Source organism: Nocardia aobensis NBRC 100429, assembly GCF_000308375.1.
In the GTDB taxonomy this organism is placed as follows: Bacteria; Actinomycetota; Actinomycetes; order Mycobacteriales; family Mycobacteriaceae; genus Nocardia; species Nocardia aobensis.
Genome location: NZ_BAFQ01000094.1, coordinates 112,096 through 164,867, shown reverse-complemented (window position 1 = coordinate 164,867; position 52,772 = coordinate 112,096). Strand labels below are relative to the sequence as shown.

At 68.3% G+C, this 52,772-nt stretch carries 52 protein-coding genes, 1 tRNA gene, 1 pseudogene and 1 riboswitch (1 of these 55 running past the window's edge); of the genes and pseudogenes, 30 read left to right on the top strand and 24 right to left on the bottom strand.

What is annotated here, in order from left to right; translation table 11 throughout:
* Both RJ03_RS12560 and RJ03_RS12555 read right to left on the bottom strand, forming a co-directional pair.
* Nucleotides 1-201: YbhB/YbcL family Raf kinase inhibitor-like protein (locus tag RJ03_RS12560; RefSeq protein WP_036501389.1), on the bottom strand; the 201-nt coding region annotated here is incomplete at its 3' end.
* 33 nt (nucleotides 202-234) lie between these two features.
* Nucleotides 235-1,584 (bottom strand): M20/M25/M40 family metallo-hydrolase, encoded by a 1,350-nt coding sequence (locus RJ03_RS12555; RefSeq protein ID WP_051024608.1) that lies wholly within the window; start codon nucleotides 1,582-1,584, stop codon nucleotides 235-237.
* A gap of 257 nt (nucleotides 1,585-1,841) precedes the next feature.
* Here RJ03_RS12555 and RJ03_RS12550 point away from each other — a divergent pair, with 257 nt between their 5' ends.
* On the top strand, nucleotides 1,842-2,495 hold the full coding sequence (locus tag RJ03_RS12550; RefSeq protein ID WP_157163402.1) for a hypothetical protein: 654 nt from the start codon (nucleotides 1,842-1,844) through the stop codon (nucleotides 2,493-2,495).
* 3 nt (nucleotides 2,496-2,498) lie between these two features.
* On the top strand, nucleotides 2,499-2,864 hold the full coding sequence (locus RJ03_RS12545; RefSeq protein WP_051024607.1) for a hypothetical protein: 366 nt from the start codon (nucleotides 2,499-2,501) through the stop codon (nucleotides 2,862-2,864).
* Nucleotides 2,865-2,889: 25 nt separating this feature from the next.
* Here the strand turns inward: RJ03_RS12545 and RJ03_RS12540 are convergent, their stop codons facing one another.
* Nucleotides 2,890-3,792: a sterol desaturase family protein gene (locus RJ03_RS12540; protein WP_036501384.1), complete on the bottom strand. Its 903-nt coding sequence runs from the start codon at nucleotides 3,790-3,792 to the stop codon at nucleotides 2,890-2,892.
* A gap of 171 nt (nucleotides 3,793-3,963) precedes the next feature.
* Between RJ03_RS12540 and RJ03_RS12535 the strand changes: the two genes are divergently transcribed.
* From RJ03_RS12535 to RJ03_RS12515, 5 genes are all read left to right on the top strand, one after another.
* Nucleotides 3,964-5,433 (top strand): sensor histidine kinase, encoded by a 1,470-nt coding sequence (locus RJ03_RS12535; RefSeq protein ID WP_245552262.1) that lies wholly within the window; start codon nucleotides 3,964-3,966, stop codon nucleotides 5,431-5,433.
* Nucleotides 5,430-6,086, top strand: coding sequence for a response regulator (locus RJ03_RS12530; RefSeq protein ID WP_086007235.1), 657 nt, complete (start codon nucleotides 5,430-5,432; stop codon nucleotides 6,084-6,086). Before RJ03_RS12535 ends, RJ03_RS12530 begins: the two co-directional genes overlap by 4 nt.
* A 186-nt stretch (nucleotides 6,087-6,272) precedes the next feature.
* Complete coding sequence (mihF, locus tag RJ03_RS12525) at nucleotides 6,273-6,587, top strand: integration host factor, actinobacterial type (RefSeq protein ID WP_030516894.1); 315 nt, start codon at nucleotides 6,273-6,275, stop codon at nucleotides 6,585-6,587.
* Nucleotides 6,588-6,694: 107 nt separating this feature from the next.
* Nucleotides 6,695-6,780 (top strand) — tRNA-Leu (locus RJ03_RS12520).
* Between the two features lie 208 nt (nucleotides 6,781-6,988).
* Nucleotides 6,989-7,600: a Uma2 family endonuclease gene (locus RJ03_RS12515; RefSeq protein WP_036501382.1), complete on the top strand. Its 612-nt coding sequence runs from the start codon at nucleotides 6,989-6,991 to the stop codon at nucleotides 7,598-7,600.
* A gap of 70 nt (nucleotides 7,601-7,670) precedes the next feature.
* On the opposite strand, the gene RJ03_RS12510 is transcribed toward RJ03_RS12515, so the two are convergent.
* The 6 genes from RJ03_RS12510 to RJ03_RS12485 form a co-directional block, all read right to left on the bottom strand.
* A complete protein-coding gene (locus RJ03_RS12510) occupies nucleotides 7,671-9,386 on the bottom strand; it encodes a SulP family inorganic anion transporter (protein ID WP_245552261.1) in 1,716 nt (571 codons plus the stop codon).
* 125 nt (nucleotides 9,387-9,511) lie between these two features.
* On the bottom strand, nucleotides 9,512-10,324 hold the full coding sequence (locus tag RJ03_RS12505) for an SAM-dependent methyltransferase (RefSeq protein WP_245552260.1): 813 nt from the start codon (nucleotides 10,322-10,324) through the stop codon (nucleotides 9,512-9,514).
* Nucleotides 10,325-10,413: 89 nt separating this feature from the next.
* Nucleotides 10,414-10,698 (bottom strand): hypothetical protein, encoded by a 285-nt coding sequence (locus RJ03_RS12500; protein ID WP_063820370.1) that lies wholly within the window; start codon nucleotides 10,696-10,698, stop codon nucleotides 10,414-10,416.
* A 9-nt stretch (nucleotides 10,699-10,707) separates the two neighbouring features.
* Nucleotides 10,708-12,012, bottom strand: a complete 1,305-nt coding sequence (locus tag RJ03_RS12495) for a S8 family serine peptidase (RefSeq protein ID WP_036501380.1) — start codon at nucleotides 12,010-12,012, stop codon at nucleotides 10,708-10,710.
* 66 nt (nucleotides 12,013-12,078) lie between these two features.
* The gene (locus RJ03_RS12490) at nucleotides 12,079-12,990 is read right to left on the bottom strand and encodes an NAD-dependent epimerase/dehydratase family protein (RefSeq protein ID WP_036501378.1); all 912 of its coding nucleotides are present in this window, start codon (nucleotides 12,988-12,990) and stop codon (nucleotides 12,079-12,081) included.
* Between the two features lie 50 nt (nucleotides 12,991-13,040).
* Entirely contained in the window at nucleotides 13,041-13,706 is a 666-nt protein-coding gene (locus RJ03_RS12485) for a PaaI family thioesterase (protein ID WP_036501456.1), read from the bottom strand.
* Nucleotides 13,707-13,854: 148 nt separating this feature from the next.
* On the opposite strand from RJ03_RS12485, the gene RJ03_RS12480 reads away from it, so the two are divergent.
* On the top strand, nucleotides 13,855-14,334 hold the full coding sequence (locus RJ03_RS12480; protein ID WP_036501454.1) for a nuclear transport factor 2 family protein: 480 nt from the start codon (nucleotides 13,855-13,857) through the stop codon (nucleotides 14,332-14,334).
* On the opposite strand, the gene hrpB is transcribed toward RJ03_RS12480, so the two are convergent.
* The 4 genes from hrpB to RJ03_RS12460 form a co-directional block, all read right to left on the bottom strand.
* Nucleotides 14,331-16,772, bottom strand: coding sequence for an ATP-dependent helicase HrpB (hrpB, locus tag RJ03_RS12475; RefSeq protein ID WP_036501376.1), 2,442 nt, complete (start codon nucleotides 16,770-16,772; stop codon nucleotides 14,331-14,333). The genes RJ03_RS12480 and hrpB overlap by 4 nt on opposite strands.
* Nucleotides 16,769-18,409 carry a class I adenylate-forming enzyme family protein gene (locus RJ03_RS12470; protein ID WP_245552259.1) on the bottom strand — a complete coding sequence of 547 codons (1,641 nt, stop codon included), beginning with the start codon at nucleotides 18,407-18,409 and terminating at the stop codon, nucleotides 16,769-16,771. The genes hrpB and RJ03_RS12470 overlap by 4 nt, the downstream gene beginning before the upstream one ends.
* 62 nt (nucleotides 18,410-18,471) lie before the next feature.
* Nucleotides 18,472-19,398: a cyclase family protein gene (locus RJ03_RS12465; RefSeq protein ID WP_036501372.1), complete on the bottom strand. Its 927-nt coding sequence runs from the start codon at nucleotides 19,396-19,398 to the stop codon at nucleotides 18,472-18,474.
* An 81-nt stretch (nucleotides 19,399-19,479) separates the two neighbouring features.
* On the bottom strand, nucleotides 19,480-20,904 hold the full coding sequence (locus RJ03_RS12460) for an amidase (RefSeq protein WP_036501371.1): 1,425 nt from the start codon (nucleotides 20,902-20,904) through the stop codon (nucleotides 19,480-19,482).
* Nucleotides 20,905-21,238: 334 nt separating this feature from the next.
* Here RJ03_RS12460 and RJ03_RS12455 point away from each other — a divergent pair, with 334 nt between their 5' ends.
* Nucleotides 21,239-22,000: a dienelactone hydrolase family protein gene (locus RJ03_RS12455; RefSeq protein ID WP_036501370.1), complete on the top strand. Its 762-nt coding sequence runs from the start codon at nucleotides 21,239-21,241 to the stop codon at nucleotides 21,998-22,000.
* A 134-nt stretch (nucleotides 22,001-22,134) separates the two neighbouring features.
* Here the strand turns inward: RJ03_RS12455 and RJ03_RS12450 are convergent, their stop codons facing one another.
* Entirely contained in the window at nucleotides 22,135-22,548 is a 414-nt protein-coding gene (locus tag RJ03_RS12450) for a VOC family protein (RefSeq protein WP_036501369.1), read from the bottom strand.
* A 113-nt stretch (nucleotides 22,549-22,661) separates the two neighbouring features.
* Complete coding sequence (locus tag RJ03_RS12445) at nucleotides 22,662-22,982, bottom strand: hypothetical protein (protein WP_157163401.1); 321 nt, start codon at nucleotides 22,980-22,982, stop codon at nucleotides 22,662-22,664.
* A 331-nt stretch (nucleotides 22,983-23,313) separates the two neighbouring features.
* Here RJ03_RS12445 and RJ03_RS12440 point away from each other — a divergent pair, with 331 nt between their 5' ends.
* From RJ03_RS12440 to RJ03_RS12430, 3 genes are read left to right on the top strand one after another with little or no spacing between them, the layout of a single operon-like run.
* A complete protein-coding gene (locus tag RJ03_RS12440) occupies nucleotides 23,314-23,679 on the top strand; it encodes a hypothetical protein (protein WP_245552258.1) in 366 nt (121 codons plus the stop codon).
* The gene (locus tag RJ03_RS12435) at nucleotides 23,576-24,181 is read left to right on the top strand and encodes a DUF6879 family protein (RefSeq protein ID WP_245552257.1); all 606 of its coding nucleotides are present in this window, start codon (nucleotides 23,576-23,578) and stop codon (nucleotides 24,179-24,181) included. Before RJ03_RS12440 ends, RJ03_RS12435 begins: the two co-directional genes overlap by 104 nt.
* Complete coding sequence (locus RJ03_RS12430) at nucleotides 24,070-25,014, top strand: helix-turn-helix domain-containing protein (protein ID WP_245552256.1); 945 nt, start codon at nucleotides 24,070-24,072, stop codon at nucleotides 25,012-25,014. Before RJ03_RS12435 ends, RJ03_RS12430 begins: the two co-directional genes overlap by 112 nt.
* 13 nt (nucleotides 25,015-25,027) lie before the next feature.
* Here RJ03_RS12430 and RJ03_RS12425 read toward each other — a convergent pair whose 3' ends face one another.
* Nucleotides 25,028-25,924, bottom strand: a complete 897-nt coding sequence (locus tag RJ03_RS12425; protein ID WP_036501359.1) for a helix-turn-helix transcriptional regulator — start codon at nucleotides 25,922-25,924, stop codon at nucleotides 25,028-25,030.
* A 354-nt stretch (nucleotides 25,925-26,278) separates the two neighbouring features.
* On the opposite strand from RJ03_RS12425, the gene RJ03_RS12420 reads away from it, so the two are divergent.
* Nucleotides 26,279-27,265, top strand: coding sequence for an aldo/keto reductase (locus RJ03_RS12420; RefSeq protein ID WP_036501357.1), 987 nt, complete (start codon nucleotides 26,279-26,281; stop codon nucleotides 27,263-27,265).
* Nucleotides 27,266-27,313: 48 nt separating this feature from the next.
* On the opposite strand, the gene RJ03_RS12415 is transcribed toward RJ03_RS12420, so the two are convergent.
* A complete protein-coding gene (locus RJ03_RS12415; RefSeq protein WP_036501355.1) occupies nucleotides 27,314-27,919 on the bottom strand; it encodes a TetR/AcrR family transcriptional regulator in 606 nt (201 codons plus the stop codon).
* An 82-nt stretch (nucleotides 27,920-28,001) separates the two neighbouring features.
* On the opposite strand from RJ03_RS12415, the gene RJ03_RS12410 reads away from it, so the two are divergent.
* A complete protein-coding gene (locus tag RJ03_RS12410) occupies nucleotides 28,002-28,310 on the top strand; it encodes a hypothetical protein (RefSeq protein ID WP_036501353.1) in 309 nt (102 codons plus the stop codon).
* A 55-nt stretch (nucleotides 28,311-28,365) separates the two neighbouring features.
* Here RJ03_RS12410 and RJ03_RS38820 read toward each other — a convergent pair whose 3' ends face one another.
* The 4 genes from RJ03_RS38820 to RJ03_RS12395 all read right to left on the bottom strand — a co-directional run bounded on the left by RJ03_RS38820 (nucleotide 28,366) and on the right by RJ03_RS12395 (nucleotide 31,028).
* Nucleotides 28,366-28,494, bottom strand: coding sequence for a hypothetical protein (locus RJ03_RS38820; protein WP_281032277.1), 129 nt, complete (start codon nucleotides 28,492-28,494; stop codon nucleotides 28,366-28,368).
* A 293-nt stretch (nucleotides 28,495-28,787) separates the two neighbouring features.
* On the bottom strand, nucleotides 28,788-29,294 hold the full coding sequence (locus RJ03_RS12405) for a hypothetical protein (protein ID WP_036501351.1): 507 nt from the start codon (nucleotides 29,292-29,294) through the stop codon (nucleotides 28,788-28,790).
* Nucleotides 29,295-29,357: 63 nt separating this feature from the next.
* Entirely contained in the window at nucleotides 29,358-29,795 is a 438-nt protein-coding gene (locus tag RJ03_RS12400; protein WP_083870774.1) for an META domain-containing protein, read from the bottom strand.
* Between the two features lie 30 nt (nucleotides 29,796-29,825).
* Complete coding sequence (locus RJ03_RS12395; protein ID WP_036501349.1) at nucleotides 29,826-31,028, bottom strand: L,D-transpeptidase; 1,203 nt, start codon at nucleotides 31,026-31,028, stop codon at nucleotides 29,826-29,828.
* A gap of 274 nt (nucleotides 31,029-31,302) precedes the next feature.
* Between RJ03_RS12395 and RJ03_RS12390 the strand changes: the two genes are divergently transcribed.
* The 7 genes and pseudogenes from RJ03_RS12390 to RJ03_RS12360 all read left to right on the top strand — a co-directional run bounded on the left by RJ03_RS12390 (nucleotide 31,303) and on the right by RJ03_RS12360 (nucleotide 38,986).
* Nucleotides 31,303-31,989: a rhomboid-like protein gene (locus RJ03_RS12390; RefSeq protein WP_036501347.1), complete on the top strand. Its 687-nt coding sequence runs from the start codon at nucleotides 31,303-31,305 to the stop codon at nucleotides 31,987-31,989.
* 91 nt (nucleotides 31,990-32,080) lie between these two features.
* A riboswitch (SAM riboswitch) is annotated at nucleotides 32,081-32,171 on the top strand.
* Nucleotides 32,165-32,641, top strand: a pseudogene (locus tag RJ03_RS12385) (GNAT family N-acetyltransferase); the annotation flags it as partial. It overlaps the preceding riboswitch by 7 nt.
* A gap of 128 nt (nucleotides 32,642-32,769) precedes the next feature.
* The gene (locus RJ03_RS12380) at nucleotides 32,770-33,849 is read left to right on the top strand and encodes an LLM class flavin-dependent oxidoreductase (RefSeq protein WP_036501345.1); all 1,080 of its coding nucleotides are present in this window, start codon (nucleotides 32,770-32,772) and stop codon (nucleotides 33,847-33,849) included.
* On the top strand, nucleotides 33,846-35,453 hold the full coding sequence (locus RJ03_RS12375) for an ABC transporter substrate-binding protein (protein WP_036501343.1): 1,608 nt from the start codon (nucleotides 33,846-33,848) through the stop codon (nucleotides 35,451-35,453). The genes RJ03_RS12380 and RJ03_RS12375 overlap by 4 nt, the downstream gene beginning before the upstream one ends.
* Before the next feature lie 5 nt (nucleotides 35,454-35,458).
* Entirely contained in the window at nucleotides 35,459-36,415 is a 957-nt protein-coding gene (locus RJ03_RS12370; RefSeq protein WP_036501451.1) for an ABC transporter permease, read from the top strand.
* On the top strand, nucleotides 36,408-37,283 hold the full coding sequence (locus tag RJ03_RS12365; RefSeq protein ID WP_036501341.1) for an ABC transporter permease: 876 nt from the start codon (nucleotides 36,408-36,410) through the stop codon (nucleotides 37,281-37,283). Before RJ03_RS12370 ends, RJ03_RS12365 begins: the two co-directional genes overlap by 8 nt.
* A gap of 65 nt (nucleotides 37,284-37,348) precedes the next feature.
* Entirely contained in the window at nucleotides 37,349-38,986 is a 1,638-nt protein-coding gene (locus RJ03_RS12360) for a dipeptide ABC transporter ATP-binding protein (protein WP_051024603.1), read from the top strand.
* 9 nt (nucleotides 38,987-38,995) lie between these two features.
* Here the strand turns inward: RJ03_RS12360 and RJ03_RS12355 are convergent, their stop codons facing one another.
* Nucleotides 38,996-40,072 (bottom strand): ABC-2 transporter permease, encoded by a 1,077-nt coding sequence (locus RJ03_RS12355; RefSeq protein ID WP_036501338.1) that lies wholly within the window; start codon nucleotides 40,070-40,072, stop codon nucleotides 38,996-38,998.
* A gap of 267 nt (nucleotides 40,073-40,339) precedes the next feature.
* On the opposite strand from RJ03_RS12355, the gene RJ03_RS12350 reads away from it, so the two are divergent.
* From RJ03_RS12350 to RJ03_RS12340, 3 genes are read left to right on the top strand one after another with little or no spacing between them, the layout of a single operon-like run.
* Nucleotides 40,340-41,422: an LLM class flavin-dependent oxidoreductase gene (locus RJ03_RS12350; RefSeq protein WP_036501336.1), complete on the top strand. Its 1,083-nt coding sequence runs from the start codon at nucleotides 40,340-40,342 to the stop codon at nucleotides 41,420-41,422.
* A 2-nt stretch (nucleotides 41,423-41,424) separates the two neighbouring features.
* Complete coding sequence (locus tag RJ03_RS12345) at nucleotides 41,425-42,789, top strand: NtaA/DmoA family FMN-dependent monooxygenase (protein ID WP_036501335.1); 1,365 nt, start codon at nucleotides 41,425-41,427, stop codon at nucleotides 42,787-42,789.
* Nucleotides 42,786-43,919, top strand: coding sequence for an LLM class flavin-dependent oxidoreductase (locus RJ03_RS12340; protein WP_036501333.1), 1,134 nt, complete (start codon nucleotides 42,786-42,788; stop codon nucleotides 43,917-43,919). Before RJ03_RS12345 ends, RJ03_RS12340 begins: the two co-directional genes overlap by 4 nt.
* A gap of 3 nt (nucleotides 43,920-43,922) precedes the next feature.
* Here RJ03_RS12340 and RJ03_RS38815 read toward each other — a convergent pair whose 3' ends face one another.
* Nucleotides 43,923-44,051: a hypothetical protein gene (locus RJ03_RS38815; RefSeq protein WP_281032276.1), complete on the bottom strand. Its 129-nt coding sequence runs from the start codon at nucleotides 44,049-44,051 to the stop codon at nucleotides 43,923-43,925.
* 161 nt (nucleotides 44,052-44,212) lie between these two features.
* Here RJ03_RS38815 and RJ03_RS12335 point away from each other — a divergent pair, with 161 nt between their 5' ends.
* The 3 genes from RJ03_RS12335 (at nucleotide 44,213) to RJ03_RS12325 (ending at nucleotide 47,793) form a co-directional block, all read left to right on the top strand.
* Entirely contained in the window at nucleotides 44,213-45,076 is an 864-nt protein-coding gene (locus tag RJ03_RS12335; RefSeq protein WP_036501332.1) for an alpha/beta fold hydrolase, read from the top strand.
* A 459-nt stretch (nucleotides 45,077-45,535) separates the two neighbouring features.
* On the top strand, nucleotides 45,536-46,516 hold the full coding sequence (locus RJ03_RS12330; protein ID WP_063820368.1) for a terpene synthase family protein: 981 nt from the start codon (nucleotides 45,536-45,538) through the stop codon (nucleotides 46,514-46,516).
* Nucleotides 46,517-46,659: 143 nt separating this feature from the next.
* Nucleotides 46,660-47,793, top strand: a complete 1,134-nt coding sequence (locus tag RJ03_RS12325; RefSeq protein ID WP_083870771.1) for a polyprenyl synthetase family protein — start codon at nucleotides 46,660-46,662, stop codon at nucleotides 47,791-47,793.
* Nucleotides 47,794-47,865: 72 nt separating this feature from the next.
* Here the strand turns inward: RJ03_RS12325 and RJ03_RS12320 are convergent, their stop codons facing one another.
* Nucleotides 47,866-49,779, bottom strand: a complete 1,914-nt coding sequence (locus RJ03_RS12320; RefSeq protein ID WP_036501448.1) for a vWA domain-containing protein — start codon at nucleotides 49,777-49,779, stop codon at nucleotides 47,866-47,868.
* A 143-nt stretch (nucleotides 49,780-49,922) separates the two neighbouring features.
* Here RJ03_RS12320 and RJ03_RS12315 point away from each other — a divergent pair, with 143 nt between their 5' ends.
* The 3 genes from RJ03_RS12315 to RJ03_RS12305 form a co-directional block, all read left to right on the top strand.
* On the top strand, nucleotides 49,923-50,561 hold the full coding sequence (locus RJ03_RS12315; RefSeq protein WP_036501446.1) for a TetR/AcrR family transcriptional regulator: 639 nt from the start codon (nucleotides 49,923-49,925) through the stop codon (nucleotides 50,559-50,561).
* 137 nt (nucleotides 50,562-50,698) lie between these two features.
* Nucleotides 50,699-51,517, top strand: a complete 819-nt coding sequence (locus RJ03_RS12310) for an SDR family oxidoreductase (RefSeq protein ID WP_036501329.1) — start codon at nucleotides 50,699-50,701, stop codon at nucleotides 51,515-51,517.
* A gap of 37 nt (nucleotides 51,518-51,554) precedes the next feature.
* Nucleotides 51,555-52,772, top strand: partial view of an acyl-CoA dehydrogenase family protein gene (locus tag RJ03_RS12305; protein WP_036501327.1) — the 5' portion only. Its footprint extends 6 nt past the window's final position; 1,218 of the gene's 1,224 nt are visible here — the first part of the coding sequence; the start codon lies at nucleotides 51,555-51,557; its stop codon lies beyond the right edge, outside the window.

Genomic DNA, 52,772 nt, shown 5'->3' with positions numbered 1-52,772 from the left:
GACGGTGACCGCGAAACTCCTGGTCTCCGCCGGGAATCCGCTCCACGACAACTGCGGGGAGATATCTCGGCCGCCCGCCCCGAACACCCCGCTGACCTGCTCGTTACCCAGCGGCTGTCCGTCGGTGACATCGGTGGAGGTGAGGGTGAACTCGGGCAGCTGCGGCAATGCCGCATAGGGATTGTAGGAATAGTCGGGCACGAGGACCGTCCTTTCTGCTAGTCGAGCGGATCGTCAGCTGTGCAACAGGAAATGCTCCATGACGCGGGCGCCGAATTCCAGCGCCGACACCGGAACCCGTTCGTCCACGCCGTGGAACAGCGCGGAGAAATCCAGGTCCGGCGGCAACTGCAGCGGTGCGAAGCCGAAACACCGAATTCCCAAGCGCGCGAACGCTTTCGCGTCCGTGCCTCCGGACAGCATGTAGGGCACGGTGCGGCCGTCGGGGTCGTGGGCCAGGATCGCCTCGTTCATCGCGTCGACCAGATGCCCGTCGAAGGTGGTCTCGTAGGAGTCGAGTTTGGTGATCCACTCCCGCTCCACATCCGGGCCGATCAGCTCGTCGACCTCGCGTTCGAAGGCCGCCTGCCGGCCCGGCACCACCCGGCAATCCACGGTGGCCTCAGCGGTCTGCGGAATCACGTTCGCCTTGTAACCGGCGCGCAGCATGGTCGGATTGGCGGTATCACGCAGGGTCGCACCGATGATGCGCGAGATGGTGCCCAGTTTCGCGAGCTGCCCCTCGATATCCGGACTGTCCGGATCGAACTCGATGCCGGTCTCCTCGCTGACCGCGGCCAAAAACTCGGCCACCGAATCCGACAGCACCAGCGGGAAGGTGTGCTTACCCAGCCGCGCCACCGCCTCGGCCAGAATCGTCACCGCGTTGTCGTCGTGCAGGAACGAACCGTGGCCCGCGCGGGCCTTGGCGCGCAACCGCATCCAGCCCAGGCCCTTCTCCGCGGTCTCCACCAGATACAGCCGCCGCTCGGTGCCGTCGCGGCGCGGCACGGTCAGCGAGAAGCCGCCGACCTCACCGACCGCCTCGGTGACACCCTCGAACAGATCCGGCCGGTTGTCGGCCAGCCACTGCGAGCCCCACTTGCCGCCGTTCTCCTCGTCGGCGAGGAAGGCGAACACCAGATCGCGCGGCGGCACCGTGCCCTCGATCTTGAACTGGCGGGCGACCGCCAGCATCATGCCGACCATATCCTTCATGTCGATCGCGCCGCGGCCCCACACATAGCCGTCGCGGATCGCACCCGAGAACGGATGCACACTCCAGTCCGCGGCTTCGGCCGGCACCACGTCCAGATGCCCGTGGATCATCAGCGCACCGCGGCTGGGGTCGGCTCCGGGCAAGCGCGCGAAGACATTTCCGCGCCCCGGCGCACCCGACTCCACGTACTCGGTGGTGTACCCGGCCTGCTGCAACTGATCGGCCACCCATTGCGCACACTCGCGCTCGCCCTTGGTGGTTTCGAGCACCCCGGTGTTGGAGGTGTCGAAACGGATCAGCGTGCTGACCAACTCGACCACTTCGGCTTCCGCCCGGGAGCGGGACTCGCGCTGTACACCTGTCACGCCCCTTTCCTACCACGCGCCACGCAGGGGCGAATGCCGCCCGACCCGGCCGTGCCCGCGAATCGGCGCACCGACCTGCGCCGGGGCACGCTCACGTCGCAGCGGCGCTCGCGATGCCCGCTCCGCGGACACCGATCGCCTTGCGATCTCGCTGATCGAATTATCCGGGTGGGCGTCGCCGGAATCGCGGCGGTGACCGTGCGGCGCCTGCGCGAATCGGGCGCGCGGATTCCGGCAGCGACGCTTACCATTCCGGCATGCGCCGTCGTAGGTGGCTTCGGGCCGCGGTGTGCTCGATCGTGTTGATCGCCTGTGGCTGCGTCGGCGCGGTGGAACGCGACGCCTTCGAGCAGGAGATCCGGGCTCGCGGCGGCGGCTTCGTGGACGGGCTGCCCGCCGCGGCGTTCGAGGCGTTGCGAAACCGGCTGGGCACCGGCGACATTCAGGCCGGTGTGGTGATGTTCGTCGCTCCCGAGTCGACGCAGTTCCGGCTCGTCCTGGCCGATCAGCCCGAACAGGTGACCCGATTCCTGGCCGACCACGACGATCTGAGCACCCGCGAACCGGCCGTCCACCTGCGCGTCCGAACCGCGCGGCGCCCACGTGAACTCGACGACTACTCCTATCGCCTCGGCGCCGTGAGCGCACCGCGGCCGGTGCGCGTCTCGGCCTTCGACGACCTGGACGGCGAATGCTTCACCCTCGGCGAAGTACCCGGCCTCACCCGGCTCGAGTCGATCGTCGATACCGCCCTCGCCCGCAGCGCCCTCGCCGACGGTGTCGTTCCGGTGATCGTCGTGAGCCGATTCGGACGCGACATCCGCATCGTCGCCGACGTGACGTCCGCGCGGACGGACATGATCGCCGAATTCGATTCCGCCGGTACGTTTCTCCGCATCCGGCAGGTGTGAACAGTGCCCAGACCGCTCATTTCCGCACTCGGCACCGGCGTCGCCGCCGGAAGTATCGTCAGCTTCGTCCTGCCGCTGGCGATCTGGCCCGGGGAAGCCCGGCTCACCGCGCCGCTGTTCTGCCGGGCCCCCTACCTGGATCCGATCGTGGTGTCGGACACCTTCCACGATTCGGAGGGCACGTCGGTGAACTACACCCTCTACTGCGTGAGCGAGCGCGGCGCCCTGACCGACGAAGGGTTCGTGTTGCCGTTCCTGACGCTGTTCGCGGCGCATATCGTCCTGGTCACCGCCGTGGTCCTCGTGGCGACGCTGTGGGCGCGCAAGCCGTCGGTCGCCGCGGCGGAGACCGGCGCCGTGGAACTGTGACGTCCGAGTAGCGCACGCGGGAGCGCTAGCCGCTCGTGGCGACGGCGTTCAGTTCGGGCGGCTGTGCGGCCGGCGTCACCGTCGCGTTCTCCTGCCAGCCGGGCGGGCCGAAGACGTAACCCAGTCGCCCGCGCCAGGTGTGGGCGCCGCGCACGTCGCGCAGCAGAGCCGCGAATTCGTGATAGTTGACCTTCAACGGATTTCCGGTGCCGATGTCGTGGGTGAGCCCGTAGCGGATGGGTTCGGATTCGGCGGCGAAACTACCGAACATGCGATCCCAGACGATGAACACGCCGCCGTAGTTGGTGTCGAGGTAGGGCTGGTTGGAGCCGTGGTGCACGCGATGATGGGCCGGGGTGTTGAACACGAATTCGACCGGGCGCCACAGGGTTCGGACGCGCTGGGTGTGAATCGGGAACTGATACAGCAGGCCGAGGGTGTTCAGCAGGAAGATCATCCACGCGGGGAAGCCCAGCAGCGCGGCCGGCACCCACGCCAGGCTGCGCGTCATCGACGCGATCGGGTTGAGCCACGGCAACCGGATCGCGGTCGTCAGATTGAAGTGAGTGCTCGAGTGGTGCACCGAATGCGCCGTCCACAGCAACCGGATGCGGTGGTCGGCCCGGTGGGCCCAGTAATAGCAGAAATCGGTGACCATCAGTCCCAGCAGCCAGACCCACCAGTCGCGCGGCGACAGGTGCAGCGGTGTCCACGAGGCGGCCAGCACGATGGTGGAGAACGGCAGCACGTACTGGAGCAGGGGCTTGGTGAGCTGCCCGATCGCATAGGTGGCCCAGTTGGTGGCCGCCTCGCGCCCGTACCGGCCGCTGGGTGCGCGGTCGGGATCGCGGCGCGCGTCCCACCACTCCACGCCCATCATCGCGATGAAGGCCGGCACCGCGTACAGCGCCAGGTCCGCATTGTTCATCCGAACTCCTGTCCCGATCCGATCCGCCCGCGGGCACCGAGGCGTCCTCGCGAGCGGCGTGCCACAGCGACGGTAATGCCGCCGACCAGCCCGAACATCGGGCCCGAGAGGGACCTCCAATCCCCCGCCCGAGGGACTCGCCGTCACCGTCCGCGCCGGTATCGTCGCGGTGTGTTGTGGGAGCGAGCGGTGTCGCCGAGCCCGTGGGCGCTGCTGCGGCGTACTCCACGGCAGCCGGGGGCCGAGAGCGCGGCGGGGCCGCCGGGCGGTGAACTGCGGGCGGTTCGCCGGTCGCTGACCAGGCAATCGGTGGCGGTCGCGGTGGTCGCGGCGCTGGTGGATGCGGTCGTGTTCGCGCTCTCCGGCATCTTCTCGGTGGCGCCCGGCCCGGCGAGCGCGGTCCTGGCGGCGATCGTGGCGGCCGATCTGGCTTTCGCCGCGCCACCGGCAACGGCCGCGGTCGTCGCCGTGGTCCAGGTCGCGATCAGGCTGGCGGTCACGGTGCTGCTGCATCGGCACGGGCTGCCCGTCCGGGTGGCAGACGTCGGTTTCCTCGTCGCCGGCTATCGGGCGGGTGCTTGGTTGTCGGGCCGGGCGTCGCTGGTCACGGTGCCCGTGCTGGTGCTGGGTGCGTGCGGTGCGCCGCTGATCGCGGGCGGCGCGCCGGCGGCGGGCTGGCGCCTGCTGCTCACCTCGGCGATCTCCGGCGGCGTGGTGCCATGGCTGGTCGGCCGTTACACCGCGGGTCGCGGCGCCTACATCGCAGAACTGGAGCAGCGCGAACGGCTCGCCCGCCAGCAGCAACGGACCGCGCTGGAACGGGCACTGACCGACGAACGTGAGGCGATCGCCCGCGACCTGCACGACGTCATCTCCCATCACGTCAGCGCGATCGGTATCCATGCGGGCGCCGCGCGTTTGGCCCTGCACGGAAGTGGCGCCGCCACCGTCGCGGCGACACGCTCCCTGTCGGCCGTGGAATCGGAGAGCCGCGCGGCGATGGTGGATCTGCGCCGTCAGCTCGATCTGCTGCACGGCCGCGAGGACGCCGCTCGCCAGCCCGGTATGGCCGATATCGACGATCTGGTCGACCGCGTGCGCGGCGCCGGCCTCGATCTGACCGTCACCACCAGCGGCGCCGAACTACCCCGCTCGCTCGACATCACCGTCTACCGGATCGTGCAGGAACTGCTCACCAATGCCCTGCGCCACGGCGCCGGCAGTGCGCGGCTGACGGTCCGCAACGACGGCACCGGGGTCGAGATCGAACAGTCCAATCCACTTGCCGGCGAAGAGGATTCGAACGTCCCCGCACCTTGCGTACCGCCGATCCGGGCCACGGGTCCGCTCGATTCGGCGGCGACTCCGCACGGACCCGATGCGGTCCCCGCCGGCGAGCGCGTGTCCGTCCGCGCCACCACGCCGGCCACGGTCAGGTTCCGGTCCGGCCGGCGAGCTTCGTTGCGAGAACGCGGCCCCGCCGCCCGCCCGGGCGGTGCCGCGCCGGAGGCGGCCACGGGCGTGCATCGGGGACTCGACGGCATCCGCCGGCGCGCGGAACTCTTCGACGGCAGCGTGGACCACGGCGTCGCCGACGGCCGCTGGCGCGTCCTCGTCCGGCTCCCGGGTGGGCGGTCGTGATCGGCCCGGTCCGGGTCCTGATCGCCGACGACCACGCGATGTTCCGATCCGGACTGCGAGCCGTCCTCGATGCGGTACCGGACCTCGAATGCGTCGGCGAGGCGGGCGACGGCCGCACCGCCGTCGCCGAGACCGCGCGGCTACGGCCCGACGTGGCGATCCTCGACATCCGGATGCCGAAACTCGACGGTCTGGCGGCCACCGAGGCCATCGTGGCCGCCGGCGGCACCCGCGTGCTGGTGCTGACCACCTACGACAGCGAGGCGAGCCTGGCGCGCGCCCTGCAGGCCGGTGCCAGCGGATTCCTGCTCAAGACGCTGCCGCCGGAGGAGTTGATCGCGGCGATCCGGGTGGCGGTGCGCGGTGACGCGATCATCGACCCATCGATGACGCGCCGCCTGGCCGCCCGGCTCGCCGACACCTTGGCCCCGGCGCCGCCGCCCGATCATGCCCTGACCGCCCGGGAACAGCAGGTTCTCCTCCTGCTCGCCGATGCCCGCAGCAACAGCGAAATCGCCGCCGCTCTGGGTGTCGGCGAGGAGACCGTGAAAACCCACGTATCCCGGATTCTGGCGAAACTGCAAGTGCGCGACCGCATTCAGGCTGTCGTGTACGCGTACCGGCACGGCCTGGTGCGATCGCCGGGCCGCTAGCCGTCCGCCGAGCACCTCGGCGACGTGGGCGAATCGTGGCAAATTTCCCGCATCTCGGGTATCCGAACCCCCGCCACCACCGCCGAACCGGGATTATCCTCGCGGTGTGTCGACCCATCACCGGGCTGCCGGTGATGTTCAATCGGTGCCGTTGAGGTTCCAGCGAACGAGTGAAAGGTTAGAGACATGGCACTTCCCACCATGACCGCCGAGCAACGCTCCGAAGCGCTGGCCAAGGCGGCCGCGGTCCGTAAGGCGCGGTCGGAACTGATCGAGCAGATTCGCAAGGGCTCGGTCTCGTTGGCCCAGGTGCTCGAGCGTGCCGACAAGGAGGACTTGGTCAAGAAGACGAAGGTTGCCGCGGTCATCAAGGCTCTGCCCGGTATCGGGCCGGTCAAGGCGGCAAAGCTGATGGACGAAGCCGATATTCCGGTCGACCGCCGTATCGGCGGCCTGGGGTCCCGTCAGCGTGCCGCACTGCTCGAGGCGTTGACGAACTAGCCCTCCCGAAGGCGGCGCTCAGCAGTCACCCGCGAGTCCGGGACCTGCACGGACACCCGTGATTTGGACCTCGCGGAGAGATCCGTTAACCTTGCTGAGCACCACCGGTCCGGGTGGCGGAATGGCAGACGCGCTAGCTTGAGGTGCTAGTGCCCTATTAACGGGCGTGGGGGTTCAAGTCCCCCTCCGGACACTGTGTGTAACTCGGAGTTACAGATAACCCCCGGCTTCGGCCGGGGGTTATCTGTTTCCCGTGATTCTATCGAGTCGGACCGACTTCGTGGGGAGGATCCGCTCATCTCGTCGCGGCGTTGTTCCGGATCGCAACTGGCCGGATCACACCGTGCTCCTGGTGTGAGGTGTCGTAGGCTCGAGCCGACGATCACCATGAGGAGCTGACTGTGACGGTATCCAATCCCGACGCGCATACGCGAATCACCGCCGAAGAGTTTCTGGCCACCGAGCCCGATGCATTCAGCGGCACATTCGGCGACGTCGAGATCGTGGACGGTGCCGTGGTGCGACTGATGGCCCAGAGCGAGGCGCACAGCCGAGTCGTGCGTCGGCTCGCCACAGCCTTGGACGACGCGCGCGATCCCGCGGGTCCGTGCTTGCGAGTCGGGTCCGATGTCGCTGTCCGGTTCGCCGACACGGACGATCGCCGAACCGACCACCGGCTCAACGTCCGCTACCCCGATATCTTCGTTCGCGATTGCGAACCGTATGACATCAACACCGTCCGCGACCACATCGCCCTCATCGTCGAAGTCGTCTCGAAAAGCACGGTAGACACAGACACCAGTGAGAAACACACGCTCTACGCACGCACCGGAATACCCGCCTACCTGATCGTTCACTTCGACAAGAGCTGGGAAACAATCGACCGCATCGAGGAGTACCGCCTCGACTGGTCCGGATTGCGATACATGCCCCACAAGGTCCACCGCACCGCCTTGGTCCTGGACTCACCGGTCACACTCGCCATCACCTTCGACGCACTCCACCGTCCCTGACCACCATGGTCTTCCCAGATCGCTTCGAGTGCTTTCACCGCTCGCCCGGCGCTGCCGGGGCCGTGTTCTCCTAACGTGTCGGCTCGGCGCCGTCGGAGTGTTCATCCACATCGGGCAGGTCCGCGACCGCCTCCGTCACGGTCGGATACAGCCCGACCGGTGTCGCCTGCGCTTGCGCGGTGCCGAGCGCGTCACCGAACTGGCCGATCGAGCGGGCGATCCGGAAGTCGATATGGCGCCGGCCCAGATCGTCGCGCAGGTCCGCCAGCATCGCCGCGGCCGTGACGTCGATGCTCGGTGAGGTCTCGGCATCGAGCACGACCAGCCGGGTCCGGTCGGTGCACAACTGCTCGATACGTCCGCGCACATAGTCGGCGTTGGCGAAGAACAGACCCGACTCGACCCGCACCACTACGAGGTCGGGCCGCTGGGTCAACTCCGGATGCCGGTCCGCGTCCAGCCACAGCGTGCCCGACCGCACCACGGGCGCCACATGCGGGCGGGACGTGCGATACACCAGCAGCAGCATGGAGATGCCGATGCCGATCAGCAGGCCGGGCAGCGTATCGAACAGCAGGACGCCGACCATCGCCGCGACGGCGGCGGCGAAGTCGGCGCGGGCGGCCTTGCCGTAGATTCCGCCGAGTCGCTGCGTCCACACCTGATACAGCCGCCGCAGCGCCGCGAAGTCGACCAGCTCGATCACCGCGGCGATCACCACACCCGCCAGCGTCGCCTCGGGCAGGTTCTCGAACAGACCGGTGAGGAACAGCAGGGTCAGCACGGTCAGCGCCGCCACCACCAGCCCACTGCCCTGTGATCTGGCACCTGCCGAGCCGTTGACGGCGGTCTTGGACAGGCTGCCGTTCACGACCATGCCCGACGACAGCCCGGCGCCCAGATTCGCCGCACCCAGTCCGAGCAGTTCGCGGTTGGCGTCGATCTGGTAACCCGCTTTGGCCGCATAGGTTTTCGCCGCGCCCAGGCCCTCGGCGAAGCCGATCAGCAGCACCCCGACCGCGGGGCCCAGCAGATCGATGTAGTTGCCGACATCGAGCCCGTCCGGAAGCCCCAGCGCCGGCAGGCCCGAATCGATGTGACCGACGATGGCGACGCCCCGCTCGTCCAGATCGAACACGGCCACCGCGCCGATTCCGACCAGCACGGCGAGCAGCGAACCGGGTACCAGCGGCAGCCAGCGCTTCACCACCAGCACGATCGCCAGGCTCACGGCACCGACCACCACGGTCCGCCACTGCGCATCGCCGAGATGGCGCAGCACACCCCAGGCTTGTTCGAAGAAATTGCCCTCGTGTTTGTGGATGCCGAGCAGTTTCGGCACCTGGCCGATGATGATGGTCAACGCCAGCCCGATGATGAACCCCTTCAGCACCGGTTCGGAAATGAACGCCGCGACGAAGCCGAGCCGGATCGCGCCCGCGATCAGGCCCACGATTCCGGTCGCGATGGCGAGCCCCGCCGACAACGCGATGTAGCGGCCGCCGTCGGCGCCCGCCATCGGCGTCACGATCGCCGCCGACAACGCCGCGGTCGCCGACATGGGCCCCACCACCAGATGCCGGGAACTGCCCGCCAGCGCGTACAACACGAGCGACGGCACGGCGGCGTAGAGACCCACCACCGGAGGCACACCCGCGATCGATGCGTAGGCCAGTGCTTCCGGCACCAGAACCGCCCACACTGTGAGGCCGGCGACGACGTCGGCACGCAACCATTGCGGGCGATATCCCGCCAACGACTCGAATATCACCCAGCGTGCCGCCACCTGTCCTCCACCCGTCCGCAGGACCGGTCTTCCGATCACACACCGTCGTTGCCGCTCGGCAGCGACGCTAACGACGGTGGCGGCGGGCGCGCGTCACACGTTGCGGGTGAATTCGCGGTCGGTGCTCACACCTTCCGGCCGACCGCGCCGTACAGCGACACCTTCTTGTCGTGGTCGGCGGGATGTTCGATGCCCTTCTGCCGCCACCGGTGAATCACCTCGACACCCGGTTCGACGAGTTCGAGGCCGTCGAAGAAGCGGGCGACCTCCTCGCGGCTGCGCGGGCGCACCGGAATGCCCTGATCCGAATACACCCGCAGCAGCCGGCTCATCCCGTCGGGATCGTTGGCGCCGCTGTCGAAATCCGTCGTGACATGGCTCATCGCGAGATACGAGCCGGGAGCCAGCGCGTCCATCAGCGTGTTCACCATGGCGTAGACGTCGCCGGGGACGAAATGGACCACCGCCATCAGCGAAATCGCCACCGGTTGCGACAGATCCAGAGTGTCGCGCAGTTCGCGGGAGCCGAGGATCGCCTCGGGATTCGCGGCGTCGGCCTGCACATAGGTGGTGCGGCCTTCGGGCGCGCTCACCAGCAGGGCCCGCGCGTGCGCGAGCACGATCGGATCGTTGTCGACGTACACCACCCGCGATTCACACGCCTGTTCCTGCGCGACCTGGTGCAGATTGGGTTCGGTCGGGATGCCGGTGCCGATGTCGAGGAACTGGCGCACGCCCTGCTCGGCGAGATAACGCGTCGCGGTGCGCATGAATTCGCGGTTGGTGCGTGCGGTCAGGCGGACCGCCGGGAAGTTCGCGAGAGCGGTCTCGGCGGCGCGGCGGTCGGCCTCGTAGTGGTCCTTGCCGCCGAGAAAGTAGTCGTACATACGGGCGGGGTGTGCCACATCGGTGCGGAGGTCGACCGGATGATCGGACACGGGAAGGCTCCTCGCGGGTTGGGAACGTATCGCCGATGTATAGCGCATACGGGCCAATTCGGCAGCGGGACCGCGTAATTCGTGCGCGATCAGGCCGGGGCGGAGTCGTCGGGCGGAAGCCGGGGCGATCGCGTGTCCGGCCCGGCGTCGTGCGCCGGGCCGATGCGCGGATCGGCGAAGATCTCGGCGGTATCCGAGACCGCCGCCGCCCGCGTCGCGGCCGCATCGCTCACTCGCAGCGCGTACAGGTGCTGGTCCGGGTCCACTGCGACGAGGCCGTAGTCGAGGTCGACCTCGGCCTCCGTGAGATGCAGTTCGCGCAGCGCCGCCGCCAATGTGGGGTCGGTGGCGAGCCGGACGGTGAGCAGCGGCATGGTTCCACGCTACGCGCGGATCTCGGTGTTCTTCAGCTCCGCCAGCAGGGCGGCGGCGTCGACCACACCGAATCCGTAGTCGTAGTCGAATCCGCCGGGCTGCGCGGTCGCGGTGCGCCGCAACAGATCTCGCAGCTGCGCCGGGGCCAGTTTGCTCGCCGGGTAGACGGTCCGGATCGCCGCGACCAGCCCGGCGGCGACCGGGCAGGCGGCCGACGTGCCGGTGTCGGGTTCCTTCGCGCCGAACACCGTGGACCCGAGGAAGTGGGTGTAGCTGCAGATGTCGGGTTTGCGATCGGACAGCCGGCCCGGCCCCTGCGAGGAGTAGCCGACGCGTTGCCCCTTGGTGTCCGCGCCGCCGATGCTCAGCACGCTCGGATGTGAGTTCGCGCCGCCGATCGGCCGATCCCGGTACGCGCACCGCGAATCGGGGCAGTCGCGGCCGCAGTTGCCGGCAGCGAACAGGATGTCGGCGCCGGCCGATTCGAGCGAGCCGACGATCACGTTGAACGGATGGGACGGATTGTCGGAGTAGTTGCCGGGCTGCCCCACCGGGAAGTCCCAGTCCGGTGAGAACGCGCCCCAGCTGTTGCTGATCACCAGCGTGCGGGTGGCCTCCGGCTGATCGGTGAGCACGGTGCGCAGATGGGCGTAGGCGGCCAGCGCGTCCGAGAGCAGCCCGTCCATGGTGGAGCCGCCGCGAGTCTTGCTCTGCAGCACCGGTATATCGAGCAGGGTGGCGTTCGGCGCGCCGATCAGGGTGTCGAACGCGCACATCGATCCGTGGTCGACCGGGAACTGTCCGGCCGTGCCGCTCACCCCCGGCGGATTCCAGCTGCGCGCGGTATCGACGGTCACCGGCCCGCCGCGCGCCTGCTGGACCCGGGCGGCGTTGATCCCGGTGTCGACGATCGCCACCGCGACGGATTTTCCGTCCATTCCCGCGGCGGCCAGATCGCCGGTGTGCAAGAGGGTTTGGACGTCGTGCCAGGTGCCGACCGCCGGATCGCCGCCGCAGGTGAGGTTCGTCTCGATCCGCGGGTCGGCGAAAACGCCTGCCACGCCGCGGGTTCCGGTCAGTCGCGCCACCGTCGCGTCGAGGTCGGCGTCGGGGATCTGTCCGCGCACCACCACCGAACCCGCGCCCGCCTGTTCGGCGGCCACCGTATCCGGGACGGACAGCGGGGCGAAGTCGTGGTCGAGGTCGAACCCGGGCAAATCCCCGGCGACATCGGCGGGGGTCACCGCGACGGCCGGATCGGCAACTGCGGCAATCAGATCGGCGGAGGGACGGAGTTGGATGAGTGCGCGCATACCTGCCATCCTGCCGCCAATTGCCGCGGATTTCCCGCCTATCGCCGGAACGGACTGTGCACCGGGTCAGCGCGCGGCCGACACCACGTCCACGAGTGCTCGCACGGCACGAGCACAGTCGTCGCGGGTGTAGCCGAGCAGACGCACCTCGCCGGCATCCGGTTCGTAGGCCAGAGTGTTGCCGCGGCCCTGGATGATCGAGGCGTCCGGCTGCAATCGATGCTGCTCGTCGCGCTCGGCGATGATTCGCCCGCCGCCGGCGGCATCGACGAGCATCTGGAAGAACTCCCGATAGGACAGGTTCTGATCGCCGACGAGATAGGCCGCACCCGGCTCACCGCGCACCAGCGCGCCCCGAATCGCTTGTGCGAGTGAGGCGGCGGACATGTAGTTGGTGCCGCCGGGCGGTGCGAAGTCGGGGATGTCGGGTTCGTTCCCGGTCGCCCAGGACACCATTCGCCGATACCGGCGAGCCGACGGTCCGGGCACGGCACCGATGATCGACGGCGGATTGAGGGTGCACGCGGCGAACGAGTCGTCGGCGAGCGCGCGAACGCCTTCATCGGCGGCTTTGCGGGCCGCGATGTACGGATTGTGCTCGGCGAGGTCGGGGCGCAGCTGGTGGTAGTAGCTGCCGACCTGCACGAAGCGCGGCACGCCGGCCCGCTTGGCCAGTGCCGCGAAACGGGGTACGCCGACGCTCTGGGCGGTCTCCCAGAACTGCCGGGTGTCGTCTTCGGAAGTCTTGTGCCGCACGTCCTGCCCCGCGGCGAACACGATGCCGTCGAAGTGTTCCAGTTGTGCCGGGGTGAAGGTGGGCACCGTGTAATCGCCCAGCAGCAGAGGAAATTCGGCGACCGGTGATTCGGCCGATATCGGGCCGCGACCCGCGACGGTGACGTCGTCACCGTGCTCGCGCAGGTGCAGCGCGGCATGCACGCCGATCATGCCGGTGCCGCCGACGATCAGGACCTTCATGGACAGACATCTCTCGCTCGGGGACAGGGACGATCGTTTCCGGTCGCTCGTCAGCGTGGCCGGGGAACCCGCTTGTCGATGAACAAACCCTCCACCGAGACGCAGAGCGTGCCGTCGGCGGTGTGGATCGCGCCGGTCGAATTGATCTTGCGGCCGTCCTCCGACACCATCCGGCCGCTGACCGTGAGCGGTGCGAACAAAGGAGTCGGGCGGTGATACCGCACATTCAGTTGCGCCGTCGCGCCGCTGCGTCCCGACCAGGCGTTCGCCACCCCGAGCGTGTGGTCGAGCAACAGTGCCGCCACTCCCCCGTGCACATGTCCCGGCGGTCCCTGATACGGAAGCGTCAGGGTCACGACACCCTCCACCGATCCGTCCGCACGGCCGGTGAGCGCGAGAGGCGGTGCGATCGCATTCTCCGGTCCGGTGACCGGGTCGTGGCGGGTCACACCCTCACCGCGCCACATATCGATCAGCCGTTCCGCGACCACCAGGGCGTGCTGTTCGAGGTGGTCGGCGATGCTGTCGAGTTCCTCGGCGACCCGGTCGAGATTCGCATTCGCCCGATCGGTGCGCAGCAGCGCGTCGATCACCCGCCGCGCCGCGGCTGTCGCGCGGTCGACCGGGACGTCCTGCTGCTTTGACGTGAGGACGATGTCGGCAGGCGAATCGCGCACTGTGGGAACGCTTTCCGGTTCCGGTTCGGCCGACGTCATCGAATCCATCGTGGTTCTCCTCTGCCGTTCGCGGGTGTCGCGATACGTCGTTCGCACGTTAGCGGTGTCGACCGATCGGATGACCGGCGAGGTCCCACCCACCGGAAAGCTCTGGTCCCGCGCCGGGTCGAGCGGCGAGGATGGGAGCGTGGAATCCCCGGACCGACTTGCCGTCACCGCACTCGCGGCGGGATATGCGCGCGCCGTCGACCGCCGCGACAGTGCGGCGCTCACCGCGCTGTTCGCTCCCGACGCGGTCCTCGTGTTGCCCCCTGTGCTGAACGGGACGGAGCAGGCCATCGAGCTGGTGGGCAGGCAGAGCGTGGTTTCGTCGGTGGTGAACTCGGTGTCTCGTTTCGTGCTGACCCGGCACGTCGTGGAACAGCTCGTGCTCGAGCCGATTTCGGGCGACCGCATGCGGGGTGAGGTCTATGGCACGGCGCACCACATCTCGCGCCGGGCAGACGGCTACCGGGACCGGCGGGTCGCCATCCGTTATCAGGACACCTTCGCCCGCTCGGGGGAAAACTGGTTGTTCTCGCGGCGGGAACTGGTGGTCGACTTCATCGAGGATGTCGCGGTTCGCGTGCCGGAGGCGTCCGGCGCCGAGAACGCGGGTCCGGCCTAACCGCGGCCCGCGTTGCGAGCGGTCCCGCGGTGGGCGGGCACCGTGGTGGGGTCTTCGGGCCAGGCGTGTTTGGGGTAGCGGCCGCGTAGATCCGCGCGGACGCGAGGCCAGCCGGTGCGCCAGAACGAGGCGAGATCCGCGGTCACCGCGACCGGACGCTGAGCGGGTGAGAGCAGATGCAGCACGATCGGGACGCGACCGTCGGCCAGGCGCGGTGCGTCCGTCCAGCCGAAGATCTCCTGCACCTTGATCGCCAGTACCGGCGGATCGGCGGAGTAGTCGATGCGGGGGTGGCTGCCGGACGGGACCGGCACACGTTCCGGTGCCAGTTCGTCCATGCGCGCCGCATCCGGCCAGGGCAGCAGGCGACGCAGGGCTTGCGCGGTGTCGACGCGTTCGAGGTCGGTGCGGCGGCGCGCACCGGCGAGTTCGGGGCCGAGCCAGGTGTCGGCGGTGGCGAGCAATGCCTCGTCGTCGACCGCCGGCCATGGGTCGCCGAGGGTGCGGTGCAGGAAGTCGAGGCGCTGACGCAGAGCGGTGGCCTCCGCGGGCCAGGACAGCAGGCCGAGTCCGGACGAGGTCAGCCCGCGGCGCACGGCGGCGGCGAGCAAACTCGGATCCGGGTCGCGAAGTGCCTTCTCCGACAAGGTGATCGCACCCAGCCGTTCGATGCGCCGCGCCACCACATCGCCGTCGGCCCACTCGACCTCGTCGACGGTCGTCAGCAGATCCGCCGCGGCGCGGCGAGCGAGGCGTTCGTCCGCGACCGCGGCCAGCCGGATGTAGCCCTCGGAACGACCGGGGTCGCGAGTAGCGACGCCGACCGCCAGCCATTCCGGATCGCCGGTCCCGGAGCCGGGCGGCAGCGTGACCGCGGTACCGCCGGCCATGAGATAGCTCGCCGAGCCCGCGGCGCGCCGCCGCGCGAGTCGCTCCGGATATGCCAGCGCCACCACATAAGCGGGATCGTCGGTGCCCTCCGGCCCGTCGACCGTTCGGGCCAGCCGCTCGGCCTCGCGTCGCCAGCGCGCCGGCTGCTCGCGGCGGAGCCGACGCAGGCCGGCCGTGAGATCGACGCCCGAGACCAGGGTGTCGTCGTCGAGGACGGCGACGACTTCCGCCGCCGTTCGTGCTCCCACTTCGGCCGCTCCGTCGAGCAACGCGCGTGCCAGTCGCGGGTGCAGCCCGATGCGGGCCATCCGTCGCCCGCGCTCGGTCACCGCGCCGTCGGCGTTCACGGCTCCCAACGCCTGCAGCACATTCCGGCCCGCGGTCAGCCCACCGGCCGGCGGTGGATCCCACCAACTGAGCCGCTGCCCGTCCGCCGTGCCCCAGCAGGCCAGTTCCAAGGCCAGCCGGGTCAGATCCGCGGTGCGGATCTCCGGCTCGGGATAGGCGGGCAGGGTGGCGTGCTCGTGCTCCGGCCAGCATCGCCACACCCGGCCCGGTGCCTCGCGCCCGGCCCGCCCGGCCCGTTGGTCGGCGACGGCCGCCGAGACACGGACCGTGGCCAACCCGGACAGTCCGCGTGCCCGATCGATGCGTGGCACTCGTGCCAGGCCCGAATCGACCACGGCACGCACGCCGGGCACCGTCAGGCTCGACTCCGCCACCGCCGTGGCGAGCACCACGCGCCGCCGCGGTCCGGCACGCAACGCCGTGTCCTGGCTCGCCGCGCTCAGTCTGCCGTGCAGCGCGACGATATCCACGTCGTCCTGGTCGTTCAGAAGTGCTGCGACTCTTCGAATTTCGGCCGCACCGGGCAGGAATACCAGGATGTCGCCCGCGGTTTCGGCCAGCGCGGTTCGGGTGGCGCGTGCGACCTGCGCGTCGATGCGCTCCCGGGGCAAGGGCGAGAGGTATGTCGTGTCCACGGGAAAGGTCTGCGCTTCGACCCGCACCACCGGCGCCGCGTCTTCGGTACTCAGCAGGGCCGAAAGCCGTTCGGCGGCAACCGTGGCCGAGGTGGCGAGGACACGCAGGTCGGGCCGCAATCCGGCCCGGGCGTCCAGCAGCAGCGCCAACAGCAGATCCGCGTCGAGATGGCGTTCGTGACATTCGTCGAGCACGACCACGTCCACCCCCGCCAACTCCGGATCGTCCTGCAGGCGGCGCACCAGCAAGCCGGAGGTCACGACCTCGACGCGGGTCCGCCGTCCGACTCGTCGATCGCCACGGACCGAGTAACCCACGGTTTCGCCCACCTGCTCGCCGAGCAGCGCGGCCATCCGCGCGGCCGCGGCCCGGGCTGCCAGCCGCCGTGGCTCGGCTACCAGCACCCGACCAGGGTTGTTCTGCGCCAGCGCCAACGGCACCAGCGTCGTCTTCCCGGTGCCCGGCGGCGCGACCAGGACCGCGGTCTGCCGGTCGGCCAACGTCGCGACCAGATGGCCGAGGACGGCCCGGACCGGCAGATCGGGAAGTTCGAGTCCGGTCACCGCAGCCCCAGCGTGCGCATCGCGGTGTCTCGCGCGGCGCCGCGGTCGGTCTTGCCGCCCGGGCCGAGCCGGAGCCGAGCCACCGCCACGACATATTCGGGCGTGTATTCCTTGGTGACCCCGCGAGATTCGAGCCGGGCCGACAGGTCCGCCGCGTCCAGGGTCGCGCCGTCGGCGAGAACGACCACGGCACAGACGCGTTCGCCGTAGACGTCGTCGGGAACACCGACGACGGCGACGTCGGTGACCGACTCGTGCTCGCGCACGAGTTCCTCGATTTCGGTGATCGATACGTTCTTGCCGCCCCGGATGACGAAATCCGATGTCCGCCCGACCACCCGGACCCGGTCGGTCTCGTCGATCTCCACGATGTCGCCGAGCAGTGTCCACCCGTCGGGCGTGTACAACTCGGCATCGGCGGCCGGATCGTCCCAGTAGCCCGCCGAGACCAGCGGCCCGCGCACCGCAGGCCGGCCACGCCGCACCTCACCGTCCACATCGGCGCCGACCTCGTCGAGCACGCGGACGTTCATCATGGGGAGTGTGCGGCCGCAGGTGCGCAGCCTGGTGTCGGTATCGTCGTCGAGGGTGGTCCGGCTCACCGCGCCGCTCTCGTTGGAGCCGTAGAACTGCAGGACCTTGGCGCCGGTTCGTTCCTCGAACGCGCGGGCATCGCGATACGGCACGGGCTCCCCGCCGGTGTACAGCACCCGCAGGCTGGACATGTCATGGCGTTCGAGCGTTCCGGAACGCAACAGCATCTTGAATTGTGTACTGACACAGCACAATACGGTGACGTGCTCACGCTCGATGAGCATCGCGGTCTCCTCGGCGTCGAAGCGGGCGGTGACGACGACCGGGATGCCCAGCAGTGCGGGCAGGAAATGCGCCGACCAGAGGCCGAATCCGTACGGCGCCGGAACCACCGAGCAGATGACGTCCCGGGGACCGATCCGGGCACCCAGCATCGCTTCGCGTGCGAAGGCCGTCCATCGTCGTTCGGTGTGCGCGACGATCTTCGGTGTCCCGGTCGTTCCCGAGGTCGAGTTGAGAACGGAAACCTGCGACGGCGTGAAAGGCATACCGGCAGAAAGGTTCTCGTGCATCTGCTGTGCGCCGATGCGATGATGTTCGAGGGCGCCCGACTGCTCGTCGACCACCAGGACGTCACCCGGCATCACACCCTCGGCCCCCAGTTCCCGGACCAGCGTCCGCCAGGTTCTGCCGCGAATCTCGGGCACGGTGATCAGTGTCGACGAACCGGTCCGGCGCATCACATGCGCGATCTCGCGAACGCCCGACCGCACTCCGACAGCCGCGGCGATACGGCCCGCGCGCGAGCATCCGCACAGCGCCGCGTGGACGGCGGCGGTATCCGGCAACAGCAGCGCGACCCGCGAACGCGGGCCGCCGGGAGTAGTACGCACCTCGTCGCGGATCGTGTCCGCCGACCGGTCGTATTCGCTCCAGCTGGTCGACCCGCCCACGGTGACGAAAGCCGCGTGATCCGGGATGTGCTGCGCCCAGAGGCGAACGATGTCGCCGATCGAGTGATCCGCGTAGGACTCCGGAGCGGTCGCGAAGCTCCCCGGGACGATCGAATCCGCCGCGCGATTCCCCATGACCACCTCACTCACCTACCGCCACCGATGCCGCGTCCCCAACCGTAACCACCGCGCCCCGGCGCGCCGCGCAGCGGTCAGAAGATCGCGACCGGGGCGACCGGACTCCCGGTGGCGCCGACGAACGGTTCCGGCATCGCCGACAGCAGGAATTCGTAGCGGCCGTCCTCGGCGCACACCCGCGACAGGTCCTCGAGGTTCCAGTTCTGCCCCTGCAGCATGCCCATTTCGACCAGGTGCAGGGCATGTACCGCCAGCCACGGCCCGTCCGCCTCGGGCGGGCAGATCTCGAAGGTGAGCGTATCGGTGGCGACGGCGGCGACGTCGCGGGCGTGGAACCATTCCGGGCAACGCACCGACAACCCCGGCGACGGCGTCGCGTAGCCCTCGCGGTCACCGGCGAGGTAGAGCCGCATCTGTCCGGTGCGCACGAGCACCACATCTCCGGGCCGTACCTGCACCCGCGCCAGCGCGGCGGCGGCGTCGAGATCCTCCGGTGAGACGGCGTGATCGGCGGCCAGTCGATCGACTCCGCGGGCGTGCGCGACGTCGAGCAGCACTCCGCGCGATACCAGGTGGGGCACCTTCTCGATACCGCTGAACCGCGCACCGCGGTGGGCGGTGATCGAGTCGGCGGGACGGCCGTTGTAGAGGCGCCCGGCATAGGAGACATGTCCCAGGCCGTCCCAGTGCGTGCCCGCCTGCAACCCCATGGTGATCGAATCATCGCTGGTCGCAATCGTGCCGGGGCCGAACATCTCCCAGTTCAGGGCGACCATGGTGTGCAGCGGATTCACGCGCCCGGGCACGAGCCCGGTCTGCACGCCGCGCTGATGCAGCGGCAGCGCCAGCCCGACCCGCCGGCCCGTGCGCACGGTCGCCGCGGCGGCCCGTACCACCTCGTCGGTGACGAAGTTCAGGGTGCCGATTTCGTCGTCGGCGCCCCAGCGCCCCCAGTTGTTCACGCGCGCCGCGATCTCACGGAAGACAGACATGTCCGGCATGTGCGCACGGTACCGGCGGTTCCGTGGGTTGCCAATCCTCAACTCCCACTGAGCGAAACGACGACCAGGATCGCACCGCGGTCACTCGGCGGGCGGCCACACCGGAGTCGTGCGCCATGGACGCGCCTGCTCGAGTTGCGCCGCGACCTGCAGCAACAGATCTTCGCGACCGAACGCGGCGACCAGCTGGACACCGACCGGCATTCCGGCGCTGTCGATGCCCAGCGGAAGCGAGATCGCCGGTTGTCCGGTCACGTTGAACGGGCTCGTCATACCGCTGAACGACATCGCGTGCTCCCACAACGACGCCGGGTCGGTGGTGTCGAGCAGGCCCAGCGGCGCGACGACCGTCCCCAGCGTCGGTGTGAGCAGCAGATCGTGGTCCGCGAAGTAGCCGCCCAGCATGGTCGCGGCCGTTTCGAGGTCGCGCAGCGCACGGACATAATCCGCCGCGCTGTCCTGATTCGCGGCGTCATAGATCATCCGGGTCATCGGTTCGAGGTCGTCGTCGCGCAGGTCGCGGCCGAGCGCCGCCAGGCGCGCCTTCACCTCCACCGCGACCGGCACCGCCATCAGATACTGCAGCCCGCTCATGATTTCCTCGAAGGGAAAGTCCGGCGCCTCGTCCACGACGTCGTGGCCGAGGTCCGCGAGGACGCCGGCGATATCGCGTGTCGCCGCAACACAATCGGGATGTACCGCAGCGCCCGAAGGCAGCGTCGTCGCGATTCCGATGCGCAGGTGACCCGGATCGATACGCAGGGCGTCGACATAGCGCATCGACGGCGCGGCGATCACGTACGGATCGCCGGGGACGGCGCCGGCGCCGATATCCAGCAATATCGCCGTATCGCGCACACTGCGGGTGAGGGCGTGGTTGACGGTCATCGGCACGGCCAGCAAATTCCGTGCCGGATATGCCGGCACCCGGCCGCGGCTGGGTTTGAGGCCCACCAGACCGCACGACGAGGCGGGGATGCGGATGGATCCACCGCCGTCGCTGGCCTGACCGGCGGGCACGATTCCCGCGGCCACCGCCGCCGCCGAACCACCCGAGGAACCGCCGGCGGAATGGTCGAGGCGATGCGGATTGCGCGTCGGCCCGAACAGCACCGGTTCCGTGCTCGCGTTCAACCCGAACTCCGGCGCATTGGTTTTGCCGATGATCACCATGCCGGCGCGCCGATACCGTTGCACCAGTTCGGAATCCGCGGTGGCGACGGCATCGGCGAACAGGCGGGAACCGTTGGTCGTCGGCAGCCCCGCGACATCCATGTGCAGATCCTTGATCACGAACGGAATCCCGCGCAGCGGCCCATCGGGTAACCCCGCGGCCACCTCCCGGCGCGCCTGGTCACCGCGTTCGCTCACCACCGCGTTGATCGCCGGATTGCGCTCCGCGAGCCGGCTCAGACTGACGTCGAGGACCTCCTCGGCCGACACGTCACCGGCCTCGATCGCCGCGGCCAGTCCCGTCATGTCGGTGTTGTCGAACAGATCCCGCATCGAAGCCCCTATCAGTCGTGCCGTCACGAGAATCGCGAGATTCGTCCTACCAACCGACGGGCGCGGGGCGGACCGGCATTCCGCCTACCGGGATGTGCCGCGCCGGGTCGACAGGTGCCGACGGTTCCACCGGCGCGGCGCGGCGGGCTATGGTGTGAGGCGATGTCTACCGGGACGGCTTCGCGCCACACACGGATGGGTTACCCGGTGCTCTTCTGAGCGCCGTGCGGGCCGGTACGGGCTCGCGTATCGACCGGGCTCGCCGTGGTGTCGCCCGGGCTCCGCCTTCGTCGTATCGATCACGAAAACTCGACTACGACAGAAGGATTCGACAATGACTGCAACGCACGGCATTTCGGTCGACGTGCGGACACCCGACGGTGTCGCCGACGCCTACCTCACCTCCCCCGCCGACGGCGCCGCCCATCCCGGAGTGCTGGTGATCCAGGACGGGTTCGGGCTGCGGCCCAGCCTGCGGGCGCTGGCCGACCGGATCGCCGCCGGCGGCTACACCGTCCTGCTTCCCAACGCCTACTACCGCCACGGGCGCGCACCCGTCATCGAGTTGCCGGACTTCATCGACCCGGCGCAGCGACCCGAGATCTTCCAGCAGGTCTTCCCCATGATCCGTGACCTGACACCGGAGCTCTGGCGCTCCGATGCCGACGCCTACCTCGACTGGCTCACGACCTCACCGAAGGTCACCGCGGGCAAGGCCGGAGTCACCGGCTATTGCATGGGCGCCCGATTGGCCGTGTTGACCGCCGCCATGTTCCCCGATCGGGTCGCGGCGGCGGCCGGATTCCACGGCGGACCGCTCGTCACCGACACCGCCGACAGCCCGCACCTCAGCATCGGAAACATCACGGGTGAACTGTATTTCGCCCACGCCGGCGAGGACGACCACATGACCGCCGAACACATCGGCGCCTTCGACAAGGCGCTCGCCGACGCCGGCATTCGCCACCGCACCGAGGTCTACGCGGGCGCCCACCACGGGTTCACCCAGGCCGACACCTCCGCCTACGACCCCGAAGCCGCCGAGCGGCACTACCGCGAACTCCTGGCACTGTTCGACCGCACCCTGAGTCGGTAGGTCGCGGCGGCGGGCACGGCCCCATGACCGGGCGCGACGCCGGATCGATGGGGCCGAGCGCCCGGGCTCGGCGGCGCGGCGGAGACGCCGACTACCCCGAGCCCGGCTGTCGCCTCCGTACACCCATCTGACGGCTACTTGGGTGCGACCAGCTCCAAGGCGATATTGTCCGGATCCCGGAACTCCAGTATGTAACTGGCACCGATGTCCTTGATGTCCTCATGCGCGACCCCGCACCCGTCCAGATGCGCTGCGGCGGCTTCCAATTCGTCGAGTGAGGCAACAGGGAAAGCGAGGTGGTCGAGACCGACGCGATTCTCGTCGAACCGGTCGTTGCCCACGGGCCGCAGCCCGAGCAACCCGTGTTCCAACCGGTAGATCACCCCGCCGTAGAGAAAACCGAGGCGCTCGCGCGTCTCCTGATCCGCATTGGCCGAAACCTCCAGCGCCACAGGCCAGCCGAAAACCTTGTCGTAGAAGTCTCGCGAGCGGCCGATATCGCACACCGTGAGACGGACGTGAGCAATGGATCCCGTAGCAATCGCCATGTCGAACATGCTTGCACGCCGTCTCCGTTTCCATACCCGCAGGTTCCCGGCAAACGACCGGCCTGCGACGCCTTCGCCCTCGACGTCACGGATCGACAACTGGCACTGCAGCACTAATCCGGGGGCAGATGCCCTCGCTCGCGGCAGATCCTCGCCAAAGTGATCTCGGACCTGCACCCGTGCCCGGCATGCAACCGAAGGTTGAACAGCAGTGGAGGAACATTCTCCGGCCTCCGGGCGTCCACGTCCACCACATACGGGCACACCGTCGATCGGGCGTTGTCCGCCGCCGTGACCTGCTCCGGGCAATCGGTGCCGGAGCCGACGGGGCCACCCCACCGCCGCGCGAGCGCCTCCACGAACTCGCCTTCATCCCGAAGGGCCCGGCCCGCAACGAGTTCCACCTCGAAGCGCGCCGGGTCGAGCCGTGCCACGGCCGAAACCATCGCCCTGGCACTCCGTGCGATGCTCCGCTTGTCGCCGACCACCGTCCACGCACACAACCGCGGTGCATGAACAACCCACCGCGGGCCACAGCAATGCACCCTGATCAGAAAGTGCCGCACCGCTCCTCCTGAGGCGAACCCATCAGTCGAACCCATTGGTAAGCAACCCGGAGCCGGGACGAGACACCTGCTCCGGGCGGCTGAAGACGACAGTAGAAACGGCAAGCGCTCCGATCCAGAGCCATGCACGAGTATGCTCGAAATGCATCGAAACTGGTCAATGCCTTCATTTTTCGGCCACGATGGTCCCTGACGGAGCATGAATCCGCATAATTCGATCGGAGGCTCAGACATGCGGTTGACATTTCTCGGCAAGGGCGGCTCGGAGGGTGGCGGCTGCCCGGCCCTGTTCGCGACCGACAGAGGAAGCTACGTCGTACAGGGCTGGAAGACGGGCACACCCGGAATGGTCGAAATACCGCATCTACTCGCCGGCTTCGCCGAGCCCGATACATACATCGGCGCCAAGCTTCACGACACAGGCAGGGGAACATTCACCCTGAGCGGTGAGGCGGTGACCGATGCCGAAGCCCTCGCTCAGATGGACATCCGCACCGACGAAACCTGCATCGAAGTACCGAAGCCAGGAAGGACGTTCTACGGCAATGGAATTAGTGCAGGGTGAGGCGTTCGACGACCTCTTCCGCCGGGCGCAGCGTGAAGCGTTCCACCTCGAGGTTCGCGACAATTACTATCCGGACGACTACCCCCCTTTGCGCCGGTTCCTCACCGGAGCCACTGATGATTTTCAGTGGTTCGAGCCGTGGCTCGATCATGTTCGGAACACCAAACGCAGAGGTGTAGCGGTCAACCGGGCGCGTGTGGTGACCGTTCCGCACAGCGACTACACCAGATACGCCAAATACGTTGCGCGCCTGAATGTCGAGGCGGGCGAGGATATCCGCTACCTGAGCAGGCACCGGATCGACCCGGAACTGCTGACGACCGACGATTGGTGGATGTTCGATGATTCGGTCGTGGCCTTCACGATCTTCGAACCGGGTATCGACGGCCGGTGGCTCGGCGGCGCCGTGACTACCGATCCGCAACTGGTCGCCTACATCCGGTCGGTCAAGGAACGTGTGTGGTCACTGGCAGTGCCGCTGGCGGATTACGACGAGTCGTGACCGATTCACTGGACCAGGCCAGAGAAGCTCTCGGGGCACGGCTCCGGGAGCTTCGCTCGGATGCGGGCCTTACCGGTACGGAACTGGCACGCCTCGCGGGCTGGCATCAAACCAAGGTCTCCAAGATCGAGTACGGCAAGACGAAACCGACCGAGACGGACATCCGTACCTGGTGCGTTCTCACCGCCTCGCAGGATCAGATACCGGAACTGACAGCCACACTTCGGAATCTCGAAGCCGCGTGGCTCGAATGGCGGCGTGTGCTCGGCACAGGAACGAAACTGCGTCAGCAAGCTTCGATCAAGTGGGAAGCGGAGACCGCCGTCTTGCGGGTCTACCACCCGTTTCTCGTCCCGGGCCTGCTCCAAACCGCCGAATACGCCGAGAACGTGCTGCGCAGCGTCGTCGAGTTCCAGCGAGTGCCGAACGATATCGAAGCGGGCGTTTCGAAACGTATGGAACGACAGCAGATTCTGTACCGGCGAAACCATCGGTTCCATTTCGTCATCGCGGAACAAGCACTGCGAACCACGGTCGGCGACAATCGGATCATGGTCGGTCAGCTGGACCGCCTGCTGGCCGTGATAGGTATGCCCCGCGTACTCGTCGGCATCGTTCCGGCGGAGGCATCATATGCCGTATCCATGACGAATTTCGCCCTGTTCGACGACAAACGCGTGATGGTGGAAACCGTCACAGCCGAATTGACCATCACGCAACCGAGGGAAATCGCCCAGTACGGCCGCGCGTTCGACATTCTCGCGGGTCAGTCCGTAACCAGCAGTGCGGCACGGGCACTCATTCGCAAAGCACTGGAGTCGCGGCGCACATAGAGAAGGGGGCGGACTATCCGTCGTTCGCTTCGAGTTCGGTTGCCAGCGTCTGTTGGGTGGCCGCCCACGACGCCAGGAGCGCCAGATTGTCAGCGGTCGGCGTGCCCGCGGGTGCGGTGTAGACGGTGAGATGCAGGCCGGGTTCGGCGGGCAGTTCCAGGGACTCGACGTCCAAGTCGAGCCGGCCCACGATCGGATGGCGCACCCGCTTGCGTCCGGACCGGTGCAGCCGAACGTCGCGAGATGCCCACCGCTGCCGGAATATCTCACTGCACGTCGACAGTTCACCGACCAGAGCGATCAGCTCCTCGTCGTGCGGATTGCGGCCGGCTTCCATGCGTAGCTTCGCGGCCACGTCACCGGCGATTCGGTCGTAGTCGACAAAGAAATCTCTGGCCGCCTCGGCAGCCAGATAGACGAACCGCGCTGTGTTCGCTGGCCGTCGCGTGTCGGCCAGTACCGGTGAAAACAGCGCGCGGGCAAGTTGATTCATGGCGAGCACGTCATAACGTCCGTTACAGATCCAGGCCGGCGCCTCGGAGATGGCGTCGAGCACCTGCTGCAGCGTCGAGCGCACCGTCACGGCAGACCTGCGCCGCCGTGGCCCGCTGGGTGCCCCGGAAGATCGGCGCGCGAGGTGGAACAGGTGGTCGCGCTCGGCCTCGTCGAGTTGCAACGCAGAGGCCAACGCGTCCAGCACGCCATCGGAGACACCGGCGAGGCTGCCGCGCTCCATACGCACGTAGTACTCGACCGATACCCCCGCCAGTAGCGCTACCTCCTCGCGACGCAGACCTTCGACCCGACGATTGCCACCGTAAGCGGGCAGGCCCGCCTGCTCGGGTGTGATGCGGGCGCGACGCGAGCTGAGAAACTCCCGGATATCGGTGCGCAGATCCATCGTGGCCATCCCCTCACCGTAAGTCCCACCCGTAATCCGAGGGAGGCACTGCGGGTCCCCCGATGACCGCGCCGGCACAGCGTCGCCCAGGTACGCGATGCGGTCGTCGCAGTGTCGCCGTCTACCGGGAGGATGGTGCCCGTGAGGTAGGACCGAGCCCTGCTAGCGAGGAACACGGCAGAGGGAGCACCGAGAACGCCACATGCGCAGAGTGCCGGTCCATCAGACAAGGGTGGTTCTCTCGGTACCTGCATCACGAGGGGCTCCCTGCCGGACACAAGGCCTGCTTAACCTGTGGTCGGTTCCCGGCTGAACGCAGGGAAAGCAAAGGGCCGGAAGGTCTTTCCCGAAGGAGCATCTCCAGTGCACAAGCGCAGACTCGGACAGCAACTCGAAGTTTCGGCCCTGGGGCTCGGCTGCATGGGCATGAGCTTCTTCTACGGTGCGACCCCGGACCCAGCCGAGATGACGCGGCTGCTGCGGGCGGCAGTAGACCGCGGCGTGACTTTCTTCGACACCGCCGAAGTCTATGGCCCTTTCACCAATGAAGAGCTGGTCGGTCAGGCGCTGGCGCCGGTGCGCGACCAGGTGGTGATCGCCACCAAGTTCGGTATCAAGCATGGAGAGAACGGACCGACCCCGGCGTCGGGGGTCGATAGCCGACCCGAGCAGATCCGCCGAGTGACCGAGGCCTCACTTCGGCGTTTGCGAACAGATTATATCGACCTCTTCTACCAGCACCGCGTCGATCCCGACGTGCCCATCGAAGAGGTAGCGGGCACGGTCAAGGAGCTGATTTCCGAAGGTAAGGTCAAGCACTTCGGTTTGTCGGAGGCCGGCGCGACGACGATCAGCCGCGCCCACAGCGTGCAGCCTGTGACGGCGCTGCAGAGTGAATACTCGCTCTGGACGCGAGACCTCGAAGCCGAGGTCATTCCGACCTTGGAGAATCTGGGCATCGGCCTCGTGCCCTACAGCCCGCTGGGCAAGGGCTATCTGACCGGCGCCATCGACTCCACGACAACGCTGGCCGACGACGACCTCCGCCGCATGCTACCGCGCTTCACTCCTCGAGCACGCCAGGCCAATCAAGCACTGATCGACTTGCTGCAGCAGATAGCCGAGGACAAGGAAGCCACACCGGCCCAGATCGCTCTCGCCTGGGTGCTGACGCAGAAACCGTGGTTCGTGCCGATCCCCGGCACAACCAAACCGCATCGCCTGGAAGAGAACCTGGGAGCGCTCGACGTCGAATTGACGATCGACGATGTGGCACGCATCGAAGCGGCCGCGGCGCAAGTCGAGGGTGGGCGCGTCCCCGAACAGTTCACGTCGATGCTCGGCCGCTAACCCGCTCGAATTCCGCACCGGCCTCCGGAACCGACACCGTCGACGCGCCTATTCGTGCGATGCGCCCGGTGCGGCATGGTCGGGCGGAGATTCCGGTGTGCCGTGGACGATGTCGTGGAAGGCGTGTCGGAGCATGGCCGTGATCCGTTCGGGTTCGGCGTCGCGTAGTCCGTCGAGTTGGAGCAGGTGGCGCCCGATGACGGCGCCGATGGTGATTGCGCCGATGAGCCCCGCGCGCAGGTCGGCGTCGGTGGTGGCCATGTGGTCTGCGGCCTGTCGCTGCCGGGTCGTCATGGCCGTTCGGATGTCGTCGGCCGCTCCAGGGTGGGTGAACATGGATCGGATCGCTGCCAGCGCGTCTATCGGCTGCTCGGCGAGCTTGTCTTCCAGAGCGGCCAGTAATTGTTCAGCCGCCTGCTCGGGCGTGCCCGTCACCTCGGCGTCCGATTCGATGCCCGCGACCCGCGCGAACAGGTCTGCCTTCGAACCGAAATAGCGCATGACGAGTCCGGGATCGGTGGCCGCTTCGGCTGCGATCGCGCGGATGGTGGTCGCTTCGTATCCGGCCTCGGCGAACAGGTTGCGCGCCGCCTGCAGGATGCGTGCTTCGGTATCGCGGCGCTGCTGAGCACGAGTGACTGGTCGGGAACTCACCTGATCAGTCTATGGCGTTGACCGAACGAGGACCGGCTGCTATCTTCGGTCAACATTGTTGACTGAAGATAGGTGATTCCTCATGTGGCTTACAGTCCTCCTTGCGTCGGCGGCCGGGATGATGGGCGCGAACGCCGTACCGCATTTCGTCAAAGGCATGGTCGGTGAACAATTCCCGAACGTGTGGGGCAACTCCGCGTTGCGCAACGCCGTGGCCGGAACCCTCGGTCTCACGTTGGCGGCCACGATCGGATACTGGGCCGATCTCGGCGCACACACTATGGCAGGCATCGCCGGCGCGTCGGCCGGAGCGCTGGCGATGGCGGTGTTCCACGGACTCCGCGGGGCCTATCGCCTGAACACCGCCCTGGGTCTCCCCAATCCCTTGTAGAGCAGGAATTCGTTGTAGCGCAGTAACATTCGTTGCCGGAATCGGCCTATCCCCCTCAGATATCCGGGTACTGCGCATGGAGGTCGCCGTCGAGCAGTCGCCAGTAGAAGGCGTTCACCGGACCGCCGGTGGGCGGCGTCGGCACCCCGCAGACGTCGGTCACCAGCCAGTTGACCAGTCGCATGGCGGCGTAGGCGGCATCGTGAGTGGTGCGTTGTTCGCGAAGTCCCGCTCGACGGGTGAGAAATCGAATTTCGGGGATGTGCGCATCCCGAAGTCGGTCAGGTAGATCCGCTCCATGTCGGTGCGCATATTGCTCGGCCGGCGCCGACCAACTCGGCGAGCTCTGAATCGCTGCAAGAGGCCAACAATGCCGAGATCCTTTGGTGGCGTGCGGTTCTGGCGGCCGTCATCGCACGATTGTGCCACCGCCCAGGCTCGTCGAGGCGTCCGGGCGGCATCCGATGCCACCGCCGGTCAGGCCGTGGCTTCGGTGGTTCGACCGTGCAGCAAGGCCAGCAGTTGCTCGGTGTGGCCTGGTAGCTCCACGTCGGCCAGGCCGATGATCAGATCCCGTAGGGGCAGTGGCTGATCGACCAGCACGGCGCCGTTGGAGAGCAGGCGGGTGGGAACCAGGGTGTCGAGTTCGGTGTCGCTGAGGGCCGGGCCGGAGAGGCTGCAGAGGGCCCCGGCTTGGCGGTGCAGGCGGTCGCGCAGGCCGGTGCTGCCGCCGGCCAACTCGATCACACGGTCGATGGTCCAGATGTCGAGGGCGATGCGATTGTCGTAGGTGGTGTGCTCGCCCGCGGCGACGGCTGACGCGGCGGCGATGGTGGCGGCGGTGATCAGGCAGACGTGCCCGAGTATCTGATCAGCGTTCCATTCGCCTGGTGCGAGGGCGATCGTCTGATTCGAATCGGCCACGGTGTCAGCGGCTTCCAGAAGCGTGCGGTACGCGTCGCCCAGGGTGGTGGTGTCAAGCATCGTGTAATTATGCAGGTATATGCCTGCATAATTCAACCGGGTTATGCAGGCCCCACGTGGAGTTCAGCCGGCGGGCTCCGACTCGCGCAGTGTCACGGTGCGGTCGGCGGTCTTCAACGTCAATGTCGCGCCGTCGAGACTCCATGCCGGGCTTGCCTGCAGGAGCGAGGTCGCCCATTCGTCGGCGCCGGCGCGGTCGCCGACGCAGGCCATGCGCGTGCTCGCGAGGGGGCCGGTGTGCAGGGTGTTACCGGTCAGGTCGGCGGAGCCCATGAGGGTGTTGCAGCCGGCGGTGGCGCTGAGGCGGCCCTCGGTGAAGGTCAGGCGCAGGGGGCCGTCGCCAGGGATTCGCGGGCCCTGGACATCGGTGGAGACGTAGGTGTGGCCGACGGGGGTGGCGGGCGTGGAATCCGTTGGGGTGGAATCGTTTCCGGAGGAGCAGGCGACGCCGGCCGCCAGCACGGCCAGCGCGGGAACTATTCGCAGGAAATTCGCCGACATGATCCGATGGTAGCGGCCGGGCGGGCCGGATCAGCTGCTCGCGTTACCGGCCTGCCATACATTCCACGGGACCTCCCAGTCGCCGTAGGTGTCCCATACGGGCAGCGGCTGGCCGCCCGAGTTGGTGATCTCCACGACGTCGCCGACGCCGAAGTGGTCGAAGAACCACTGGGCGTTGTCGGGTGAGAGGTTCACGCAGCCGTGCGACACGTTGCTGGCCCCCTGCTGTCCGACCGACCAGGGCGCCGAGTGGACGAATTCGCCGTCGTTGGAGATGCGTTCGTCCAGGTCCACCTTCTCGCGGTAGTACCCGGGCTGGCCGGCGCAGACCCCGTAACTGCAGGAGTCCATGATGATCGACGGCGATTTCTCCGAAATGACGTGTGGCCCTTCGTGGGACGGGAAACCGGGCGAACCCAGACTCATCGGCATCTGGTTCACCTGCGCGCCGTTGTGCAGGATCGTCAGCTGTTCGGTGTTGCCGTCGGCCTGGGCGATCCAGGCGTCGTGGACCGTGTAGTCGGCGCTGTTGTTCTCCGCGCCGAATACCCCGTCGCCGAGGTCGAGACCGAAGACGTCGGCTTCGATGTGGATCTTGGTGCCCGGTTGCCAATACTGCGCGGCGCGGTAGTGCACATCCTTGTCGTCGACCCAGTACCAGGCGCCCGGCTGCGGCGGGGTGACGGTGACCTTCAGATGCTTCTGCACCTCCGCCTTGTTCGCCACCGGCTGGGTGAACTGGAAAACCATCGGCTGCCCGACCCCGATTCCGGTCTGAGCGACCAGATCGGGGGCCGGTACGACATTCGCGTAGGCCTTGTGGCCGGCGTCGATCGTGGTGACGGTGACCGTCTTGTCGGTCGCGACCTGAGCGAGGTTCACCGCTTGGGCGTCGACGCGGTAGGTGGTCCCGTAGTTCAGCGGGTCCTTCGAGGTCCAGCTGTGATGGTCGGCGCCGAAATCGCCGGCGACCGCTTTGCCGTCGCCGTCGGTGACGGTGACGGTGACCTTGGTGAGCATGCCGTCGGCGGAGTTCACCACGAGGGGCGTCGCCGGATTGAGTGGTCCGTGATCGGCGGCGGGCACATCGATCGCCGCGGGCGCGGTGATATCGGGCCCCTTGGATGCCGGCGCCGAGGAGCTGCCGCCACCCGAGCCGCCACAGCCGCCGAGGAGCACGACGATCGCCGTCAATACCGCCGACACCACCAGTAGAGATCGACGCCTGCGCACGTCCTCACCGCCTCTGTCTCGCACCCTCGCATGCACAGCGCCCATCCGGGACACAGCATCCTCCAGTCCACACCATGAATCCGGTGTCGCACCGCAGCAGAGAGTACGTGTCGTCGCCGCTCGGCGCGCGCCCGGCGTGGCCGGACCAGGCGTTTTGCCGCATTCGGGGTATTCGGCGGGGTGCGGCGCCGGCTCACCCGCCGCGGGTGAGTGCAGCGGCTGCGTGAGGGCTCATAGTGAAGCGATCTTCGATGTCCGTCGAGGAAGGTGACCGATGCCCAGGCGAGACGGCTCCCGGTGGCGGACCGCCGCGGCCGCGATCGGCGACTACATCCGGCACGCGCCCGGCACCTACATCTGGCTGGCCATCCTGCTCGTGTCCACCCTCGTGGTCCGGCACCTGTCCCCCGATCAGGCCGAGATCCTGCTGGGCAACCGCTCGACCAATCTGCACCACCTGCGCGAGGACCCGGTGCACGTGCTGATCTCCAGCGCCTTCTGGCTCGCCGGTGGCGGCTGGTTCGGCTACGCGGTCAGCTACAGCATCTTCCACGCCCAGGCCGAACGCTGGCTGGGGACGCTGCGCTGGCTGGCGGTGGTCGTCATCGCGCACGTCGGCGCGACCTACCTCAGCGAAGGTGTGCTGTATTGGGCTATTCATCACGGTCACGCGCCCGAATCCGCGGTGAACACCCTCGACTACGGCGTGAGCTACGCCTTGGCGGGTGTGATCGCCGTGCTGGTGTATCGGATCGCGACGCCGTGGCGGTATCTGTATCTGCTCGGGGTGGTCGTCTTCTACGCGATTCCGGTGTTCGCGAACCGAACCTTCACCGACATCGGGCATTTCAGTGCGATGGTGCTCGGTCTGGCCTGCTATCCGCTGACCCTCGGGCGGCCGGGTGTGTGGGATCCGGAGGTGGCGGTGCGTGGGCTCGCCGGGTCGGTGCGACACCGGTAATCACACCGCCGGAAGGGCGTCGCGGCAAGGATTGGATTCAGTGCGATCCAGAGTGCTGACCCCGCACCGGAATTCCCTTAGCGTGACGTTTCGCCCATCCAGAGCGATCGAGAGACCCGGCTCCACGACGTCGCAGCAACCCCCCGACTGGGTATGGGTGCTACCGCCGGGACCGATGGAGGAACTAATGGTACGCAGCGTTTTTCACGTCGGCCAGGACGATCCGATGGCCGCGCCGCTGCTGGCGGAGCTGGCCATCGAATACAGCAGCCGCTACGGCGGGAGCGTCGGTGAGGTGCACGCCGATCTGGTGAACTACCCGGCCGCCGATTTCGCGGCCCCGCACGGCGATCTGCTGGTGGTGGTCGAGGACGGCGAACCCGTCGCCGGCGGGGCGTTCCGCCGCTACGACGAGCGGACCGCCGAATTCAAACGCATCTGGACCGCACGCGAGCACCGCCGCCGCGGCCTGGCGACCTTCGTACTCGCCGAACTCGAGGCCGAAGCGCTGCGCCGCGGCTATCGGCGGATATTCCTGACCACGGGTCCGCGGCAACCCGAAGCGGTCGCCCTGTATCTGTCGGCGGGCTACACCCCGCTCGAACGCATTCCGTCCGGGCAGCCCGGTCTGCTCGCGCATCCGTTCGAGAAGTATCCGACGCGTGTGCCAAACACGCAGCGGCGCAATCGTTTCGGGCGCGAGCGCGACGGTGTGTACACGCCGGTGCGGTCCGGATTCCGCTATCCGCCGGTGCGCGGCGAGGCCGGTGCCGTCCACGTATGAAATTCTTGTTGTTGACGCTGATCACCCACCAGCCCGACCCGGTGACCGGCGTACTCGAATCTCCCGCGCGCCGTCTGGGCCGCGTAGTGGACAGTGCCCGGCTCGCCGAGACGCTCGGCTACGACGGGTTCGCGGTCGGAGAACGCCACGAGGACCCGTTCCTGTCGTCCGCGCCGCCGGTGGTGCTGAGCCACATCGCGGCGCTGACCTCCCGGATCGCGTTGTTCACCGGCGTCACCACGCTGAGCCTGCTCGATCCGGTGCGCGCCGCCGAAGACTATGCGACGCTGGACAATCTGTCCGGTGGCCGTCTCGAGCTCATCGTCGGCAAGGGTAACGGCGCGGCGCAGGCGAAACTGTTCCACGTCACCACCGCCGACCAATGGGACCGCAACCGCGAGGGCTACGAACTGTTCCGGCAGCTGTGGCGCAGCGACGACGTCACCTGGACGGGCCGGTTCCGGCCGTCGCTGTCCGGTGCCAAGACCCTGCCCCGGCCCTTGCAGCCGGAATTGCGGATCTGGCACGGCAGCGCCACCAGCCGGGAATCGGTGGAAGTGGCCGCGCGCCATGGCGATCCACTGTTCTCCGCGAATGTGACGTACCCGATCGAACCGTACGCCGAACTGGTCGACCATTACCGGGAACGTTGGGCGGCTCACGGCCACGACCCCGCCGACGCGCTGGTCGGCGCCGGGACGGCCGGGTTCTACGTCGCCCGCGATTCCCGCACCGCGCTCGACACCTATCGCCCGATCTTCGAAGCACGCCGCGCGGTCGCCCGGAAATTCGGTGCGCCGGAGGTCTTCACGTCGGTGGAGGACTTCGTCGAGCGCAGTTCGGCCGTCGTCGGCAGCCCGCAGCAGGTGCTCGACAAGTTGGGGCGTTATCACGCGCGGCTGGGCCACGAGGTGATCCATCTCGGCGCCGACGGCGACGGGCTCACCGACAAGCAGCACCGCGAAAGTCTCGAACTGTTCCAGGCCGAGGTGGCGCCCCCATTGCGCCGGGCCATTCCCAGCCGTCCGCTCGGCGGCGACCGCTATCGTATCGATCCACCCGGAGTCACCGAATGAAACGAATTCTCTCGCCGGCGCTCGCGCTCACCGCGACGCTGGCGATCGCCGCCTGCGCGAACACCTCCGGTGGTGGCGGCGACGCCGGTCCCCCGCAGCCGGGCGGCACCCTGCGCTACGGCCTGTCGCAGGCGCCGACCTGCTCGGATCCGGCCCAGGCCGGTACCAACCAAACCCTGTACGTGGCACGCCAGATCGTGGATTCGCTCACCGACCAGGATCCCGCGAGCGGGGAGATCAAGCCGTGGCTGGCCACCTCCTGGCAGGTGAGCCCGGACGCGAAGACCTTCACCTTCCATCTGCGGCCCGACGTCACGTTCAGCGACGGCACCCCGCTGACGGCCACGTCGGTGCAGAAGAACTTCGACGCCATCGTGCACACGCTCACCGCGGCGAAAGCGCCGCTGGGAGCGAGCTATCTGGCCGGCTACGCGGGCACCACGGCGGTCGATCCGCTCACCGCCGAGGTTCGATTCGACGCGCCGAACGCCCAGTTCCTGCAGGCCTCGTCGACACCGCAGCTGGGCATTCTCGCGGACGCGACCACCGCGAAACCGGCCGAACAGCGCTGCCTCGGCGACAATATCGGCAGCGGTCCGTTCGTCTACGCCGGCTATCGCCAGGACGCGTCGGCCACGCTGGTGAAGCGCCCCGGATATCGGTGGGGTTCGGCGGTATTCGCGCATTCCGGCGAGGCGTATCTGGATCGCATCGAATTCACGGTCGTCCCCGAGGCCGGGGTGCGCACCGGTAGCCTGTCGTCGAATCAGCTCGACGCCGTCAGTGACGCGCTGCCCCAGGACGTTCCGCAACTCGAGGCCGCCGGCGCCAAGGTGCAGTTCGACTCGAACCCCGGCGTTCCCTTCGGGCTGCAACCGAATGTGAGCCGCGCGCCGCTGTCGGATTCCGCGGTGCGCCAGGCCCTGTTGCACGGAATCGACCGCAAGCAGCTGGTGGATACGGTGCTGGGGCCGCAGTTCCTGCCCGCCACCGGGCCGCTGGCGTCGAAAACACCTGGCTACGTCGATCTTTCGAAGTCGATAGCCTACGACCCCGACCAGGCGCGCCGCATTCTGGATCAGGCCGGGTGGGTCCCCGGCGGCGACGGGATCCGGGTGAAGGACGGGCGGCGACTGTCGTTCGGTGTCCTGTTCGGTGCGCAGTTCGCCGCGAATCAGGCGACCTTGGAGTTGGTGCAGCAGCAATTGCGCAAGATCGGAGTGGACATCCGGCTGGAGTTGACGCCCGTCGCCGACTACACCGCGCGGCAGAACTCCGGAGATTTCGACGCCACCTACTTCAACACCACCCGCGCCGACGGCGACATCCTGCGCACCACGTTCGGCCGCGGGCAGCGAAACCTCAACCAGCGCGGTCCGATTCCGGCGCTGGACCAGGCGCTCGCCGACCAGCTCTCGACCACCGACCCGGCGGCACGGGCGGGGATCATCGGGCAGGCGCAGCGATCGGTGATCGAGAACGGACTGTGGTTGCCGACGATCGAACTGTCGCAGGCGATCGGGGTGTCCGGCGCGGTGCACGATCTGAAGTTCGAGGCCTCGGCGCGCCTGCAGTTCTACGACACCTGGTTGAGCAAGCGATGACTCCGATGACCCGGTATGTGATCGTGCGGGTGCTGCAGGCGATCGGGGTGCTGTGGGCGGCGTTCACCATCTCCTTCGCCGTGTTGTTCCTGCTGCCGTCGGATCCGGTGCAGATGGCCGTCGACGCGGATCCGGGCGTGCCTCCGGATCCGGCCGCCATCGCGGAACTGAGGGCCAGATACGGGCTGGATCGCTCGGTGCCGGAACAGTATTGGACCGCGCTCACCCACGCCGTCCGCGGTGACCTCGGACGCTCGCTGAACACCGGGCAGTCCGTCACCGGCGCGCTGGCGCAGTCGATTCCCTCGACGCTGGCGCTGGCCGGTCTCGCGCTGCTGCTGGCGATCGTCTTCGGCACCGCGCTGGCCGTGGCCGCGTCCTACACCCGGCGGCCGTGGTTGCGGAATCTGCTGACGGCGTTGCCGCCGATCGGTGCCGCGATGCCCACGTTCTGGGTGGGATTGCTTCTGCTGCAACTGTTCTCGTTCCGGCTGCGCCTCGTGCCCGCATTCGGCGGGACCGGCTTCAGCGGCACGATCCTGCCCGCGATCACGCTGGCCGTGCCGGTCGGCGCGGTGATCGCGCAGGTGTTCTACAGCGGTCTGGCCACCACGTGGCGGCAGCCGTTCGTCGATGTGGCCTTCGCCAAGGGCGCCTCGCGGCTGTGGGTGCAGTGGCGGCATGTGCTGCGCGCGGCGGCCGGGCCGGCGCTCACCGTCGCGGGACTGTGGGTCGGCACGGTGCTGGCGGGTTCCGTGGTGGTCGAAACCGTGTTCTCGCGCGGCGGCCTGGGCCGGCTCACCCAGAACGCGGTGCTGCATCAAGACATTCCGGTGGTGCAGGGCATCGTATTGATCGCCGCGCTGGCCTTCGTGGTGGTGAACCTGGCGGTGGATCTGATCTATCCGCTCCTCGATCCCCGCGTCGCCGTCGCCCGAGAGAAGGTGGGCGCTCATGTCTGACACTCTGCTCATCGCCGAACCCGCGGCCGCACGGATCACCGAGGTGCGGCGGGCGCTGGCGCCGAAACGTCTGCGTGCCTCCGCCGGACTGGCGGTGTCGGTTCTCGTGCTGATCGTGGTGCTCGGCTGGGCGGTCGCGCCCTCGCTTCTCGCCGGCGACGATCCACGCGCGGGAGTGCCGGAGGAGAAATTCCGCGGCCCCAGCTTGCAGCACTGGTTCGGCACCGACAACCTCGGCCGCGACCTGTACACCAGGGTGGCGCACGGGGCGGCGCTGACGCTGTCGGCGACCGTCTGTGCCGTGCTGCTGGGACTGGTGATCGGTTCGGCGATCGGTCTCGTCTCGGGCACCTTGGGCGGGACCGTCGATGCCGTCGTCATGCGCGGAGTCGATGTGCTGCTGGCGATTCCGGAGCTGTTGTCGGCACTGGTCCTGATCACCGTGCTCGGTCTGGGCACCCGGAATGTGGCCATCGCGGTGGGAGTGGCGCTGATCGCCCGGTTCGCGCGGGTGATGCGCGCGGAAGTGCTGCGGGTGCGTCGCGCACCCTACGTGGAGGCGGCGTTCGCGTCCGGGGTGCGCTGGCACACCGTGCTGCTGCGCCATATCCTGCGCACCGCGTACGCGCCGGTCGCCGCGCTGGCCGCGGTCGAATTCGGCGTTGCGGTGCTGGCGATTTCGTCGCTCAGCTTTCTCGGCTACGGTGCCGCGCCACCCACCCCGGAATGGGGTTCGCTGATCTCCGAGGGCCGCAACTACCTCGTGCTCGCCTGGTGGATGACCACGCTGCCCGGCCTGGTGATCGTCGCGGTGGTGCTCGCCGCCCAGCGCATCGGCCGCGCGATCGGGACCCCGGAGGACCGATGAGACATACTCGCGCAGCCTCTCATCGGTCCGACCGGGTGCGGGTGTCCCGCAAGACACGAGGACCGATGAGACATACCGGAAGTTCGACCATGAGCGACGAGACCTTGTTGCGGGTCGACGACCTGCACGTCCGCTACAGCGGCACGTCGGCGGACGCGGTGTCCGGTGCGACGCTGGAGATCGCGCGCGGGGAGACCGTCGCGCTGGTCGGCGAATCGGGTTCGGGAAAATCCACACTCGCGCATGCCGTCATCGGCCTGCTGCCCCAGTCGGCGGAGGTGTCCGGCGGCGGAATCGTTTTCGACGGGCACCGGCTCGACACCGCGTCCGAACGCACCCTGCGCGGCCTGCGGGGTGCGCGCATCGGACTCGTCCCGCAGGACCCCGGAACGTCGCTGAACCCGGTGCAGCGCATCGGCGATCAGGTGGCGGAGGTGTTGCGCATCCATCGGCGGGCCGACCGTCGCACGGCGCGACTGGAGGCGGTGCGGTTGCTCACCGAGGCGGGCCTGGACCGGCCGGACGTGCGGGCACGGCAGTATCCGCAGGATCTGTCCGGCGGGCAGCGTCAGCGGGTGCTGATCGCGATCGCGCTGGCCTGCGAACCGGAACTGGTGATCGCCGACGAGCCGACCAGCGCCCTGGACGTCACCGTGCAGCGCCGCATCCTCGACCACCTCGCCGATCGCACCGCACAACTCGGCACCGCGGTGCTGCTGATCACCCACGACCTGGCGGTGGCCGCCGACCGGGCCGATCGGATCGTGGTGATGCGGCACGGCCGGATCGTCGAAACCGGAACCACCGCGGCCGTTCTGACCGATCCGCAGCACGAATACACCGCCGAGCTGCTCGCCGCCGCGCCGAGCGCCGAGACACCGGTGCGCCGGGCGCGCCCGCGTGCCGAACAACCGCTGCTGGTGGCGACCGGTCTGCGCAAGAGTTTCCGGATCGCGCGGGGTGTGCGCACGGATGCGGTCGACGACGTGTCATTGGATCTCGATCGCGGCGAAACACTCGCGCTGGTCGGCGAATCCGGCTCCGGCAAGACCACCACCGCTCGAATCCTCGCGAGGCTGTCGGCACCCGATGCGGGCAGTATCCGCTTCGACGGGCGCGATGTCTCCGGGTTGCGCGGCGCCGGACTGCGGGAGTTTCGCCGCCGCGTCCAGGTGGTGTACCAGAACCCGTACACGTCGCTGAATCCCACCCTCAGCGTCGCGAAGATCGTCGGAGAACCGTTGCAGGCCTTCGGGATCGGCGATCGCAGTGAACGCCGCGCCCGGGTCGCCGAACTGCTCGAGCAGGTCGCGCTTCCCGGCGAGGTCGCGGACCGGCGCCCGGAGCGGCTGTCGGGTGGGCAGCGGCAGCGTGTCGCGATCGCGCGGGCGCTGGCGCTGCGCCCGGACGTGCTGGTGCTGGACGAGCCGGTGTCGGCACTCGACGTCGGGGTGCAGGCGCAGATCCTGGCGCTGCTGGAGCGACTGCAGTCCGAGCTGGAGCTGAGCTATCTGTTCATCTCCCACGATCTGGCCGTGGTGCGCCGCATCAGCGACCGCGTCGCGGTGATGCGGCAGGGTCGGATCGTCGAAACAGCGACCACCGCAGAGCTTTTCGACAACCCCAGGCACGAATACACGCGCGAGTTGCTCGCCGCGGTGCCGGGCGGGTTCGCGCGGCCGGTGATCGAAAGGTCCGCCTGAGGTCGCGGACTATTCGTCGGAATCGGCCGGGTCGGGGTCACCCGCGCCGGCCTGCCGGTCCCGCCACACCCAGAACACCGTGGAGGCGACCAGCGCCCACCCGGCGAGCACCAGATACGGGAAGACGTGCTGGTGGCCCGAGAAATACACCGCGGTGTGCTGGGCGTTGACCGAGGCGCCCGGCGGTAGCCAGCGGCCGATCGCGCCGAGGACCGACGGCAGCAGCGGCCACGACACCGCGCCGCCGGAGGACGGATTGCCCAGCAGCACCATCACACCCCAGGTCGGGATCATCGCCCAGCGTCCGAACAGCGCGCTGAACATCGAGAAGATCATGCCCGAGGTGAACATCGTGAACGCCAGAATTCCCCACGACTGCACGAACGGCAGCGTCAGCGCGCCCAGCCACCAATCCACCACGGCGGCGATCGCGAACCCGCCCAGCAGGGCGTAGGCGACGGTGAACGCGATCCGCTGCACCGCGCTCAACGCACCGGCGTGCACACCGAGCTGGATGGCGCCGACGAAGCCGATGATCACCGCCGCCAGCGTGATGTAGAAGATCGCCAATCCGCGCGGATCGCCGGGCTGCAGCGGATTGATATCGGTCACCGCGATCGGTATCCGGGTCTGACGGCTCGCCTCGGCGGCCGCGGTGACCACCACCTGGGCCACCGACGACCCGGACGCACCGGAAATATCGACCGGGATCCGCTCCGCGCTGCGCACATCGAGGATGGCGAACACCCGCTGCGATTCGACGGCCTCGCGCGCCGCCGCCGGAGTGTCGTAGTGCAGCGGATGCAGGGAGCCGTTCAGAGCCTGATCCATGGTGTCGAGGAAGCGCCGGCCGGGCGTCGGCACCGCGGTGCCCGCATCGACGACCGCGACGGGGATCCGGTGCGGTGTCGGATTGGCGAGGATATAGGTGTAGGAGCCGGCGAACAGTCCGGCCGCGATCGCCAGAATGAACACCAGCACCGTCGCCGGCAGATACGGCGAGTGCCGGAATCGGTGCAGGCGGCCGCGCCATCCGGTCGGGGCCACCGGCACCGCGGCCGGGGTGTTCCGCTCGCTGTCGGACATGCCGCCACCTTAGGAGCCCGCGGCTCCGGATTTCCGGAAGTGGGCACGAACGGCGGGCCCGACAGCATCGAGTCGTCCTCGCCCTCTCGGCTCCCCGCCGATGCCGTCCGCCGCAAGAATAGAATTCACCGCGATCGAGAGTGCTGACGCCGCAGGCGATTTCTCATAGTTTGAGCTTCTGCCCATCCGGCGATCGCGAAACATCTCCGCTTCCCGCGAACCGCGATTCGGCGGTGTCTCTCCTGTCGATCGAAAGGACGCCTTCGCATGTCGTCGTTCCCGCCTCTGCTCGGGGTGGAATTGTCCGGCACGGGTATCCACCCGGCGTCGTGGCGGCGGGCCGACTCCCGCGCCGAGGAGCTGTTCACGCCCGGCTACTGGCTCGACGCGATCACCGCCGCCGACCGGGCCGGACTCGACTTCGTCTTCCTCCCGGACTCCTTCGGTGTGGACGCGCATGGTTACGGCCCGCTCGACGCGATCGCGCTCGCCGCCCGCGCCGCCGCCGCGACCCGCGGCATCGGGCTGATCCCGCAGGCGACGGTCACCCACACCGAACCGTTCCACGTGTCCAAGGCGATCGCCGCCCTCGACTACGCCACCTACGGCCGGGCCGGTTGGGAGGTCGCGGTCTCCGCGGAGCCCGAGCAGACGGCACTGTTCGGCCGCAAACAGCCGCAGGACGACGCCTCGCTGTGGCGCGAGGCCGACGAGGCGATCGAGGTGGTGACCCGGCTGTGGGACAGCTGGGAGGACGACGCCGAGATCCGCGATCTCGCGACCGGCCGCTTCATCGACCGCGACCGATTGCACTACATCGATTTCGAGGGCGAGAACTTCTCGGTCAAGGGTCCTTCGATCACGCCTCGGCCGCCGCAGGGGCAGCCGCCGATCGCGGTGCGCGCCGAGTCGGCCGCGAGCACCCGACTCGCGGTCCATCGCGCGGATCTGATCCGGGTCGGCGCCGCCGACCTCGACGAAGCGGCCGCCGTACGCACCCGGCTGCGCTCCGCGGTCGCCGCGGCCGGGCGGTCCCCCGACGAGGTGCGGATCCTGCTCGACGTCGAGGTGCATCTGGCCGCGACCGAGGACCGGGCGCACGCCGAACTCGACCAGTTGGACGCCTGGGGTCCGGCGGCCCCGCCCGCGACCGTGCGCCACCTCGGCACCGCCGACGGACTGCGCGCGCTGCTCGACCGGACCCAGCGCGAGTGCGCCGCCGACGGTCTGGTGTTGCGGCCACTGGCGGTGCCCGCGTTCACCGCGGCGTTCGACCGCCCGGCACGCAGCCTGCGCGGCCTCATCGGCTTGACGCGCCCCGCCAACCGCTACGCACTCGCCCGAGGATGAGGATGCCGAAACAACAGGTACGCAAGCAGATTCATCTGGCCGCGCACTTCCCGGGGGTGAACAACACCACGGTGTGGAGCGTGCCGGAATCGGGCAGCCAGATCGAGTTCGACTCCTTCGTCCACCTGGCGCGCACCGCCGAGCGCGGATTGTTCGACTTCTTCTTCCTCGCCGAGGGGCTGCGCCTGCGCGAACACCGCGGCCGGATCTTCGACCTCGACGTGGTCGGTCGTCCCGACACCTTCACCGTGCTCGACGCGCTCGCCGGGGTCACGACCCATCTCGGCCTGGCCGGCACGATCAACACCACATTCAACGAACCCTTCGAACTCGCACGGCAATTCGCCAGCCTGGACCACCTGTCGGGTGGGCGGGCCGCCTGGAACGCCGTCACCTCGTCCGACGCGTTCACCGGTGAGAATTTCCGGCGTGGTGGCTATCTCGACCACTCGCAGCGCTACGTGCGCGCGGCGGAAGTGGTCGACGCGACCCGCGCGATCTGGGACAGTCGCGCCGGCGGGGCGCCGGTCGTCGACCGCGAACGCGGGATATTCGGCGGCCCGGCGCCCCGATTCAGGTATCGCGGAACGCAATTCGATATCGAGGGCGTCTACGGATTGCCGGCGAGCCCGCAGGGATATCCGGTGCAGATCCAGGCCGGTGATTCCGAGGAGGGCCGGGAATTCGCCGCCGCGAAGGCCGATGCGATCTTCAGCCGCCACGGCGAACTCGAGGCCGGGCGCCAGTTCTACACCGACATCAAAACCCGGCTCGCGAAGTACGGCCGCCGGCGCGACGATCTGAAGATCCTGCCCGCCGCGACATTCGCGCTCGGTGACAGCGACGCCGACGCGCAGGAGCGGGCGCGGGAGATCCGGCTGCAGCAGGTCGGACCGCAGACCGCGATCGCCTTCCTCGAACAGGTCTGGGGCCGTGACCTTTCCGGCTACGACCCCGACGGCCCGCTGCCCGAGATCGATCCGGTCGACAACGCCAACATCACCCGTGGACGCGTCCGGCACGCCAAGGACCCGCGCGCGATCGCCGAGGCCTGGCGCGCCAAGGCGGAGGCCGAGAAGCTGAGCATCCGGGAACTGATCATCGAGGTGACCGCGCGCCAGCAGTTCGTCGGCACGCCCGCTCAGGTCGCCGCGGAAATCGATCGGTACGTCCAGTCCGACGCCGCCGACGGGTTCGTGCTCGTCCCCCATCTCACGCCCGCCGGACTCGACGAATTCGTGGACAAGGTCGTTCCCGAGCTCCAGGACCTGGGCAGTTTCCGAACCGAATACACCGGTGTGACCCTGCGCGAACATCTGGGGCTGCGCCATCCGCATCGCGGCAGCGAAGGAGTGCGAGCGTCATGACCGTGCCGTTGTCGATTCTGGATCTCTCCCCCATCAGTGCCGGGTCCACACCGCGGCAGGCGCTGCGCAACACCGTCGATTTGGCCCGCCACGCCGAGTCGTGGGGTTACCGCCGATTCTGGGTCGCCGAACACCATTTCGTCGCGGTGGCCTCCTCCGCACCGACCACGCTCATCGCCCTGATCGCGGCCGCCACCGACACCATCCGGGTCGGCTCGGCCGCCGTGCAGGTCGGCCACCACACCTCCGCGGCGGTGGTCGAGGCGTTCGGCACCATCGACGCGCTGTATCCGGGACGGCTGGATCTGGGCCTGGGGCGCTCGGCGCATCGGATCGCCGAGGTGCGCTCGGCGGGGGTGAAACCGGTGCCCGCGCCCGACCGTCCGACCCGGGTACGCGACGGTGTGGTGATCCCGCCGCCGTTCAGTTCCGGACGGCTGCTCGATACCGCCCGGCTGGCGGCGAGTTTCGAGGCGCTGCAACTGCCCGGGACCCAGCCGCTGGACTACGGCCGTCAGGTCCGCGAGATCCGCGACCTGCTGACCGGGAACTACCGCAGCTCGGAAGGTATTGCCCTGCATGCTGTTCCGGGCGAGGGTGCCGAGGTTCAGCTGTGGCTGTTCGGTAGTTCCGGCGGTGAGAGCGCTCAGCTCGCGGGCCGGCTCGGACTGCCGTTCGCGGCCAACTATCACGTCTCCCCCGGCACGATCGTGGAGACGGTGGAGGCGTATCGCGCCGCCTTCCGGCCGTCGGCGGTTCTCGACCGGCCGTATCTGGTGGTGTCGGCGGATGTGGTCGTAGCCGACGACGACGCGACCGCCGCCCACCTGGCCTCGACCTACGGCCATTGGGTCTACAGCATCCGCAGCGGCGCCGGCGCCGCCGAATACCTCGACCCCGACACCGCGCCCGCGCTGACCGAACAGCAGCAGCGCCTGGTGCACGATCGCGTCACCACCCAGTTCGTCGGCGCCCCGAGTTCGGTGGCCGAACGGCTCTCCGCGCTGCAGCAATTGACCGGCGCCGATGAACTCGTCGTCACCAGCGTCACCCACCGGCACGAGGACCGGCTGCGCTCACATGAACTGCTCGCCGCCGAATGGGGATTACCGCAGGTCCGCGCCGCCTAGGATCTACTCGTGGCGAGAACCTGACGCCGCGAACAGACCCAACGCGGCGACGAACATCAGACCCACCGCTGCTTCGGCGCCCGCGATGAAGACCGTTCCCCAGACCATGATGAACGGCCCGTATGTCGCCACTCGGGGCCAGTAGCCGCAGGGACCCACATCCTCCCGGATGGATGCGCATTCGGGGTGGCCGATGGGAAAGGGATGCCACGGCGTCAGACCCTACTGCGCGACCGATGAGTTTCGGCCGTGGAAGGGGTCTCCTCAGCAGACGCAACTGCAGAGGAGTCGCCGTGCCGCTTCATGGTCAACGCTCGCCCGAACACCTCGTCACCGTCGGGGGCGCCGACCTGTGTGTGACCACCTTCGGAGACCGGCGACAGCCTCCGGTGGTGCTGCCGTCCACGTCGGGACTCTTCTGGGAAGACGAGTTCTGTGATCGGTTGGCCGGGGCCGGCCGGTTCGTGCTTCGCTACGACATTCGCGACACCGGCCGGTCGACTGCCTATCCGACCGGCTCGCCGGGATACGACCTCCGGGACCTGGTCTCCGACATCGTCGGACTGATGGACGTCTTCGGACTGCCGCGCGCCCACCTGGTGGGCTTCTCGGTGGCCGGATGGATCTGTCAGCTCGCCGCGCTCGATCACGGCGACCGTGTGTCGGCCCTGACCCTGATCAACACCCGGCCGACCGCGCCCGGCCCGGCGGATCCGGATCTGCCGGAACACTCCGATCGGATCATGGGCTTCTTCGCCGCGACACCCGCTCCGGACTGGTCCGACCGAGCCGCGGTGATCGACTATCGCGTCGAACAAGCCCGGACACTCTCCGGCGCACACGGATTCGACGAACAGCGGGCACGGCGCCAGGCGAAGCGCACGGTCGAACGCACCACCGATATGGGCTCCAGCGTGCTCAATCTGGCGTTCGTCGAGGCGGGCGGGCGCTGGCGGGAGCGTCTGGTCGAGATCACCGTGCCGACCCTCGTGGTGCACGGCACCGACGACCCGTTCTTCCCGTACGGGAACGGGCAGGCCATGGCTCGTGCGATCCCGGGCGCCGAACTGCTCCCGCTGCCGGGCATCGGGCATGAACTTCCGGCCTCGACCTGGGACCCGCTGCTGGCCGGCATGCTGGCACTCCAGCACGCATGAAATGTACTCGTGAGTCCGCGCCCGCATCGAGCGGCTGTTGCCGGCGGCAGGCGCTTCCTGGTTGCCATGGTCGTGCTGACGCGGTGGCCGCGGCGGATCGCCGCTGAGCCCATGCCACACGCGACGGCCTAGAGGCCGGAGGTGCCCTGCCTGCCCGCTGCCTACTCCCCACAGCCGCCCGACGGGCCGATCCCGGCCGCGGGCACCGATGGTATTCCGCGCGGCTCGCCGGCGATCGCCCGCCGAATGCTCCGGTAACGAATGTCGCCCCGCCATGGATATCCGACGGTGCGGCGCCTGCACGGTCGAATCGGTAGGTCGACCACCGGCAGGCGCGATATCGATCCGAATCCGTTGTGGCACTTCGTCTTGTCGCCACGCCGGTTCGACCCGATATGGCAAACCGAATGCCCGGATTGCCGCCTCCACGTTAAACTGCTTGCGAGATAGGCGGTTTCGATGCATGTAACTGAGTTCTTCATGCCGTTCGATTCGGAGGGGGCCAATCCCGCCGAATCGGAGGCCGAGCAGGTCATGTGGGCCTGGCTCGAACGTTGTGATCTGGTTCCCTCGGAGCCGACTCGCCGGCGCATGCGCCGGACCCGGCCGGCTCGTATGTACGCGCTGTGGTGCCCGTACGCCGGGGTGGACGCGCTGGGATTGCTGAGCCGTTTCACCGCGTGGGCTTTCATCGTCGACGATCAGTTCGACATCGAAATTCCCGACCCGGCACGGACCTTGGCGACCATCACCGAACTGGAGGAGGTGTTCGAAGACGGTGCGCAACCGCGCGGGGTGCTCGCGGTGGCCTTCGCCGAACTCTGGCGCGAACTGCGCGCCGGACGTTCCAGCCAGTGGCGCCATGCCGTGCGCACCGAACTCTCGGCGTGGCTGTGGACCTACTACACCGAGAGCATCGGGCGTCTCACCGATCGCTATCCCGATCTGGACGACTATCGGGCCCACCGGCGCGATTCCGTGGCCCTGTACGTATTTCTCGATATCAGCGAGATCGCGGAGGGTGTCGACCTGTGCGCGGCTGCGCGCGCCCTGCCGGCGTTGCGCGCGATACGGGAGGCGTCGGTCGAACATATGGGACTGTTCAATGACATCCTGTCCATCGACTCCGACGAGGCCTCGGAGTACCTGTACAACTCGGTGCTGCTGGCCGAACGGCAGCAGGGCCTCGACCGGAAACAGGCGGTGGAGGTGGTCGACCGGATGCTCACCGGATGTGTGCGCCGGATGCTGACGGGCATCGATGCGCTGCCCGCCGAACTCGACGCGGCGGGCCTGTCCGGCCGCGAGCGCGCCGATATCCTCAGTACCGCAACCTGTTACACCCGTTACGTGCGAGCCAACTTCGACTACCACTATCAGGCCGCGCGCTACACCAGTGCGCCGCGCGAGGCACTCGAGCACGGCGCACCCCTGACCTGACGGCGAACCCGCGGGCGTTGCGCAAACGCAACCCGGGCCACCGCCCGGCCCGCGGATTCCGGTGCGACGATGAATACTTCACGCACCGCCGACCGCGACGCGGAGCGGGCGCGGCGGCTGTGCCCTAGCGAGCGGGGCCGGTAATGCGATCATCCAAACCCACCACCTACCCTCCCGAACAACGTCTTCCCGCAGCGGACCGCAAGGACTGCGCGCTCCCTCGCGAACCCGGGCGCCGCCCACGCACCACCAGCGATGCCACACCCGGTACGCGCACTGCGGGAGCCTTGCTCACCGATGCCCACACGGCGATCGCACCGGTCCTGCGGGCTGCTGTCGCGACACTCGGTCATCCCCTGGACCGGATGGCCGGTTACCACTTCGGCTGGTGCGACGCCGAGGGCAATCCGCGCACCGGCGCGCACGGCAAGGGTCTGCGCCCGGCATTGACCCTGGCCGCCGCGGCCGCCTGCGGCGCACCGGCCGCCGATGCCGTCCACGCCGGTGCCGCGGTCGAACTGCTGCACAACTTCTCCCTCGTGCACGACGACGTGATGGACGCCGACCCGTTGCGCCACGGCCGGCCCACGGTCTGGCGGCTGTGGGGCACCACCAATGCCACGCTGCTCGGAGACGCGTTGCAGGCGTTGGCGTTCGCCGTGCTCTCCGACGGCGGAGTGCCGGAGGAGACCGGCGCCGCCGCGGTGATCCGGCTGGCCCGCACCGCCGCGACGCTGTGCCACGGCCAATATCAGGACTGTGATTTCGAGACCCGGCCGGATGTGAGCATCGCGGACTATCTGTCCATGGCGGCGGGCAAAACCGCTGTGCTGCTGGGCTGTTCGTGCGCGCTGGGCGCGTTGTGCGCGGGTGCGGATTCGCGGACGGTGGCCGCGTTCAACACCTTCGGCCGCAATCTGGGGCTCGCGTTCCAACTGGTCGACGACGCCATCGACATCTGGGGCGATCCGGCGGTGACCGGTAAACCCGCGCTCAGCGACCTGGCCGCACGGAAGCGGTCGTTTCCGGTGGTGTGCGCATTGGCCTCCGATACCGACGCGGGCCGCGAATTGGCCCGGCTGTACCGCGAGCCACGGCCGATGACGACGGCCGACGTAGCGCGCGCGGCGGAGCTGGTCGCTGCCGCCGGTGGCCGTGAACTCACCCGCGATTACGCCGACCGGGCGTTGCGTTCCGCACTGGCCGGGCTGCCGTCAGGTGTCGCCCGGGGTGATCTCGAAACCCTGGCACACGTGGTGGTCCGGCGAAACAGGTGAGCCGGTCTGTGATCACCGGCAAGCGATCACGGACCGGCCCTCGATTTCCTGCGGTTCCTCGGCAGCGGCGCGCTAGGGGCGCGAGTTCTTGCGGCGGCTCCGTATCACCACCAGCGCGCCGAGAAGCAGTCCGAGCAGGACGACACCGGCGATGACGGCGACGAGGACCGTCGGCGAAACCCCGTCGCCGGATTCCGGGGCGGCCGATACCGGCGACCGGCCGTCGCTGTTCGCCGAGGACGACGCGTCCGGTGACTGCGTCGCGTGCTCACCGAATATGCCCTTCGCCGTGGCGGATTCGTAATGCGGTCCGGGTTCGGGGGCCCCGCCGACCGTCACATCCAGGCGAATCGGGACCGGCGCACCGAGCCCTTCGACATTCGAGGCGCTGACGGAGACGGCGATGTAGTACCAACCCGCCAGGCTCTGTTCGGTGCCCTTACCGGCCCCGGCCGTGCGATTGCTGTAGCGCACCGGCAGCGTGGCCAGCGGATCGCCGGCCGGCATCGTCGCGGATTCTCCGTTGTAGCCGGCGAAGTCGTGATCGATCTCGGTGCGAATCGGCGAGTACAGCGTGGTCGTGACCCGTGACAGCCCGTCGAGTCCGTGCTTGTCGGAATCCAGGAAGTTCACCCGGTAAGCGAGACCCTGCCCCCATCCGAGCGGCACCCGATAGAACACCGACTCGCCACGCTGCAGGGTGTCGGAATAGCCGCCGGAACCTTCCAATGTGGTTGCGGCATTGAATGATCCACCTCCCGTCACCGCGACGGTACTGCCGGCCGGTGGCGTGAATGCCGTCGGTGTGGTCGACGCGGGCGGGCCGGGGTCGCCGGCCGCGGGCTCGATTCCGAACAGCAACTCCATCGGCATCTGCTGCGGCATGTTGTCGGCGACGCCGTGCCATTCGGGTGCGAAGTAGTAGCGACCGCCGCCGCGGCACGCGTTCGCGGCGCTGTCGGACCCGGAATCGGTCTTCGTCGCGCCGTCCCACGCCTTGGTGACGGTCAGGGCCACACCGTCACTGGTGTTCACGACCTGCTCGAACCCGAAGACGTTGCAGTCCTTGCCGTCCTCGCCGTAGACCCGCAGGTACAACACGCTGTTGTCGTTGCCGGACTGTTTCTGCCGCACATGCGGGAAGGCAACCGTCGCACTGAAGTACGCCATCGCCCCCTGCGGCACGTCCAGGGCGTAGTACTTCGTCTCGTGCTGGGCGATCGTGTCCAGATATTGACCCGGCGCCGCGATCGGCGCGTCTCGATAGGCCGCGGCGCCGGAAATCGGTGCGCCGATCGGCGTATAGGTGCGCAACGCCGCCTGGCTCACCCTGGGCAGAACGCGTTCGAGCGAGGTGCCGTCGGCGGCGTCGGTGTACGTGCCGCCGGTCTGCTGCGCGATGCACGTGAGCTGTTTGCGCGCGGGCCCGTCGACACCGAATCCGATGGCGTGCACCACGATCCTGGCGCCCTGGCGCTCGAGTTCCCGGGCGACCTCACAGGGATCCGGTGGCGCGCAGGTGTCTTCGCCGTCGGAGACGAGGACGATCGAGCGCGGGCCCTCCTTCGGAAGCGCCTCGGCCGCGGCCCGCAGCGCGGCGCCGATCGGCGTGTATCCGCTGGCCTCGATACCGTCGACGGCGGTGTTCACGGCGGCTCTGTCGATGATGTCGGCGCCGCGTAGCGTGCGCACATCCGCGCATCCGGCGGCCTTCTCCGCGTCCGAGGATCCGGTTCCGGTCCCGTACACCGTCAGTCCCACTCTCGACCGCGGCGGGGCCGCGGCGACGAAACTGTGTACAGCGGCCTTGGCCGCATCCAGTTTCGTGCCGCCGCCGGGATCCGGGGCCCGCATGGATCCCGAAGCGTCCAGCACCAGCATGGTGGGCGCGTACTCGGGTTGCTGCTGCGCGTGCACCGGCACCGCGGTGAGCACAACCGCCGCCGCTGCCGCCCCGAGCGTCAGCAGCTTCCTCAATCTCGACATACTCTCCACTCCGATGACTTCCAAGATCAACAGACCCTAATACGACAAATCCGGCTGCCTGCTACCGAATCGGCCGCGTCGGCTATAACTGCTGCATGGGAAAGTTCGGCGAGGATGGTCGCAGTACGGACACGGCGCCGTCGATGGCCCGAACTTCCCTGCTGCGGGAATTGCCCACCACCGAACGCGGGCTGCGCACTCGCTCGGCGCTGATCGCCGCCGCCCGCCGAGTCTTCGAGACCAGTGGCTATCTCGACACCCGGCTGGTCGACATCACGACCGCGGCCCATTGCTCCTCCGGCACGTTCTATACCTATTTCTCCAGCAAGGAGGAGATCTTCGCTGCGGTCCTGGAGATCGCCCAGGAGGACATGTTGCATCCGGGGATGCCGCATGTGCCCGAGGCCGACGATCCGGCCGCGGTCGTCGCCGCGAGCAACCGGGCCTATTTCGAGGCCTATCAGCGCAATGCCAAACTCATGGGCCTGCTGGAACAGGTCGCCAATATCGACCCCGAATTCCGGGTGCTGCGCCAGCGCCGCGCCGAGGCGTTCATCGACCGCAACGCGCGCAGTATCGAATCGCTGCAACGCCGGGGACTGGCCGATCCGGAGCTGGATCCCCTCCTCGCCTCGCGTGCCCTCTCCGGGATGGTGAGCCGTCTGGCCTTCGGGCATTTCGTGGGCGGCGACGACACCGACCGTCCGGTGGACCTGGACGAGCTGACCTACACCGCGACCCGGTTGTGGGTCAATGCGCTGCGCATCCCGGCCAAGTCCTGACTCGCCGTTTCGCCCTTCGGCACGGCGCAGACCTGCTACAACAGCGGAGTGCGGCGTCCGCGCGCACCCGCAATTGAACTTGACGTCGACCTCAACTACGGTGAGGTGACATCACGGACAGGGACAGGGGTACGGCAGTGCAGGTTGCGCAGAAGGTGGCCATCGTGACCGGCGGCGGAGGCGGTATCGGTGGTGCGCTCGCCGCCCGCCTCGCGGCCGCGGGAGCGCGAGTGGTCGTCGCCGATCTCGACGAGGCCGCCGCGAAGAGCGTCGCCGACGCGGTGGCGGCCGAGCATCCCGGCGCCTGCGTGAGCGCGGGTGCCGACGTCAGCGATCCGGAGGCGATCGCGAGCCTGATCGCGCTGGCGGAGAAGACGTTCGGCCCGGTCGACCTGTATTTCGCGAACGCCGGCATCGCCGGTGCGGTCGGGCTCGAGGTCGCCGAGGCCGACTGGGACCGCTCCTTCGACGTCAACGTGCGCGCGCACATCCGCGCCGCCACTCAACTCGTGCCCCAGTGGCTCGAGCGCGGCGAGGGATATTTCGTCAGCACCGCCTCGGCGGCCGGACTGCTCACCCAGATCGGGTCGGCTACCTACTCGGTGACCAAGCACGCCGCCGTCGGTTTCGCCGAATGGTTGTCGGTCACATACGGCGACAGTGGAATTCGAGTCAGCTGCCTGTGCCCCATGGGGGTCGACACGCCCCTGCTGTACGCCGGGCGCGACTCCGGCGACCGGCTCGGCGCGGCCTCGACCCGGGCGGTGACCACCGCGGGCGAGGTCCTCGAACCCACACAGGTCGCCGACGCGGTGCTGGCCGCGATCGACACCGAGCAGTTCCTGATCCTGCCGCATCCGAGCGTGCTCGAGATGTACCGGCGCAAGGGATCCGACTACGACCGCTGGCTGGCCGGCATGCGCCGCTACCAGCACAGTCTGCTCGACGAGAACTGAAGCTGCCCACCAGATTTCACAACGATCAGGAGATCACATGTCGATGTTCGACATCTCCGAGCGGGCCGAGAAGTATCGCGCCCAGCTGCTGGAGTTCATGGATTCGCACGTCTACCCCGCCGAGGCCGTCTACGACGAGCAGATGCGCGCCGCCGGTGATCCGCACTTCCAGCCGCCGATCCTCGAAGAACTGAAGGCCGAGGCGCAGCGGCGCGGTCTGTGGAATCTGTTCCACCCCTACGCGGAATGGGGTCCGGGCCTGACCAACCTCGAGTACGCACCGCTGGCCGAGATCATGGGCCGCAGCCACCTGGCGCCGGAGGCGTGCAACTGCAATGCGCCGGATACCGGAAATATGGAGGTCTTCACGCTCTTCGGCACCGACGAGCACAAGGAGAAGTACCTGAAGCCGTTGCTGGCCGGCACGATCCGCTCGGCGTTCGCGATGACCGAACCCGCGGTCGCCAGCTCCGACGCCACCAATGTGGAACTGTCGATGGTGCGCGACGGCGACGAGTACGTCCTCAACGGCCGCAAGTGGTTCGCCTCCAACGCGCTGCATCCGAACTGCACCGTGCTGATCGTGATGGGCAAGACCGATCCCGAGGCCGCGCCGCACCGCCAGCAGTCGATGATGGTGGTCCCCATCGACGCCCCGGGTGTGACCGTGCTACGCGGCCTGCCGGTCTTCGGCTATCAGGACCGCGAGGGTCATGCCGAAATCGATTTCGAGAATGTCCGGGTACCGCGGAAAGACGTGCTGAAGGGCGAGGGCGAGGGCTTCGCGATCAGCCAGGCCCGGCTCGGACCCGGCCGCATCCACCACTGCATGCGGGCCATCGGAATGGCCGAGCGCGCACTGGAACTGATGTGCCGGCGCGCGAGTACCCGCATCACCTTCGGCAAGCCGATCGCCGCCAACGCCAATATCCAGGACTGGATCGCCGAGGCGCGCATCGATATCGAGATGATCCGGCTGCTGACCCTGAAGGCGGCGTATCTGATGGACACCGTCGGCAACAAGGAGGCGCGCACCGAGATCGCCGCGATCAAGGTGGCCGCGCCCAATATCGCGCTGAAGATCGTCGACCGGGCCATCCAGGTCCACGGCGGCGCCGGTGTCACCGACGACTTCCCGCTCGCCATGGCCTGGGCGCATCTGCGCACGCTGCGGCTGGCCGACGGGCCCGACGAGGTGCACAAGCGCACGCTGGCCCGGCAGGAACTGCGCAAGTATCGAGATGTGAAGGCGGAC

What these genes read in the sequence shown, in the direction of transcription:
- RJ03_RS12550 (WP_157163402.1), top strand. Translation starts at nt 1,842, where the DNA reads ATGCGCCGTCGTAGGTGGCTTCGGGCCGCGGTGTGCTCGATCGTGTTG.
- RJ03_RS12540 (WP_036501384.1), bottom strand. Translation starts at nt 3,792, where the DNA reads ATGAACAATGCGGACCTGGCGCTGTACGCGGTGCCGGCCTTCATCGCG.
- mihF (WP_030516894.1), top strand. Translation starts at nt 6,273, where the DNA reads ATGGCACTTCCCACCATGACCGCCGAGCAACGCTCCGAAGCGCTGGCC.
- RJ03_RS12500 (WP_063820370.1), bottom strand. Translation starts at nt 10,698, where the DNA reads ATGCCGCTGCTCACCGTCCGGCTCGCCACCGACCCCACATTGGCGGCG.
- RJ03_RS12495 (WP_036501380.1), bottom strand. Translation starts at nt 12,012, where the DNA reads ATGCGCGCACTCATCCAACTCCGTCCCTCCGCCGATCTGATTGCCGCA.
- RJ03_RS12490 (WP_036501378.1), bottom strand. Translation starts at nt 12,990, where the DNA reads ATGAAGGTCCTGATCGTCGGCGGCACCGGCATGATCGGCGTGCATGCC.
- RJ03_RS12485 (WP_036501456.1), bottom strand. Translation starts at nt 13,706, where the DNA reads ATGACGTCGGCCGAACCGGAACCGGAAAGCGTTCCCACAGTGCGCGAT.
- RJ03_RS12465 (WP_036501372.1), bottom strand. Translation starts at nt 19,398, where the DNA reads ATGCCGGACATGTCTGTCTTCCGTGAGATCGCGGCGCGCGTGAACAAC.
- RJ03_RS12460 (WP_036501371.1), bottom strand. Translation starts at nt 20,904, where the DNA reads ATGCGGGATCTGTTCGACAACACCGACATGACGGGACTGGCCGCGGCG.
- RJ03_RS12455 (WP_036501370.1), top strand. Translation starts at nt 21,239, where the DNA reads ATGACTGCAACGCACGGCATTTCGGTCGACGTGCGGACACCCGACGGT.
- RJ03_RS12450 (WP_036501369.1), bottom strand. Translation starts at nt 22,548, where the DNA reads ATGGCGATTGCTACGGGATCCATTGCTCACGTCCGTCTCACGGTGTGC.
- RJ03_RS12440 (WP_245552258.1), top strand. Translation starts at nt 23,314, where the DNA reads ATGAATCCGCATAATTCGATCGGAGGCTCAGACATGCGGTTGACATTT.
- RJ03_RS12435 (WP_245552257.1), top strand. Translation starts at nt 23,576, where the DNA reads ATGCCGAAGCCCTCGCTCAGATGGACATCCGCACCGACGAAACCTGCA.
- RJ03_RS12425 (WP_036501359.1), bottom strand. Translation starts at nt 25,924, where the DNA reads ATGGCCACGATGGATCTGCGCACCGATATCCGGGAGTTTCTCAGCTCG.
- RJ03_RS12410 (WP_036501353.1), top strand. Translation starts at nt 28,002, where the DNA reads ATGTGGCTTACAGTCCTCCTTGCGTCGGCGGCCGGGATGATGGGCGCG.
- RJ03_RS38820 (WP_281032277.1), bottom strand. Translation starts at nt 28,494, where the DNA reads ATGCGACTGGTCAACTGGCTGGTGACCGACGTCTGCGGGGTGCCGACG.
- RJ03_RS12405 (WP_036501351.1), bottom strand. Translation starts at nt 29,294, where the DNA reads ATGCTTGACACCACCACCCTGGGCGACGCGTACCGCACGCTTCTGGAA.
- RJ03_RS12400 (WP_083870774.1), bottom strand. Translation starts at nt 29,795, where the DNA reads ATGTCGGCGAATTTCCTGCGAATAGTTCCCGCGCTGGCCGTGCTGGCG.
- RJ03_RS12390 (WP_036501347.1), top strand. Translation starts at nt 31,303, where the DNA reads ATGCCCAGGCGAGACGGCTCCCGGTGGCGGACCGCCGCGGCCGCGATC.
- RJ03_RS12380 (WP_036501345.1), top strand. Translation starts at nt 32,770, where the DNA reads ATGAAATTCTTGTTGTTGACGCTGATCACCCACCAGCCCGACCCGGTG.
- RJ03_RS12375 (WP_036501343.1), top strand. Translation starts at nt 33,846, where the DNA reads ATGAAACGAATTCTCTCGCCGGCGCTCGCGCTCACCGCGACGCTGGCG.
- RJ03_RS12370 (WP_036501451.1), top strand. Translation starts at nt 35,459, where the DNA reads ATGACCCGGTATGTGATCGTGCGGGTGCTGCAGGCGATCGGGGTGCTG.
- RJ03_RS12365 (WP_036501341.1), top strand. Translation starts at nt 36,408, where the DNA reads ATGTCTGACACTCTGCTCATCGCCGAACCCGCGGCCGCACGGATCACC.
- RJ03_RS12360 (WP_051024603.1), top strand. Translation starts at nt 37,349, where the DNA reads ATGAGACATACCGGAAGTTCGACCATGAGCGACGAGACCTTGTTGCGG.
- RJ03_RS12355 (WP_036501338.1), bottom strand. Translation starts at nt 40,072, where the DNA reads ATGTCCGACAGCGAGCGGAACACCCCGGCCGCGGTGCCGGTGGCCCCG.
- RJ03_RS12350 (WP_036501336.1), top strand. Translation starts at nt 40,340, where the DNA reads ATGTCGTCGTTCCCGCCTCTGCTCGGGGTGGAATTGTCCGGCACGGGT.
- RJ03_RS12345 (WP_036501335.1), top strand. Translation starts at nt 41,425, where the DNA reads ATGCCGAAACAACAGGTACGCAAGCAGATTCATCTGGCCGCGCACTTC.
- RJ03_RS12340 (WP_036501333.1), top strand. Translation starts at nt 42,786, where the DNA reads ATGACCGTGCCGTTGTCGATTCTGGATCTCTCCCCCATCAGTGCCGGG.
- RJ03_RS12330 (WP_063820368.1), top strand. Translation starts at nt 45,536, where the DNA reads ATGCATGTAACTGAGTTCTTCATGCCGTTCGATTCGGAGGGGGCCAAT.
- RJ03_RS12325 (WP_083870771.1), top strand. Translation starts at nt 46,660, where the DNA reads ATGCGATCATCCAAACCCACCACCTACCCTCCCGAACAACGTCTTCCC.
- RJ03_RS12320 (WP_036501448.1), bottom strand. Translation starts at nt 49,779, where the DNA reads ATGTCGAGATTGAGGAAGCTGCTGACGCTCGGGGCGGCAGCGGCGGCG.
- RJ03_RS12315 (WP_036501446.1), top strand. Translation starts at nt 49,923, where the DNA reads ATGGCCCGAACTTCCCTGCTGCGGGAATTGCCCACCACCGAACGCGGG.